General features: G+C 72.0%; 49 protein-coding genes (2 of these 49 running past the window's edge). 32 read left to right on the top strand and 17 right to left on the bottom strand.

Annotated elements, in window-relative coordinates:
• Positions 1–771: the 5' end (the start) of an FdhF/YdeP family oxidoreductase gene (locus RM779_RS20415; RefSeq protein ID WP_311619174.1), read on the bottom strand. 1,512 nt of this gene lie to the left of the window's left edge; 771 of the gene's 2,283 nt are visible here — the first part of the coding sequence; its start codon is at positions 769–771; its stop codon lies off the left edge, out of view.
• A 59-nt stretch (positions 772–830) separates the two neighbouring features.
• On the opposite strand from RM779_RS20415, the gene polA reads away from it, so the two are divergent.
• From polA to RM779_RS20385, 6 genes are all read left to right on the top strand, one after another.
• Positions 831–3,539, top strand: a complete 2,709-nt coding sequence (polA, locus tag RM779_RS20410; RefSeq protein ID WP_311619173.1) for a DNA polymerase I — start codon at positions 831–833, stop codon at positions 3,537–3,539.
• A 163-nt stretch (positions 3,540–3,702) separates the two neighbouring features.
• Positions 3,703–5,121, top strand: coding sequence for a lytic transglycosylase domain-containing protein (locus tag RM779_RS20405; protein ID WP_311619172.1), 1,419 nt, complete (start codon positions 3,703–3,705; stop codon positions 5,119–5,121).
• Between the two features lie 377 nt (positions 5,122–5,498).
• Positions 5,499–7,007, top strand: a complete 1,509-nt coding sequence (gene rpsA / locus RM779_RS20400) for a 30S ribosomal protein S1 (RefSeq protein ID WP_311619171.1) — start codon at positions 5,499–5,501, stop codon at positions 7,005–7,007.
• Positions 7,008–7,147: 140 nt separating this feature from the next.
• A complete protein-coding gene (locus RM779_RS20395) occupies positions 7,148–8,098 on the top strand; it encodes a proteasome assembly chaperone family protein (protein WP_311619170.1) in 951 nt (316 codons plus the stop codon).
• 9 nt (positions 8,099–8,107) lie between these two features.
• Positions 8,108–8,713, top strand: a complete 606-nt coding sequence (gene coaE / locus RM779_RS20390; RefSeq protein WP_311619169.1) for a dephospho-CoA kinase — start codon at positions 8,108–8,110, stop codon at positions 8,711–8,713.
• 126 nt (positions 8,714–8,839) lie between these two features.
• Positions 8,840–9,199, top strand: a complete 360-nt coding sequence (locus tag RM779_RS20385; RefSeq protein WP_311619168.1) for a hypothetical protein — start codon at positions 8,840–8,842, stop codon at positions 9,197–9,199.
• A gap of 42 nt (positions 9,200–9,241) precedes the next feature.
• On the opposite strand, the gene RM779_RS20380 is transcribed toward RM779_RS20385, so the two are convergent.
• Entirely contained in the window at positions 9,242–10,462 is a 1,221-nt protein-coding gene (locus RM779_RS20380) for an FUSC family protein (RefSeq protein ID WP_311619269.1), read from the bottom strand.
• 135 nt (positions 10,463–10,597) lie between these two features.
• On the opposite strand from RM779_RS20380, the gene RM779_RS20375 reads away from it, so the two are divergent.
• Together RM779_RS20375 and RM779_RS20370 are read left to right on the top strand one after the other, a co-directional pair.
• Positions 10,598–11,020 carry an ester cyclase gene (locus RM779_RS20375; protein ID WP_311619167.1) on the top strand — a complete coding sequence of 141 codons (423 nt, stop codon included), beginning with the start codon at positions 10,598–10,600 and terminating at the stop codon, positions 11,018–11,020.
• A gap of 55 nt (positions 11,021–11,075) precedes the next feature.
• The gene (locus tag RM779_RS20370; protein ID WP_311619166.1) at positions 11,076–12,191 is read left to right on the top strand and encodes a DUF5954 family protein; all 1,116 of its coding nucleotides are present in this window, start codon (positions 11,076–11,078) and stop codon (positions 12,189–12,191) included.
• 12 nt (positions 12,192–12,203) lie between these two features.
• Here the strand turns inward: RM779_RS20370 and RM779_RS20365 are convergent, their stop codons facing one another.
• Positions 12,204–12,512, bottom strand: a complete 309-nt coding sequence (locus RM779_RS20365) for a hypothetical protein (protein ID WP_311619165.1) — start codon at positions 12,510–12,512, stop codon at positions 12,204–12,206.
• Positions 12,513–12,610: 98 nt separating this feature from the next.
• On the opposite strand from RM779_RS20365, the gene RM779_RS20360 reads away from it, so the two are divergent.
• The 3 genes from RM779_RS20360 (at position 12,611) to RM779_RS20350 (ending at position 14,902) form a co-directional block, all read left to right on the top strand.
• Positions 12,611–13,345, top strand: a complete 735-nt coding sequence (locus RM779_RS20360) for a DUF7873 family protein (RefSeq protein WP_311619268.1) — start codon at positions 12,611–12,613, stop codon at positions 13,343–13,345.
• 353 nt (positions 13,346–13,698) lie between these two features.
• Complete coding sequence (locus tag RM779_RS20355; RefSeq protein WP_311619164.1) at positions 13,699–14,349, top strand: nucleoside/nucleotide kinase family protein; 651 nt, start codon at positions 13,699–13,701, stop codon at positions 14,347–14,349.
• A gap of 112 nt (positions 14,350–14,461) precedes the next feature.
• Positions 14,462–14,902 (top strand): DUF6224 family protein, encoded by a 441-nt coding sequence (locus tag RM779_RS20350; RefSeq protein WP_311619163.1) that lies wholly within the window; start codon positions 14,462–14,464, stop codon positions 14,900–14,902.
• A 31-nt stretch (positions 14,903–14,933) separates the two neighbouring features.
• Here the strand turns inward: RM779_RS20350 and RM779_RS20345 are convergent, their stop codons facing one another.
• Entirely contained in the window at positions 14,934–16,406 is a 1,473-nt protein-coding gene (locus RM779_RS20345; protein ID WP_394813346.1) for a WGR domain-containing protein, read from the bottom strand.
• Between the two features lie 100 nt (positions 16,407–16,506).
• On the opposite strand from RM779_RS20345, the gene RM779_RS20340 reads away from it, so the two are divergent.
• From RM779_RS20340 to RM779_RS20325, 4 genes are all read left to right on the top strand, one after another.
• Complete coding sequence (locus tag RM779_RS20340) at positions 16,507–16,956, top strand: type II toxin-antitoxin system PemK/MazF family toxin (protein WP_077063690.1); 450 nt, start codon at positions 16,507–16,509, stop codon at positions 16,954–16,956.
• 5 nt (positions 16,957–16,961) lie between these two features.
• Positions 16,962–18,398, top strand: a complete 1,437-nt coding sequence (locus RM779_RS20335; RefSeq protein WP_311619161.1) for an exonuclease domain-containing protein — start codon at positions 16,962–16,964, stop codon at positions 18,396–18,398.
• Between the two features lie 93 nt (positions 18,399–18,491).
• Entirely contained in the window at positions 18,492–19,214 is a 723-nt protein-coding gene (locus RM779_RS20330; protein ID WP_311619267.1) for a PIG-L deacetylase family protein, read from the top strand.
• A gap of 381 nt (positions 19,215–19,595) precedes the next feature.
• A complete protein-coding gene (locus RM779_RS20325; protein ID WP_311619160.1) occupies positions 19,596–20,228 on the top strand; it encodes a M23 family metallopeptidase in 633 nt (210 codons plus the stop codon).
• Positions 20,229–20,246: 18 nt separating this feature from the next.
• On the opposite strand, the gene RM779_RS20320 is transcribed toward RM779_RS20325, so the two are convergent.
• The 3 genes from RM779_RS20320 to RM779_RS20310 all read right to left on the bottom strand — a co-directional run bounded on the left by RM779_RS20320 (position 20,247) and on the right by RM779_RS20310 (position 22,460).
• Positions 20,247–20,858, bottom strand: a complete 612-nt coding sequence (locus tag RM779_RS20320; RefSeq protein ID WP_311619159.1) for a hypothetical protein — start codon at positions 20,856–20,858, stop codon at positions 20,247–20,249.
• 97 nt (positions 20,859–20,955) lie between these two features.
• Positions 20,956–21,498 (bottom strand): methylated-DNA--[protein]-cysteine S-methyltransferase, encoded by a 543-nt coding sequence (locus RM779_RS20315; protein ID WP_311619158.1) that lies wholly within the window; start codon positions 21,496–21,498, stop codon positions 20,956–20,958.
• Positions 21,499–21,539: 41 nt separating this feature from the next.
• Positions 21,540–22,460, bottom strand: coding sequence for a glycerophosphodiester phosphodiesterase (locus RM779_RS20310; protein WP_311619157.1), 921 nt, complete (start codon positions 22,458–22,460; stop codon positions 21,540–21,542).
• Positions 22,461–22,613: 153 nt separating this feature from the next.
• Between RM779_RS20310 and uvrB the strand changes: the two genes are divergently transcribed.
• A complete protein-coding gene (uvrB, locus tag RM779_RS20305) occupies positions 22,614–24,716 on the top strand; it encodes an excinuclease ABC subunit UvrB (protein WP_311619156.1) in 2,103 nt (700 codons plus the stop codon).
• 88 nt (positions 24,717–24,804) lie between these two features.
• Here the strand turns inward: uvrB and RM779_RS20300 are convergent, their stop codons facing one another.
• Positions 24,805–28,248, bottom strand: a complete 3,444-nt coding sequence (locus RM779_RS20300) for a phosphodiester glycosidase family protein (RefSeq protein ID WP_311619155.1) — start codon at positions 28,246–28,248, stop codon at positions 24,805–24,807.
• A gap of 155 nt (positions 28,249–28,403) precedes the next feature.
• The gene (gene uvrA, locus RM779_RS20295; RefSeq protein ID WP_311619154.1) at positions 28,404–31,328 is read right to left on the bottom strand and encodes an excinuclease ABC subunit UvrA; all 2,925 of its coding nucleotides are present in this window, start codon (positions 31,326–31,328) and stop codon (positions 28,404–28,406) included.
• Between the two features lie 210 nt (positions 31,329–31,538).
• Between uvrA and RM779_RS20290 the strand changes: the two genes are divergently transcribed.
• The 12 genes from RM779_RS20290 (at position 31,539) to pgi (ending at position 43,761) form a co-directional block, all read left to right on the top strand.
• Complete coding sequence (locus tag RM779_RS20290) at positions 31,539–32,246, top strand: maleylpyruvate isomerase family mycothiol-dependent enzyme (protein WP_311619153.1); 708 nt, start codon at positions 31,539–31,541, stop codon at positions 32,244–32,246.
• 13 nt (positions 32,247–32,259) lie between these two features.
• Positions 32,260–32,916: an MBL fold metallo-hydrolase gene (locus tag RM779_RS20285; RefSeq protein ID WP_311619152.1), complete on the top strand. Its 657-nt coding sequence runs from the start codon at positions 32,260–32,262 to the stop codon at positions 32,914–32,916.
• 42 nt (positions 32,917–32,958) lie between these two features.
• On the top strand, positions 32,959–34,929 hold the full coding sequence (gene uvrC / locus RM779_RS20280) for an excinuclease ABC subunit UvrC (RefSeq protein ID WP_311619151.1): 1,971 nt from the start codon (positions 32,959–32,961) through the stop codon (positions 34,927–34,929).
• 58 nt (positions 34,930–34,987) lie between these two features.
• Positions 34,988–35,911: an RNase adapter RapZ gene (gene rapZ / locus RM779_RS20275; RefSeq protein ID WP_311619150.1), complete on the top strand. Its 924-nt coding sequence runs from the start codon at positions 34,988–34,990 to the stop codon at positions 35,909–35,911.
• Positions 35,912–36,985, top strand: a complete 1,074-nt coding sequence (locus tag RM779_RS20270) for a gluconeogenesis factor YvcK family protein (RefSeq protein ID WP_311619149.1) — start codon at positions 35,912–35,914, stop codon at positions 36,983–36,985. It abuts the gene before it with no gap.
• Positions 36,976–37,953: a DNA-binding protein WhiA gene (whiA, locus tag RM779_RS20265; protein WP_311619148.1), complete on the top strand. Its 978-nt coding sequence runs from the start codon at positions 36,976–36,978 to the stop codon at positions 37,951–37,953. Before RM779_RS20270 ends, whiA begins: the two co-directional genes overlap by 10 nt.
• A gap of 167 nt (positions 37,954–38,120) precedes the next feature.
• Complete coding sequence (gap, locus tag RM779_RS20260; RefSeq protein WP_311619147.1) at positions 38,121–39,125, top strand: type I glyceraldehyde-3-phosphate dehydrogenase; 1,005 nt, start codon at positions 38,121–38,123, stop codon at positions 39,123–39,125.
• 91 nt (positions 39,126–39,216) lie between these two features.
• Positions 39,217–40,419, top strand: a complete 1,203-nt coding sequence (locus RM779_RS20255) for a phosphoglycerate kinase (protein ID WP_311619146.1) — start codon at positions 39,217–39,219, stop codon at positions 40,417–40,419.
• 6 nt (positions 40,420–40,425) lie between these two features.
• Entirely contained in the window at positions 40,426–41,202 is a 777-nt protein-coding gene (gene tpiA, locus RM779_RS20250) for a triose-phosphate isomerase (protein ID WP_311619145.1), read from the top strand.
• A gap of 97 nt (positions 41,203–41,299) precedes the next feature.
• Positions 41,300–41,530: a preprotein translocase subunit SecG gene (gene secG, locus RM779_RS20245; RefSeq protein ID WP_107485137.1), complete on the top strand. Its 231-nt coding sequence runs from the start codon at positions 41,300–41,302 to the stop codon at positions 41,528–41,530.
• A gap of 94 nt (positions 41,531–41,624) precedes the next feature.
• A complete protein-coding gene (locus RM779_RS20240) occupies positions 41,625–41,960 on the top strand; it encodes an RNA polymerase-binding protein RbpA (protein WP_077062098.1) in 336 nt (111 codons plus the stop codon).
• A gap of 148 nt (positions 41,961–42,108) precedes the next feature.
• Positions 42,109–43,761, top strand: a complete 1,653-nt coding sequence (gene pgi, locus RM779_RS20235) for a glucose-6-phosphate isomerase (RefSeq protein ID WP_311619144.1) — start codon at positions 42,109–42,111, stop codon at positions 43,759–43,761.
• 36 nt (positions 43,762–43,797) lie between these two features.
• Here the strand turns inward: pgi and pgl are convergent, their stop codons facing one another.
• Genes pgl through tkt form a run of 5 tightly spaced genes read right to left on the bottom strand, consistent with a single transcriptional unit; the run spans position 43,798 to position 50,392 of the window.
• Positions 43,798–44,487, bottom strand: a complete 690-nt coding sequence (gene pgl, locus RM779_RS20230) for a 6-phosphogluconolactonase (protein WP_394813350.1) — start codon at positions 44,485–44,487, stop codon at positions 43,798–43,800.
• Between the two features lie 53 nt (positions 44,488–44,540).
• Positions 44,541–45,611, bottom strand: coding sequence for a glucose-6-phosphate dehydrogenase assembly protein OpcA (gene opcA / locus RM779_RS20225; protein ID WP_311619142.1), 1,071 nt, complete (start codon positions 45,609–45,611; stop codon positions 44,541–44,543).
• On the bottom strand, positions 45,608–47,152 hold the full coding sequence (gene zwf, locus RM779_RS20220) for a glucose-6-phosphate dehydrogenase (RefSeq protein ID WP_311619141.1): 1,545 nt from the start codon (positions 47,150–47,152) through the stop codon (positions 45,608–45,610). Before zwf ends, opcA begins: the two co-directional genes overlap by 4 nt.
• Positions 47,153–47,159: 7 nt before the next feature.
• On the bottom strand, positions 47,160–48,278 hold the full coding sequence (gene tal / locus RM779_RS20215) for a transaldolase (protein WP_311619140.1): 1,119 nt from the start codon (positions 48,276–48,278) through the stop codon (positions 47,160–47,162).
• 35 nt (positions 48,279–48,313) lie between these two features.
• Entirely contained in the window at positions 48,314–50,392 is a 2,079-nt protein-coding gene (gene tkt / locus RM779_RS20210; RefSeq protein ID WP_311619139.1) for a transketolase, read from the bottom strand.
• 353 nt (positions 50,393–50,745) lie between these two features.
• On the opposite strand from tkt, the gene RM779_RS20205 reads away from it, so the two are divergent.
• Entirely contained in the window at positions 50,746–51,687 is a 942-nt protein-coding gene (locus RM779_RS20205; RefSeq protein WP_311619138.1) for a heme o synthase, read from the top strand.
• Positions 51,688–51,731: 44 nt separating this feature from the next.
• The gene (locus RM779_RS20200) at positions 51,732–52,094 is read left to right on the top strand and encodes a hypothetical protein (protein WP_311619137.1); all 363 of its coding nucleotides are present in this window, start codon (positions 51,732–51,734) and stop codon (positions 52,092–52,094) included.
• 83 nt (positions 52,095–52,177) lie between these two features.
• Here RM779_RS20200 and RM779_RS20195 read toward each other — a convergent pair whose 3' ends face one another.
• The 3 genes from RM779_RS20195 to RM779_RS20185 all read right to left on the bottom strand — a co-directional run bounded on the left by RM779_RS20195 (position 52,178) and on the right by RM779_RS20185 (position 54,941).
• Complete coding sequence (locus tag RM779_RS20195) at positions 52,178–53,167, bottom strand: COX15/CtaA family protein (protein ID WP_311619136.1); 990 nt, start codon at positions 53,165–53,167, stop codon at positions 52,178–52,180.
• A gap of 56 nt (positions 53,168–53,223) precedes the next feature.
• The gene (locus RM779_RS20190) at positions 53,224–53,940 is read right to left on the bottom strand and encodes an ABC transporter permease (protein WP_311619266.1); all 717 of its coding nucleotides are present in this window, start codon (positions 53,938–53,940) and stop codon (positions 53,224–53,226) included.
• A gap of 65 nt (positions 53,941–54,005) precedes the next feature.
• Positions 54,006–54,941: an ABC transporter ATP-binding protein gene (locus RM779_RS20185; protein ID WP_311619135.1), complete on the bottom strand. Its 936-nt coding sequence runs from the start codon at positions 54,939–54,941 to the stop codon at positions 54,006–54,008.
• A gap of 159 nt (positions 54,942–55,100) precedes the next feature.
• Here RM779_RS20185 and RM779_RS20180 point away from each other — a divergent pair, with 159 nt between their 5' ends.
• Complete coding sequence (locus tag RM779_RS20180) at positions 55,101–55,898, top strand: helix-turn-helix transcriptional regulator (RefSeq protein WP_394813345.1); 798 nt, start codon at positions 55,101–55,103, stop codon at positions 55,896–55,898.
• A protein-coding gene (gene sufB / locus RM779_RS20175; RefSeq protein WP_077062108.1) for a Fe-S cluster assembly protein SufB crosses the window boundary here: on the top strand, positions 55,895–57,241 show its 5' portion. It continues 75 nt past the right edge of the window; 1,347 of the gene's 1,422 nt are visible here — the first part of the coding sequence; its start codon is at positions 55,895–55,897; the stop codon falls past the right edge of the window. The genes RM779_RS20180 and sufB overlap by 4 nt, the downstream gene beginning before the upstream one ends.

Here is a 57,241-nt window from a genome sequence, read left to right as displayed (position 1 = left end):
CGGGTTGACGGTGATGATCTTCGCGCCCGCGGATTTGGCCTTCTCCAGCGCGGTAAGCATGCGGGGGTGGTTCGTGCCGGGGTTCTGCCCGGCGACGATGATGAGGTCGGCCTGGTACAGGTCGTTGAGCAGGACGCTGCCCTTGCCGACGCCGAGGGTCTCGGTGAGCGCCGCGCCGGAGGACTCGTGGCACATGTTGGAGCAGTCCGGCAGGTTGTTGGTGCCGTAGGCGCGGGCGAACAGCTGGTAGAGGAACGCGGCCTCGTTGCTGGTGCGCCCCGAGGTGTAGAAGAGGGCCTGGTCGGGGTCGGGCAGGGCGTGCAGCTCCTCGGCGATGAGGTCGAACGCGCGGTCCCAGTCGATCGGCTCGTAGTGGTCGGCGCCCTCGGGCAGGTACATGGGGCGGGTGAGGCGGCCCTGCTGCCCGAGCCAGTACCCGGACCGGCCGGCGAGGTCGGTCACGGAGTGCTGGGCGAAGAACTCGGGGGTGACGCGGCGGAGGGTCGCCTCTTCCGCGACGGCCTTGGCACCGTTCTCGCAGAACTCCGCGGTGTGCGGCCGGTCCGGCTCGGGCCAGGCGCAGCCGGGGCAGTCGAACCCGCCCGGCTGGTTGACGCGGAGCAGTGTGAGCGCGGTACGGCGGACCCCCATCTGCCGCTGCGCGGTGCGCAGGGCGTGGCCGATGGCCGGGGCACCGGCGGCCGAGTGTTCCGGGCCGGTGACGTGGGGTGCGTCCTGGACTGGATCGGCTTCGGGCGGCTTGGCTGGCATGTCTGCGATCGTCGCACGGTCGGCGGGGAGTGTCAGTGGTCCGTGGCAGGATCGGGCATGTGGCTGAGAACGTATCGCAGACGACCACCGCTCCGCGCCTGCTCCTGCTGGACGGGCATTCCCTGGCGTACCGGGCTTTCTTCGCGTTGCCCGCGGAGAATTTCACGACCACGGTCGGCCAGCCGACGAACGCGATCTACGGGTTCACGTCGATGCTGGCCAACACGCTGCGCGACGAGGCGCCCACGCATCTCGCGGTGGCGTTCGACGTGTCGCGGGTGACGTGGCGCTCCGAGCGGTTCGCCGACTACAAGGCGACGCGGTCGGCGACGCCCGACGAGTTCAAGGGGCAGGTGGAGCTGATCGGCGAGCTGCTCGACGCGCTGCGGGTGCGGCGGTTCGCGGTGCCGGGCTTCGAGGCGGACGACGTGATCGCGACGCTGGCGACCCGGGCGGCCGACGAGGGTTTCCAGGTCTCGATCGTGACGGGCGACCGGGATGCGTTCCAGCTGGTCAGCGACACGATCACGGTGCTGTACCCGACGAAGGGCGTCTCGGAGCTGACGCGCTTCACGCCGGAGAAGGTGCTGGAGAAGTACGGGCTGCCGCCCGCGAAGTACGCGGACTTCGCGGCGCTGCGGGGCGACCCTTCCGACAATCTCCCGGGGATTCCCGGGGTGGGTGAGAAGACGGCCGCCAAGTGGCTCCATCAGTTCGGCTCGCTTGACGAGCTGGCGGAGCGGGCCGAGGAGGTCAAGGGGAAGGCCGGCGACAATCTGCGCACCCACCTGGAGTCCGTCCGGTTGAACCGGGAGTTGACGGAGCTGGCCAGGGACGTCGACCTGGGCTGCGGCCCGGCGGACCTGGAGCGGCAGCCGTACGACACGGACGCGGTGACCGTGCTCCTCGACGCCCTGGAGTTCCGCAATCCGAATCTGCGGGAGCGGCTGTTCGCGGTCGATCCCGCGGCGGAGGAGGCGCCGGCCGCGGCGGCCGAGGGGCCCCGGGTGGACGGGGTGGTGCTGGCCGCGGGCGCTCTCGCGCCGTGGCTGGCCGAGCACGGGGCGGCCGGCGTGCCGCTCGGCGTGGCCACGCTCGACGACTGGAAGCTGGGCGCGGGCAGCGTGCACGCGGTGGCGCTCGCCGCGGCGGGCGGCCCGGCCGCCTGGTTCGATCCCGCGACGCTGGACGAGGCGGACGAGCGGGCGTTCGCCGACTGGTCGGCGAGCGCCGACCGGCCCAAGATCCTGCACCACGCGAAGGGCGTGCAGCGGGTGTTCGCGGAGCACGGCTGGCAGGTGGCGGGCGTCACCATGGACACGGCGCTCGCCGCGTATCTGGTGCAGCCGGGCCGCCGGTCCTTCGCGCTGGACGCGCTGAGCGTGGAGTTTCTCGGCCGCGAGCTGGAGCGGCCGGCGGACGACAGCGGGCAGCTGGCGTTCGGCGCGGATGACGCGGCGCAGGCCGACTCGCTGATGCGGCAGGCCCGCACGGTGCTCGACCTGGGCGAGCTGTTCCGGGCGCGGCTCGCGGAGGTCGGCGCGGCGGAGCTGCTCGACGATCTGGAGCTGCCGACCTCCCGGCTGCTGTCCCGCATGGAGCGGGCGGGGATCGCCGCGGACCGCGCGTGGCTGGAGGGCCTGGAGCAGCAGTTCGCCGCGGCGGTGCAGCAGGCGGTGTCGGAGGCGCACGCCTCGGTGGGCCGCGAGTTCAACCTGGGCTCGCCCAAGCAGCTTCAGGAGGTGCTGTTCGGCGAGCTGGGGCTGCCGAAGACGAAGCGGACGAAGACCGGCTACACGACGGACGCGGACGCGCTGACGTGGCTGGCCGCACAGACCGAGCACGAGCTGCCGGTGATCATGCTGCGGCACCGGGAGCAGGCCAGGCTGCGGACCACGGTCGAGGGCCTGATCAAGAGCATCGCGTCGGACGGGCGGATTCACACGACCTTCCAGCAGACGGTCGCGGCGACCGGCCGCCTGTCGTCCACCGATCCCAACCTCCAGAATATTCCGGTGCGCACCGACGAGGGCCGCGCGATCCGCCGCGGATTCGTCGTGGGGGAGGGGTACGAGGCGCTGCTGACCGCGGACTACAGCCAGATCGAGCTGCGGGTGATGGCGCACCTGTCGCAGGATGAGGATCTGCTCGATGCGTTCACCTCGGGCGAGGATCTGCACACCACCGTCGCCTCGCAGGTGTTCGGCGTCGGCAAGTCCGGGGTCGACGCGGAGATGCGGCGCAAGATCAAGGCGATGAGCTACGGACTGGCCTACGGCCTGTCGGCGTTCGGCCTCGGCCAGCAGCTGTCGATCCCGCCCGACGAGGCGCAGAAGCTGATGGACACCTACTTCGAGCGGTTCGGCGGCGTGCGGGACTATCTCCAGCACGTGGTCGGGGAGGCCCGGGTCACGGGCCATACGCAGACGCTGCTCGGCCGCCGCCGCTACCTGCCGGACCTCAGCAGCTCCAACCGGCAACGCCGGGAGACGGCCGAGCGCATGGCGCTCAACGCGCCGATCCAGGGGACCGCCGCCGACATTGTGAAGATCGCGATGCTGCGGGTGAGCGACGCGCTGGACCGGGAGAAGCTGACGTCGCGGATGCTGCTTCAGGTGCACGACGAGATCGTGCTCGAAGTCGCGCCGGGCGAGCGCCGGTCGGTGGAGGAGCTGGTGCGGCGTGAGATGGCCGGCGCGGTGCAATTGCGCGCGCCCCTGGACGTGTCGGTCGGCTGGGGCGACACCTGGGAGTCCGCGGCGCACTGAGGCGCGAAGTGTCGCGGTTTCGCAACCGCCACTCCGGCGTCACCGGTACGTTCTGGTCCCGAACGGGCAGGTGTCGTACTGTCATTCCGGTCGGTGAGGTCACCCGGACCGCAAACGGAGGGGAAGGCGCGTGGGGTTGCGTATCGGCAGGGTCCGCAGAGGCATGTCGGGATCGGCGATTGCGGCCGCGGCGATGGCCGCGCTCACCGCGTCGCAGGCGCCAGAGGTCCTGGGGGGTGAGAGTCCGAGCGCGCCCGAGGCGCCGGACCGCCCCTCGGCCCAGGAGCAGGCGGACCCCGTGCTGCCCGATGAAAATCAGGAGCTGCCCTACCACACCGATCTGCCTCCGCTGGACACGCGCGGCCCTGGCCAGGGCGGCGGCGCCGAGGACACCGACCTGGGCCCCTCCGAGGCGGGCATCCCGGCGACAGTGCTGGACGCGTACCGGCGCGCGGAGTCGACGCTGGCCGGCACCACTCCGGACTGCAACCTGGAGTGGCAGGTGCTGGCGGCCATAGGAAAGGTCGAATCGGGTCACGCCCGCGGCGGCGCCGTGGACGCGGACGGCACCACGGCGGAGCCGATCCTCGGCCCCGTGCTGAACGGGGACGGGTTCGCGCAGATATTCGATACGGACGACGGCGCCTGGGACGGCGACACGGTGCACGACCGAGCCGTGGGGCCCATGCAGTTCATCCCGTCCACCTGGGCCAGCTGGGGCGCGGACGGCAATGGGGACGGCAGCTCCGACCCGAACAATGTGTATGACGCCGCGCTGGCCGCCGGCGACTACCTCTGCGCCTCGAACCGCGACCTGTCGGTGTCCTCGCAGCTTGACCGGGCCCTGCTGAGCTACAACCACTCGTGGGACTACGTGCGGACCGTGCGGTCCTGGCTGGACTACTACCGCGAGGGCGCGCACGAGGTGCCGGACGGCGAGGGCGGGCTGCCATCGAGCCCTGGCCCGGGCAACCCGGACGCGGACGAGCGGGCGGGCGGCGGCGGCCGGGGCGGCGGCAGCGGCTCCGGCGCCACCCCGGGGCCGGAGAGCCCCTCGCCGCTTCCGCCCGCCGAGTCGGACGGCGAGATCAGGCCGCACGACCCGGACGAGTCCGAGGAGCCCGAGGTGCCCGAGGAGCCGGGCGGCGAGGACCCGGAGGAGCCCGGGGAGCCGGGCGGCGAGGACCCGGAGGAGCCGGGCGAGCCGGGCGGCGAGGACCCGGAGGAGCCGGGCGAGCCGGGCGAGGAGGACCCCGAGTGCCCGACGGACCCGGAGGACCCGCAGGACCCGCAGGACCCGGAAAACCCCGAGGCCCCGCAGGACCCGGGTGAGGAGGAGTCCGAGGAGTCGGGCGAGCCCACGCCCACGCCCACCCCGGAGCCCACCGACCCGGAGAGCCCGGACCCGACGGACCCGGAGGACCCGGAGAATCCCGAGGACCCCGAGAACCCGGAAGACCCGGACGGCTGCGAGGACCCGGAGGAGCCGGGTGAGGAGGAGCCGGAGGAGCCGGGCGAGCCCACGCCCACGCCCACCCCGGAGCCCACCGAGTCGGCGACGGCCACCCGCCGCGCCGCCTGATCCGCCGAGAGGTACACCCCGGCCGTGGTGCCGTTCCGTGGTGCCGTTCCGTGGTGTTCACATGACCGTGCGCGCCGGCTTTTGGCCTCCGGAATGAGCCGGGAAGTGCCAGATTTGGCCCAATAGTGCGCCTCGTGGGGCGAACCGCGCATTGACCCTGCTGGGATGCCCCCGTATGCTATAAGACGCGCTGCGGGCCTGCGCGCCTCGGACGGAGCAGGTCGCGCTCGCATCTGTTGTATGTCCCCTCGGTTCTCGAGGCGCTTCCGGTTTCCGGACTTGGAAAGCGCTTCTCAGGCTGTCCGGCTTCGGCAGTGCGATACGGGCTCCGGCGTAGCAGTGCCTACGAACATGTCCGTACCGGAGCCCTTTACCACATGACGAGCAGCACCGAGACCACCGTGACCACCCCGCAGGTTGCGGTCAACGACATCGGTTCCGAGGAAGCCTTCCTCGCCGCGATCGACGAGACGATCAAGTACTTCAACGACGGCGACATCGTCGACGGCGTCATCGTGAAGGTCGACCGGGACGAGGTCCTGCTCGACATCGGTTACAAGACCGAGGGCGTCATTCCCTCGCGCGAGCTGTCGATCAAGCACGACGTCGACCCGAACGAGGTCGTCGCCGTCGGTGACGAGATCGAGGCCCTTGTTCTCCAGAAGGAGGACAAGGAGGGCCGGCTGATCCTCTCCAAGAAGCGTGCCCAGTACGAGCGCGCCTGGGGCACCATCGAGAAGATCAAGGACGAGGACGGCATCGTCACCGGCACCGTGATCGAGGTCGTCAAGGGCGGCCTGATCCTCGACATCGGCCTGCGCGGGTTCCTCCCCGCCTCGCTCGTCGAGATGCGCCGGGTCCGCGACCTTCAGCCGTACGTCGGCAAGGAGCTCGAAGCCAAGATCATCGAGCTCGACAAGAACCGCAACAATGTGGTTCTCTCCCGCCGCGCCTGGCTGGAGCAGACGCAGAGCGAGGTCCGCCAAACCTTCCTCACCACCCTCCAGAAGGGCCAGGTGCGCTCCGGCGTCGTCTCCTCCATCGTCAACTTCGGTGCCTTCGTGGACCTGGGCGGCGTGGACGGCCTGGTGCACGTCTCCGAGCTGTCCTGGAAGCACATCGACCACCCGTCCGAGGTCGTCGAGGTCGGCCAGGAGGTCACGGTCGAGGTTCTGGACGTCGACATGGACCGCGAGCGCGTCTCGCTGTCGCTGAAGGCGACCCAGGAAGACCCGTGGCAGCAGTTCGCCAGGACGCACCAGATCGGCCAGGTCGTCCCCGGCAAGGTCACCAAGCTGGTGCCGTTCGGTGCGTTCGTCCGGGTCGACGAGGGCATCGAGGGCCTGGTCCACATCTCCGAGCTGGCCGAGCGCCACGTGGAGATCCCGGAGCAGGTCGTGCAGGTCAACGACGAGATCTTCGTCAAGGTCATCGACATCGACCTGGAGCGTCGCCGGATCAGCCTGTCCCTCAAGCAGGCCAACGAGAACTTCGGCGCCGACCCGATGATCGTGGAGTTCGACCCGACGCTGTACGGCATGGCCGCGTCCTACGACGACCAGGGCAACTACATCTACCCCGAGGGCTTCGACCCCGAGGCCAACGACTGGCTGCCCGGGTACGACAAGCAGCGCGAGGAGTGGGAGCGCCAGTACGCCGACGCGCAGCAGCGCTTCGAGCAGCACCAGGCGCAGGTCATCAAGTCCCGCGAGGCGGACGCGCAGGCCGAGGCCGAGTCGTCCGGTTCGGGCGGCGGTCCCGCGCAGTCCGGCGGCTCGGGTGGTGGCGGCTCGTACTCGTCGCCGCAGTCCGAGGACTCGGGCGCGCTGGCCTCCGACGAGGCGCTTGCCGCGCTCCGGGAGAAGCTGGCGGGCGGCCAGAGCTGACCGTTCCCGCTGTCGCGGATTCAAGCCGGGCCCGCTCCCTTCACAGGGGGCGGGCCCCGGCCGTTTCCACGGGGGAATGCCCCCGGCGTACAGCGCGTTCTCCTCTGTACACGCGAGACAGCGGAAGGGGTGCGGTGACGGTGCGCGATCCGCAGGAGTTGTACGCATGGGACCCGGCCGGTCTGGCCAGGGCCGATGAGGCCGTCGGCGGTGCGCACAGCGCCGGTCTGGTGCTGATCTACCACTTCGAGGGCTTCATCGACGCCGGCGAGACCGGTGCGCAGCTCACCGAGCAGCTGCTGGAGGGCCGTTCGGCGACTACCGTGGCACGGTTCGACCACGACCGGCTCGTGGACTACCGGGCCAGGCGCCCCGCCATGACGTTCCGGCGCGACCGGTGGTCGGCCTACGACACGCCCGAGCTCGTGGTGCGGCTGGTGCACGACGCGACGCACCAGCCGTTCCTGCTCCTGTCGGGGCCGGAGCCGGACGTGGAGTGGGAGAGCTTCTCCGCGGCCGTGCGCCAGATCGTGGAGCGGCTGCGGGTGCGGCTCGCGGTGACGTTCCACGGCATCCCGATGGGCGTGCCGCACACCAGGCCGGTCGGCCTCACCCCCCACGGGAATCGGGCGGACCTGATCGCCGGTCACCGCGGGGTCTTCGACGAGGCGCAGGTGCCCGGCAGCGCCGCGGCGCTGGTGGAGCTGCGGCTCTCGGAGGCGGGCCGGGACGTCGTCGGGGTGGCCGCGCACGTGCCCCACTACATCGCCCGCTCCCGCTACCCGGACGCGGCGCTCGTCGTTCTCGAGGCGGTGACGGCCGCCACCGGTCTCGTGCTGCCCGAGGCGGCGCACGCGCTGCGGACCCGCGCCCTGAAGACACAGGACGAGATCGAGAGCGAGCTGGCCGAGGGGGACTCGGAGCTGGTCGCGGTGGTGCGCGGCCTGGAGCAGCAGTACGACGCGATCGCCGGCGCGACCACCCGGGGCAGCCTCGTCGCCGAGCCGGTGGACCTGCCGTCCGCGGACGAGCTGGGCGAGGTGTTCGAGCGGTTCCTGGCCGAGCACGAGGACGGCGACGGCGACCGGTAGCCTGCCCGCATGCTGAACGTGGGACTGACCGGCGGAATCGGTGCGGGCAAGAGCGAGGCCGTGCGGCTGCTGGCCGGGCACGGTGCGGTGATCGTCGACTCGGACCGCATCGCGCGCGAGGTGGTCGAGCCCGGCACGCCGGGACTCGCGGCCGTCGTCGCCGAGTTCGGCACGGAGGTGCTCGCCGCTGACGGCTCGCTCGACCGCGCGAGGCTGGGCGCGATCGTCTTCGGCGACGAGGAGCGCCGCCGGGCGCTGAACGCGATCGTGCATCCGCTGGTGGCCGAGCGTTCCGCCGCGCTGCGTGCTGCCGCTCCGGCCGGCGCCATCGTGGTGCACGACGTGCCGCTGCTCGTGGAGAACGGACTCCAGGGCCGCTACGACGCCGTGATCGTCGTGGACGCGTCCGACACGACCCGCCTGGACCGGCTGACGCGGCTGCGCGGCATGCCGGAGGCGGACGCCCGCGCCCGGATGGCGGCCCAGGCCGACCGTGAAACGCGGCTCGCCGCGGCGGACTTCGTCCTGGACAACGACGGCTCGCTGGAGGAGCTGACCGTCCACACGGCGCGCCTGTGGCAGCACCTGAGCGAACGGGCCGCCCGGCGCTCCTGAGCGGCCAGCGGCCAGCGGCCGCTGAGCGCCCCCCTGCACACTACGCGCGCTGCCGCCCTGGGGCGTGCGCCGGTGTGAGGGGCGCATGCCCTGCCGCATGTCCGCCCGCCGGGCTAATGTGGGGCCATGAACGTCGAAGCCGCCATCGCCCTTGTCTCCGCCGCGGCGGGCAGCGCCGCGACCGAGGCCGGACGTCACGCCTGGGAGTCCCTGATGTCCCTGACCCGCCGCCTGACCGGTCGCGCCTCGCCCGAGCCGGTCGACCCGGAGGACGAGGCGGCGGTCCGCGCGCTGAGCGGGCGGATCGCCGATCGGGCGGGCGCGGACGAGGAGTTCGCGCGCGAGCTGCGGGCCTGGGCGGAGCGGCACCGTGGGGTGATCGGCGTCGCCCAGACCCGCGTGGAGAACACCGTCTCGGGCGACGCCCAGGTGCAGAACCTGATTCAGACCGGCACCGTCCACGGCGATATCCGCTTCGGCGCCTGACGTCCGGCGCTCCCGCGCCGCGCGTGCGGCGGCGTTCCGGGGTCAGACCCTGCGGTGTCCGTACCGCCCGCGGGACGCCTTGCGCAGGGCCCGCCGACCGGTTTCGCTGATACGGCGCAGCCGCGGGTAGCGGGCTCGGCTCTGGCGGGAGACCCGGTCCAGCTCCTCAGCCAGTTGCTCGGCCCGCTTGTCGAGGTCGAGTTCGGTCAGCATGCGGTCGATCTCGGCGAGCAGCGAGCCGTGCAGCTGCCAGTGGCGCGGGTGTTCCTGCACGCGGGCGAGCAGCACCTGGGCGACGTGCTCGCGGCTGATGCGGGCGGCGTCGAGCTCGACGGCGAGGAACGCCTCCGCCTCGTCGGCAGCCGTGCTGACCTGACTGGTGATCAGGGTGGCGAAGCTGTCCACGGCGCCCGCCAGATTGCTCAGCAGTTCCTGGACGGCGGGGGCCACCTCCGGGGGGAACAGCGGCTCCTCCTCGCGGCGCGCCGCCAGGTCCGTCATGGTGCGGGTCATGGTGCGCAGGATGACCGCGCAGACCTCAAGGGTGTCCAGGCCGGTCCGCAGGACGACGCGGGTGAGCAGCGGCTCCTTCACCCGCGGGTTGAACCGCACGCTCTCCTCTGCCTGGATGATGGAGGCGTCCACCTGGGCGATGTCCTGGTCTAGACGCCTGGCCTCGGCCAGCTTGGCCGCGGCCCGGTGGACCGGGGTGCGGCCCTCCTCGGTCTCCTCGCTGAGGCGGCGCAGCAGTTCGCGCATCCTGGCCGCCTGTTCCTCGATGTCCTGGCTGGCCGAGCGGACCCATACCGGCGGCACGAACAGCGTGTTGAACAGCAGGCCGACGACCGCCCCGATCACCGTTTCCACCACGCGGTCCAGCGCGGCGCCGGTCACCTGGCTCACCCCGAGGACCAGCATCGCGCTGATTCCGACCTCGGGCACGAACTCGCTGACGCGTACCAGGTGGCCGACGGTGAGCGCGGTGAGGAGCAGCAGCCCCAGGCTCCACCAGCTCAGGCCGACGAGGGTGCTGAAGGCGGTGGCCACGAGCACGCCGGCGATGACGGAGTTCACCCGGCGGATGCCGGTGGTGAGCGTCGCGTAAAGGGTGACCTGCACAACGAGCAGCGCGGTCAGCGGCGCCAGAAGCGGCGCGGGAACGTCCGTCAGCCACAGCGCGACGATGTAGGACATGGTCGCCGCGGTCACGGAGCGGAGCGTCTGCACCGCGACGGGCTCAGTGCTGCGCTTGGCGATGTCCATGATCTGATCGTGAACGTCCGGCACTCTCGGCTCCTTTCGCACCGCATGCTCCGATGCAGGAAAAAGATGTCATTACCGGGGCGAATCGGAGTGAACCCGCGGATGCTCTGCGCGTCAGGCGCCTAGGGTGAGGCCATGTCTTCGATTTACGACCGCTGGCTGAACGAGTTGTGGAACGGCGACCTGGAAGCGCTGCCGGACATCGCGGCCGGCCTGGTGGCGGAAAACTTCACCGGGCACTGGCCGGGCAGGCCCGGGCTGGTGCGCGGGCCCGCCGCCCTGGCCGAGGTGATCCGGCAGGGGCGCTTGCCGTTCGAAGGGTTGAGGTTCGCCGTCGAGGTGGGCCCGCTGGCCGACGGCGACCTGATCGCGGCACGCTGGTCGGCGCGGGGGGCGTACGCGGGCGGGGTGCACGCCCTGCCCGGGGTCACCGCGCCCCCCGGCACGCCGGTGGAGTTCCACGGCCACGACATCCTGCGGATCGCGGACGGGCGGCCCGTGGAGTACTGGGTGATCTCCGAGGCCGAGCAGCTCATGGCCCAGCTCGCCGGCGGCTGACCCGCGGTTCCCCAAACGCCTGCGGAAGGCGCCCGGACGCCAGCACAATGTGTGTATGAGTGATGACGAAGAGGAGCTGCCCGAGCCACACCGCGTCATCCGGATGATGCGGCTGGACGACCCGGTGGCCGTCATTGCCGACTCCGAGGCGTGGCGCGCCAGGGACACCTACCCGGACATCCTGCCGCGCGGGCCGATGTTCGCCGTCACCGAGCAGGAGGCCGACGGGCGGTGGCGGGTGCTGACGGCCGACGAAAGCGGCCCGCAGGGCTCCCGCGACGAGCTGGGCCGGACGTGCCGGATGCGTGCCCGGGCCGCGGCGGACGCGGGCCGCGGCGCGGTGGAGCGGGCGTGGATGGCCGCGGCCCGGCGGATGGACCGGGAGAAGCTGGACGAACTGCACGTCGCCGACTGCCGGTTCCGCATCGCCAGGGGCGACATGTTCCTGCGTCTCGGCCCTGAGGGCCCGGAGCCGCCGCGGCCGAGCGACCCCGACCCGATGCCCGCCGGCCGCGGTCGGCAGGCCAGGTCCCGCACCGCGGGCTTCCTCATCGACCCGACCGCGGCGACCGGGATGTCGGAAGGGCTGCTCAAGCTCGACCTGCTGAAGTACGTCTACGCCTCCGCCGTCATCCCCGTCGACGTCCGCGCCGACTCCGTGCTCGCGCTGCACACCCACCCGGGCGGCGTGCTGCTGCCCCCCGTGTTCAGCGTCTTCGTGCGCGGAACGGGCGCCGGCTGGATCGCCAGGGCCACGGGAGCGGATACGCCGCAGGAGGCGCGGGACGGTCTGGCGCGGCGCTTCGAGACGCTGCTCCCCGCGTCACTGCGCAGGACGCGGAGCGGACCGCCCGGCCTGCCGGAGATGCCGCAGCAGCTCAAGAACGTCATGGCCGGCCAGCTCGGGCTGCTCGATCCCGGCGTGGAGCGGCTGACCGACGAGCAGCTCGCCGAGTGCGCACGCGCGGCCACCCGCCTTTCCGGCGAACGGCTGGACCGGATCGTGGTGCTGGGCAGGCACTTCCGCATCACCCGCCTGGAGCGGCTGGTCCGGCTGGGCCCGGACGGGCCCGAGCCGCCGCGCCCCTCCGACTGGGACCCCGAGCTGCCGGTGGAGGCCAATGCGCCACCGGAGGGGGCCGACGATGCCGCGCGGGCGGACGAGGGCTGACGCCCCGGCCGGCTAGGCGGCGCGCAGCGCTGCGGGCGCGGGCGTGGGCGGGGGCGCGGGCGTGGGCGCGGGCGTGGGTGCGGGCGTGGATGATGGCTGGGGCAGGGCGAGGCTCATCAGGGTGACTATCTCGCCCTGTACCTGAGGGGTGAACAACTCCTGCTCGCGCGGAGTGAGATGCAGCCGGGCCGCGCCGCCGTGGCCGCCGGTGAGGCAGGCATTGAAGACGCGCATCAGCAGGATGAACTGGCCTGCGGGCAGTCGGGCGCGCAGCGACTCGATGTGGTGGTCGAGGCGCGCCGGGCCGGTCTCTGTGTCCATGCGCTCTATCGTGCGGGCCGGGACGCGCCGAGGGAAGGACGCCTCAGGTGCGCGGAAACCACTCGCGGGCGGCCCCCGCGGGCCGTTACGGTGCCGTGGTGGCGAAGCTCAATCAGATCATCGCAGTGGAGAAGGGCGTCAAGTCCAGGACACAAGCGGACCTGACGGCCGTTCAGCACGGCCTGACCAAGCCGGCGCTGCTGGCCGGTCTGTCCCGCACCTATCAGCCGAAGGACGAGGAGGGCGAGCAGCTGCCGCCGGAGTCCACCCGGGTGCAGGTCAAGGCCGAGGAGGTGCTGCGCGACACGGCCAGGACGCTGACCCGGCTGTTCGACGTGACCGCCACCAAGGACTGGGCGAACTGCACGGCGCGGGCCGACGTCACCGTCGACGGCCGCACGCTGCTGCGCGACGTGCCGGTGTCCTACCTGCTGTTCCTGGAGAAGCAGCTGGCCGACCTCGCCGCGTTCCTGCGGAAGCTGCCCGTGCTCGACGGCGCCGAGTCCTGGTCCCTCGACCCCTCGACGGACTGGTGGCGCACGGAGCAGGTGCGGACCGTGCGCACCAGGAAGGTGCCGCGCAACCACGTGAAGGCGGAGGCCACCGAGAAGCACCCGGCGCAGGTCGAGGTGTACTACGAGGACATCCCCGTGGGCTACTGGACCACCGTCAAGTTTTCCGGGGCGCTGCCCGCGCGCCGGGTCAACGAGCTGCTGGAGCGCATGGACAAGGTGCAGCAGGCGGTGAAGTTCGCCCGGGAGGAGGCCAATGGCCTCGACGTCGAGGACCGGCGGGTGGGCGACGCGGTATTCGGCTACCTCTTCGGGCAGTGAGCGGGTAGCCTCGTCAACTCCCCGGTACCGCGTGGCTCGCGGCGCCGGGGTGCGCCGAAGGAGCGCAAGCTGACACTGAAGTTTGTCGTGAGTGATCAATCTCAGACTCTCGCTCCAGATTCAGCATCGCCGTTCATCGCCCGGCCGGCCGGGCGCGGGCAGAAGTGTTGAGAATGCCGGTTCGACTCCGGCCCGCCGCGCCACGTGCGGCGGTGGCTCAAAGGCAGAGCGCGACCTTTTACCTTGATCCGCGCCACTCGAACGCCGGGTGTGCCACGAGCGGCACCCATCCGGGCCCGGGGGCCGGCTATGCCCCCGGGCCCTTCCGCGTCCGGGCCCGGCAGGATGAAGCCATGCGACTGCACGCCATCACCTGGGAGCGGCTGGCCGCGGCGCTCGCCGACCGCGTGGCCGGGCTGCGGCCGGAAGGCGGCGCCGCCTGGCCGCGGGTGCTGCTCGACGGCGCTCCGCCCACCCGTGCGGGAGACCTGGCGCGGGACGTCGCCGAGGAACTCCGCCTCCGCGGGCGCCCGGCGCTCGTGGTAGGCGCGGGCGGCTTCCTGCGCGCCGCATCGCTGCGCCTGGAGTACGGCAGACAGGACCCCGACGCCTACTACGACCTGTGGCTCGACACCGGCGCCCTGTGGCGCGAAGTGTTCACCCCGACCGACGCGGGCGGGACCGGCCGGGTGCTGCCCGATCTGTGGGACGCGGAACGCGACCGGGCCACGCGCAGCCCTCACGTCTCCCTGCCGGCCGGCGGCGTGCTTCTGGTGCACGGCACCTTTCTGCTTGGGCGCTGGTTCCCCGCGGACCTGGCCGTGCACCTGAGCCTGTCGCCCGGCGCCCTCGCCCGCAGGACCGCGGAGGAGGACCGGTGGACGCTGCCGGCCTTCGCCCGCTACGAGGCGGAGGTGGCGCCCGCCGATGCGGCGGACATCGTGGTGCGGGCGGACGATCCGCGGCGCCCCGCCTGGAACGGTGCGTCCCGCCCGGCCGGATGACCGAAATCCCATGCGACGGGGGGCGTTGCGGGGCGAACGCCCCCGGCCGGGAGGCGAAGCTGCCACACTGGGTGTGCAGTCGATCGACGGACAGTTATCAGGGGTGGTGGCGATGGACGACGTCGGGAGGCCCTATGACACGGAGGAAGTGCTGCACGCGGTGGCGCTCATCCAGGCCCATCTCGCGGAGGACGAGGAGGCGGTCAAGGCCCTCCAGGACGAGACGGAGGAGAGCGCCCGGCAGTGCGCCCGGTCAATGTTCGCGCTCGCCCACGTCATCGTTTTCGGCCAGATCATTCCTGAAATGTGGGTGATCAAGCAGAATATGGACTTCGGCCACACCAGCCGCGTCCCCGAGCTGAATCTCGCCATCCACGTGCTGAAGCGCATGGAGGAGCGCATCGGCCTCGCCCATGTGCACCCCGTGGTGGGCGCCCTGTCCGCCGGCGACGTGATGGACCTGATCATCCAGTGCACCGGCACCAGGATGGAGGACGTGCCGGGCTTCCTCGACACGGTGCGCGAGCGGACCCTGCGCACGGCCCGCTTCTGAGGCCCGCGCCCTCCGCCGCCCGCCGGGCCCGTCAGGCCAGCCGCCGTATCTCCCCGCGCACCCGGTAGAAGCCGCTGCTCGACGCGTGCACCGAGTCCACCACGTACCTGGCACCCGCCTGCCGTATGTGCCGGGGGAACTGCACGTTCCACCGCGGGTCGTATCCGTCCGTCACCACGTGCACCCGCAGCCGCGGCCCGTCCTGCACGCACTCCACCAGCACCCCGCCGCTTGGCACCGCGGCGACCGTCTCCGGCGCCGCCGCCGGGGTGTACGTGGGCAGCGCCGCCGCCGACTTGACGTCCACCGCGGCGGGCACCCGGCCGTCCTTGGCCTCCGCGATGGCCGCCTCGCTCGCGTCGATGCAGGCGAGCGAACCGTCCGTGGTCACGATGAACAACTGCTCGTTCAGATACTGCATCGACAGCGCCGAGCCGCCGCCCGTGCCCAGCTTCCACAGCCGCGTGCCGTCCTGCGCGAAGCAGTACACGGACGAGGCGCTGTCCCCGGCGAACACATACCTGCCGTCTGGCGCCGCGGCACACGAGTACACCACCGTGTCGCAGGCGTACGTCGCCTCCACCCGCCCGCTGCGCTTCGCCAGCCGCTGGACCACCCGCCGGTCCGTGCCCGCGTAGACCGCGCCGTGCTCCTGCCAGCCGAACAGCACCGCGCCCCTGGTCTGCGTGTGCCACAACTCCCCGCTGCCGTCCGGCGCATACGCCGTCACGCCCTTGCCGTGACCGTGGTACACCGCCCGCGCGTCGCGCCGCACCATCCACGCGTGGTCCCCCGTGCTGCGCCGCGACCACTGGAACTCGTCCTCATGGTCGATGACCGTCAGCCCGCCCTGCCGGTCCGACACATTGAGCACGCCCTCGTGGATGTCCAGCCAGAAGATGTCGACATCGGCCGCGATCTCGTAGGCGGCGAACGGCAGCTTGGAGGACAGGTCGTACACCGTCCCGTCGTCGCAGCCGGCGTAGATCCAGAAGTCGTCCGCCACCAGGCACTTGACGCCGTCCGGCAGCCGGTAGTGGGCCAGCACCTCCCCGTCGTGCGCCAGCGTGTGCACGTCGCCGCTCTGATTGCCCACCCAGCAGCGGTCCTCGTCGATGTGAATGCCGAACGCCGAGGCCCCCGTGCGGAAACGCCACAGCACCGGCGCCACCGCCCTGGCCGTCGAAGGTGCCGACGTCACCTGACGGCGGGTCACCGCCCGCGCGGCGCGCCGCCCCTGCACCGCGGGCTCGTAGCCCTTGCGGACCTTCTCTCCTATCTTCCTGGCCGCCGCGTCCCGCGCCTTCTGAGGTGTGGCGAACGCCGTCGTCTTCAGCTGCCCCGAGGTCCCGATGCGCCCGTAACGCACGGACACCACCGTGCCGTTCACCGACACCTCGTAGAACTTGTGCGCACCGCCGCCATCCTCGGACAGCTCCAGGTACGTCTTGGTCTCGGGCACGGCAAGCTCCTTCCCCCTCGGCCACCGTGGCCGGGATCGCATGTACAGAACGTTAAGGGCCGCCACTGACAACGCGACGGGTGGCGCCGCCGGAGGCGACGCACCGCCGGTGCTGTCCGAGCCCGGCGATAGCGTGGGGGCCATGGACCGCATAGACACGGACGAGATCCCCGGGCGCGGCGGCCCGGCGGCCACCGTCGAGATCCGGCCCGGTGCCGTCGGCCCGGTGCGCACGCAGTACGCCCCCGAGCCGGACGGCGATCCCGACCCGGGCGAGATCGTCTGGACCTGGGTCCCCTACGAGGAGAACGACGGACGCGGCAAGGACCGCCCCGTTCTCGTCGTCGCCCGTGAGACGGGACGCGAGACCCTGCTCGCCGTTCAGCTCACCAGCAGGGACCGCGACCACGACGACGAGTGGCTGCCCCTGGGCTCCGGGCCGTGGGACACCAGCGGGCGCGACTCCTGGGTGCACCTGGACCGCGTGCTGCGCGTCCATCCCGAGGGGATGCGCCGCGAGGCGTGCGCCCTGGACCGCGCGCGCTTCAACCGCGTGGTGCACAGCCTCCAGTTGCGGCACGGCTGGCGCTGAGGCCCATGACGGGTGACATACCCCCCGGCCTGCTCCGGGAGCGCTTCGTGGTGCTCGACTGCGAGACCACCGGATTCAGCCCGGAACGGGGCGACCGCATGGTCTCCCTCGCTCTGGTGACCGTCGAACAGGGCCGGGTCACGGACCGCTGGAGCAGCCTCGCCGCCCCCGGCCGGGACACCGGGCCCGTGCACGTCCACGGCATCACCAACGCCGAGGCCGCGGCGGCCCCGCGCTTCGCCGAGCTGGTCCCGCACATACTCCCGCGGCTGGAGAACGCGGTGCTGGTGGCTCACAACGTCGGCTTCGACCTGCGGTTCCTCGCCACGGAGCTGGAGCGGGCCGGCAGCGAACGGTTGCCCGCGACGGCGCTCGACACCCTCCGCCTGGCCCGGCGGTTCCTCCCCGAGCTGGACAACCACCGGCTGACCACGTGCGTCGCCGCGCTGGGCGTTCCGCACCGAGCGCACCGCGCGGACTCCGACGCCGAGGTCACCGCCGCGCTGCTGATCGAGCTGCTGCGGCGGGCGGCGGCCGACGGGCATACGGACCTGTCGCGGCTCTCCGCACCGGCCGCCGAGGTACTGCGCGCCGAGCGGCGCAAACGCGTGCGGTGCGATGCCGCCACCGCCGGTATCGGCGCGGCGCACCGCGCCGCGCACCTCCTCGTCGACGCCTGGGAGGGCGGCGCCGCCGGCTGGCACCGCGCCCTGACCTGCCTGGGCACCGAAGGGTGCCCCGAGGTGGGGCGGCTGTGGGGGTGGTTCGGCGGCATGCTGTGTGAAGAGACCTCGGTCTTCGGCCCGCCCCGCCCCGGGCTCGCCCGTTCCGCGCTGCTGGCGGGGTTGCGGCTCCAGCTCGCCGACGAGGGCGCGAACCGCGAGGACGTCACCCACATCGTGACCCACCTGGCGGCCCTGGACCGCGGCACGGCAACGCCCGTGCACCTGCTGGGGCTCTTCCCCGAGCAGGCCGCCGCCATCGCCGCCCTTCCCGACTGCCGCGGCTGCTGGTCCTGCGACGCCGTCGGGCTGTGCGACACCGGCAGTCCCGGCCGGGCGCTGGTCTCCCACTACGGCCCGGGCACCGCGCACGCCGATGACCTGGCCGCGCGGCTGCCGCTGCTCGCCGACGCAGGCGACCTGGCGGCGCTCGGCAGGGGCGCGCGGTACGCGGGCCAGGCGTGGGAGAGGGCGGAGCGCGCCGACGAGGCCGTCCGGCTGTGGCAGTGGGCCGTGGACGGCGGGGCACGCGACGCCGTCGTCTTCAACCGGCTGTCCATGCACCACGAACGGCACCGCGGTGACCACGCCACCGCGCTCGCGCTGTGCGAGCAGGCCCTCGCGGTCCGTTCCGGCCCAGGGGCGCGGACGGCCTGGGAGGCCATCGCCCGCCGCGCCGAACGGTGCAGGCGCCGCCTGGCCGAAGCCATGGCCACCTGATCCGGGGACCGGGCCAGGGGGCGGCCTAGGGTGGCAGCCACCGGACGGAAGACGAACAAGGAGACAGCAGCGGTGACGGACTCACTGGCCCCCATGCCCACCGACTGGCAGCGCGCGCTCGCCGTCGTCGCCCACCCGGACGACCTGGAGTACGGCGCCGCCGCCGCGGTCGCCGAGTGGACCGGCGCCGGCCGCGAGGTGGCCTACCTGCTCGTCACCCGCGGCGAGGCGGGGATCGACACGCTCCCGCCGGAGGAGAGCGCACGGGTCAGGGAGGCGGAGCAGCGCGCGAGCGCGGCGCTCGTGGGGGTGGAGCAGGTCACGTTCCTCGGCCACCGGGACGGGGTGATCGAGGAGGGAGTCGCTCTGCGGCGCGACCTGGCCGCGGCGATCCGTGCCCACCGGCCCGAGCTGCTGATCACGCTCAACCACCGCGACACCTGGGACTTCGGCGAGCGGGCCTGGAACACGCCCGACCACCGCGTCGTCGGCCGCGCCGTGCTGGACGCCGCGGGGGACGCGGGCAACCGGTGGATCTTCCCCGAGCAGCTGGGCGACACCGGCCCCGGGCCGTGGGGCGGGGTGCGCTGGGTCGCGGTGGCCGGGTCCCCCGAGGCGACGCACGCCCAGGCGGTCGGCGACGCCTCGCTGGAACGGGCCATCGCCTCGCTCGCGGAACATCGCGCGTACATCTCCGCCCTCGGGGACCAGGAGCCGCCGGCCTATGCGCGGGAGCTGCACACCACGATGGCGGACGCGGCGGCGGCCAGGTTCGGCGGGCGGCGCTGCGTTCCCTTCGAGCTGTTCTCGCGCTGATCGTTCCGGGCCGGGAGCGCCCGCGCCGCCGCGTTCCCCGTGACGCTCCTCACGCCCCGGACGCGGACTACGGCCGCGCCTAGGAGAACCGGGTGACTCGTGGCCGGGACCTTCGGCCCGCGCGGCCGGGTCCTCCGGCCGTGCGGGGCCCGGGCCCCAGGTCACGGCGCGGACATGCCCAGGTCGGGCGCCGCGGGAGCTGGCGGACGGGACCGTCCCCGGGCGCGGCGGGCCGGCGGCGCCCGCCGCTTGTTCCGCCGGCTCCGGCTACGGCCCGGCTTCGTAATAACGGTGCTTGTCGCCCGTGGGAGCCGCCGACTACCCAGGAGATTCGCCCGGCCCGCTCCGGCCGGAATCCCCGACTCCCCGAGGTGGTCCCCCATGCCGAAGCACATCGCGCTCCGTTCCCGCGCCGCCGCCGTCATCACCGCCGGCCTGTGCGGCTCCGTGGTCCTCACCGGCGCCGCCGCCGCGGACGGCGGCCAGAGCGGCATCCTCGCCACGCACAGCGCCGCCGAATCCGTCACCGGCCGGGCCGCCGCCGAGAAGACCGGGCAGACCGAGAAGACCGAGAAGGCCGAAAAGGATGACGCGTCCTGGGTCTCGCCGATATCGGACGACTACGAGCTGACGGCGACCTACGGCAACAGCGGCGACCGCTGGGCCGCCAAGCACAGCGGCCAGGACTTCGCCGTACCGGTCGGCACCCCCGTGCAGGCCGTGCACGACGGCACCGTCGTGAAGGCCGGCGGCAACGGCGCGGGCGACGGCCCCGCCTACGGCAACGCCGTCGTGATCAAGCACGACGACGACACCTTCACCCAGTACGCGCACCTCGCCGAGGCCGACGTGAAGGCGGGCGAGAAGGTCGAGGCCGGCGACGAGATCGCCACGTCAGGAAACACCGGAAACAGCAGTGGCCCGCACCTGCACTTCGAGGTCAGGACGACCGCGGACTACGGCTCGGCCATCGACCCGATGAAGTTTCTCCGTGAGCAGGACGCCGACGTGTGACCCATGCGGCCCGCACCGTCAGCCCGCCGGCGCGGCGGCCCGCTGCCTGCGGCACTCCACCGCGAGCGCCGGATAGGCCGCCGCTATCGCGTGGAAGACCCGCTCGGTGAGCAGCCGCCGGCCCTCCGCCCGGCAGTCGCCGGGCGGCAGCGCGTCCAGCAGCGAACCGTGCGGGGCCAGCGCGTCCCGCAGGTACTCCACCCGCCAGCGCGCCAGCTCCCTCGGCTGCGCCGAATCCGCCGTGGCGGGCTTGGGCCGGTGCCCGAAGGACACCACGGCGCGCTGGGCGTCCCGCAGGTTCCGGTGGCGGATCGCGCGGTCCGTCAGCTCGGGCGGGGACAGCAGGGGCAGGTCGAGCCGGACCTCGCGGATCGCCGCGAGCGCCAGGTCCCGCCGCCTGGCCCGCGCCTGCCGCAGCGCCTCCGCCCGCCGCCGCAGCAGATCCCGTGCGGCGGCGAACTCGGGGCTCCGCTCCGCCTCCCGCACCCGCGAGACCAGGAACAGCTCGGTGGGCGAGGCCAGATCGGGCCCGCCGAGGAAAGCCCGCACCAGGGACGGCGTCCAGCCGCGGGCCCGCAGCGTGGCCGTGGAACAGTAGGTCGTGGGGGGCCGTGGACGGGACAGAACCATCGTCGCCTCCTCCGCTCGGAGACGGGAGCGAGCACCGTCGCAGAGGTGATGCCCGCGGGACCGGCCCGCTATACGTCCGAGTGGGAAAGCGGGCAGGTCAGAAAAGGGGCGCGGGCAGCACCCCCTCATGGGCGAGCAGCACCCGCTTCGTCTCAAGACCGCCGCTGAAGCCGCCCATGCTCCCGCCCGCCGCCACCACCCGGTGGCAGGGGACGACGACCGGCAGTGGATTGGCGCCCATGGCCGCGCCCACGGCGCGGGCCGCCCCCGGATCGCCGACCCGCCGGGCCAGCTCCCCGTACTCCAGGACACTGCCGAACGGCACCGACGCCGCCAGCTCCCGCAGCACCTGCCGGGTGAAGCCGGACACGAGCGACCAGTCCAGCGGCAGCCCGAACGCGCGCAGCCGCCCCTCGAAGTAGGCATCCAGCTCGGCCGCCGCCCGGCTCAGCACCGGATGCCGCTCGTCGTGTACCGGATCGGCGCCCAGCTCCCCGGCGAGGCGGCCGAGCGCCCGCCGTATCCGCCCCTCGTCCGCCCGGAAGCCGACGGTGACCAGGCCCGCACCGGTCGCCGCGAGCAGCAGCGGGCCGACCGGCGAATGCCGGACGGCCCATGCGCACTGAGTCTCACCAGTCATGACGGGCAGCCTAGGCGGGGCCACTGACAGCGGCGTTCCGCTCAGCCGTCGAGGGCGGACCGCACCACATCCGGGAAGTTGGTGATGATCCCGTCCACGCCGAGATCCGCGACGGCCCTGGCGGTGGTCCCGTCGTTGACCGTCCAGGTGTGAACCTCGACCGGCTCGCCGTGCGGCCCCTCCACCGCCTGGATCTCCGCCACGTAGGCGGCGGTCAGATCGCCGTACCTGGGGTTGATCTGGTCGGCGTAGGCCGCGTACTCGGGAAGGTCCGCCACCTCGGGCGTGCCGAGGAACCCGGTCTCGACGCCGGGTGCCAGCTCGTGCACGGTCCGTACCGACTCCGCGCCGAAGCTCTGTATGACCAGCCGCGTCCCGGGCGGCTCCGGGACCAGCCAGCCCGACGCCTCCAGCTCGGCGAGGATGTCCGCCTCGATGCCCCGGTACAGCTCGGGGGCCTTGATCTCCAGCAGCAGCCGCTGGTCGTTCCGGGTCAGCCGGTCGAGGAACTGTGCCAGCGTCGGCACCGGTTCACCGGCGAACTCCTCGCCGAACCAACTGCCCGCGTCCAGCCGGGCGATCTCCGCGGCGGTGAAGTCGGCGACGTTCCACGGGGCCCGCCCGGGGAAGACCTCCTCCACGTCGGTCGTGCGCGCCAGCGTGGTGTCGTGGACGAGGACCAGCTCGCCGTCCGCGGTCCGCTGGACGTCCGTCTCGACCCAGGTCGTGTCCAGCGCGGCCGCCGCGTCCGCCGCGGCCAGGGTGTTCTCCGGGGCGTGGCCGGACGCGCCGCGGTGGGCGACGACCAGCGGGCCGTCGGCCGGCGCCGCGTGCTCGGCCCGCTCGGCCGCCGGCACGGCCGCCTGGTCCTGCGCGGCCGAGGCGACGGGCGCAAGGCCGAGGGCGGCCAGCGTGAGGCCGGCCAGCCAGCCGACCCAGTCGGATGAGGCGTTGAACGGCATGGGGGGACTCCTTGCTTCCCGGTGTCCGGACGCGTGCAGGCTGCCCGGCCGGCGGAAACAGGCGGGGAGGAGAACAGTGACCGTCAGTTGAACAGCGGACGGCGGACGGTAGGCGTGCCACGGTTGTCAGTGGCGGGTCGTACGGTGGGGGTCATGCGGCCCGTTTCAGAGATCGAACGCACGGTGGCGCCCTTCGAGGTCGTCAGTCCCTATCAGCCCAGCGGCGACCAGCCCGCGGCCATCGCCGAGCTGGAGAAGCGCGTCACCGGGGGCGAGAAGGACGTGGTGCTGCTCGGCGCGACAGGCACGGGCAAGTCGGCGACCACCGCGTGGATGATCGAACGGTTGCAGCGCCCGACGCTGGTCATCGCTCCGAACAAGACGCTGGCCGCCCAGCTGGCCAACGAGTTCCGCGAGCTGCTGCCGAACAACGCCGTGGAGTACTTCGTCTCCTACTACGACTACTACCAGCCCGAGGCGTACGTTCCGCAGACGGACACGTACATCGAGAAGGACTCCTCGATCAACGAGGAGGTGGAGCGGCTGCGGCACAGCGCGACGAATTCACTGCTCACACGGCGGGACGTGGTCGTGGTGGCGTCCGTCTCCTGCATCTACGGCCTGGGCACGCCGCAGGAGTACGTCGACCGGATGGTTCCGCTCAAGGTGGGGGAGGAGTTCGACCGCGACGCCCTGCTGCGCCGCTTCGTCGACATCCAGTACACGCGGAATGATCTGGCCTTCACCCGGGGCACCTTCCGGGTGCGGGGCGACACCATCGAGATCTTCCCCGTCTACGAGGAGCTGGCCGTCCGGATCGAGATGTTCGGCGACGAGATCGAGGCCCTCTCGACGCTGCACCCCCTGACCGGCGAGGTCATCTCCGACGACGAGCAGCTGTACGTGTTCCCGGCCTCCCACTACGTCGCCGGCCCCGAGCGCATGGAGCGGGCGGTCTCCGCGATCGAGTCCGAGCTGGCGGGGCAGCTGGCGGCGCTTGAGCAGCAGGGCAAGCTGCTGGAGGCGCAGCGGCTGCGGATGCGTACCACGTACGACATCGAGATGCTGCGCCAGATCGGCACCTGTTCCGGCATCGAGAATTATTCGCTGCACGTCGACGGCCGTGAGACGGGTTCGCCCCCGTACACCCTGCTCGACTACTTCCCCGAGGACTTCCTCCTGGTCGTGGACGAGTCGCACAACACGGTGCCCCAGATCGGCGCGATGTACGAGGGGGACGCCTCCCGCAAGCGGACGCTCGTCGAGCACGGTTTCCGGCTGCCCTCCGCCATGGACAACCGGCCGCTGAAGTGGGAGGAGTTCCAGGAGCGCATCGGCCAGACCGTCTACCTGTCGGCGACGCCCGGGGCGTACGAGCTGTCCCGCGGCGACGGTGTGGTGGAGCAGATCATCCGCCCGACCGGCCTGATCGACCCGGAGGTGGTGGTCAAGCCCACCGAGGGGCAGATCGACGACCTCGTGCACGAGATCCGGGGGCGGGCGGAGAAGGATGAGCGCGTCCTGGTGACGACGCTGACCAAGAAGATGGCCGAGGACCTCACGGACTACTTCGTGGAGCTGGGCATCCGCGTGCGCTACCTGCACAGCGACGTGGACACGCTGCGGCGGGTCGGGCTGCTGCGGGAGCTGCGCTCCGGCGAGTTCGATGTCCTCGTCGGGATCAACCTGCTGCGGGAGGGGCTCGACCTGCCGGAGGTGTCGCTCGTCGCCATCCTCGACGCCGACAAGGAGGGCTTCCTCCGCTCGGGCACGTCGCTGATCCAGACGATCGGCCGCGCCGCGAGGAATGTGTCGGGGCAGGTCCACATGTACGCGGACCGCGTCACTCCGGCGATGGAGAAGGCGATCGACGAGACGAACCGGCGGCGTGCCAAGCAGATCGCGTACAACGAGGCGCATGGGATCGATCCCCAGCCGCTGCGCAAGAAGATCAACGACATCGTCGCGACCATCGCGCGCGAGGAGGTCGACACCAAGGAGCTGCTCGGCACCGGCTACCGGCAGGGCGGCGAGTCCAAGGGCAGAGCGCCGGTGCCCTCGGTGCCGGCGGGCGGCGGCAAGAAGGAGCTGACCGACCGGCCCGCGGCCGAGCTGGCGGAGACGATCGAGCAGTTGACGGAGCGGATGCGGGCCGCGGCGGCGGAGCTCCAGTTCGAGATCGCGGCCCGGCTGCGCGACGAGGTGTCCGATATGAAGAAGGAGCTGCGGCAGATGCGGGAGGTCGGGCTCAAGTAACCCCGCACGGACTTCCGGGGTGCCGGCGGTGGCGCGCGCCGCCGCCGGCACCCCGATGGCCGGGGCCCGGGGCCCGGGGGCCGGGCGGTCAGCGGGTGACGCGCACCCGGGCCGACCGTTCCTCGCCGCTGACCTCGACGCCGAGGGTGACCGTTCCGGGGCGCAGCCCGGTGAGCTCCCCGGTCGCCGGGTCGTACGCGGCGATGTCGCGGCGGCCCGCGTCGTCGGGGTCGCCGATGTGCAGCCGTCGGGAGCCCGTCCAGTCGGCGCTCACCGGGGAGGCGACGGGCACCTCGCGGGCGGTGCCCCGCGTGTTCTGCGTGAGGACGGCCTCCGCGGCGGCCGTCTCGCCCGCGCCCAGGGCGTCCGGGGCGGTCAGCTCCAGCCCGTCCACGTGCGGCCTGGTCTGCACCGACAGCCAGTCGGGCAGCACCTCGTGGGGCCGCTGCCTGGCCCTGGCCTGCTCGCCGCGGGACACCTCGTCGACGCCGACCAGTGCCCAGCCGGAGAAGCCGCCCTCGGCGGCGGGCGCGGACGGTGCCTTCCCGGCGTTCCCACCGATGAACCAGGGCACGCCGGACAGGTGGTAGGAGTCGAAGATCCCGACGTGCGCGCCGAAGTAGGCGGTGCCCTTGCCGGTCTCCCGGCGGAAGTCGGTGAGCCAGTCCTCCAGCAGCGCCGCTTCGAGCCGGTCGGTCAGCTGGCTCGCGGGCTGGGCCGTGGTGTCGCGCGGCGGCACGTGGCCCATCACCACGACCGACCCGACGGAACGGTCGCCCGCCGCGTCGTCGAGCTGCCCGCGCAGCTCCTGCATCTGGTCCCAGCCGCCGCCGCGCAGGGTCAGCGACGAGGTGTCCAGCGTGATGAACCTGGTGCCCTCGTGGTCGAACGTCATCGGGCTCTCGCCGAACTCGGCCTCGAATGCGTCGATGGAGCCGCCCATCACCTCGTGGTTGCCGGGCAGGTAGTACCAGGGCAGGTCGTCGCCGAGCTCGTCCTCTATCACCTCGCGGGCGAAGTCCAGGTCGGCGGGCGTGCCTTCGTCCACCCAGTCGCCGTTGATCACGACGAAGTCGGGGTCGGCGGCCCTGGCCTCGCGCAGCGTGCGGCGGGCCGCGGCGACGATGTCGCTGTCCGGGTCCCTCGCCACGAACTGGGCGTCGGACACCACGGCGAACTGCCAGTCCCGCCCGGCCGCCTCGGCGGCGGAGCCGATCAGCGGATCGTCGTGCCGCCCGGCCGGGGGCAGCTCGGCAGCGGGCGGCGTCCGGGCCCGCAGGTCGTCGATGACGATGCTGTCGGCGTACGCCTGGTCCGGCCGCGTCTCGGCGACGTAGAAGCGGTGCACCGACAGCGGGTAGGCCACGCCCTCCGGCACGTCGAACGTGACCTGCCGCCAGCCCTCCCAGGTGATGTGCTCGCCGCGCAGCACCTGCGCGGTGCCGTGGGCGTCCTTCAGGTGCAGGGACGGCCAGGAGCCGCGGCCGTCGCCCTCGATCCACAGGGTGAAGCTCTGGGGCTGCCCGGCGACCGGGATGTCGGCGGGCGGCGTGGCGTAGGCGGCCCTGGTGGCGGTGCTGAGGCCGAAGTCGTACGTCATGCGCAGCGCGCCGCCGTCGTGGCCGGCGGGTTCGGGGGCGAGGGAGCCTTCGGCGCGGGCGTGGCTGAACGTCCAGTCCCCGGCGTTCTCGAAGTCGGCCACGGCGGTGTCGTCCAGGCCGACGGTGACGGCCAGCACGGTGCTGGTCCCGGCCACCGTGACCTCGACCAGGCCGGACGCGGAGGGCGCGCCCGAGGCCGCGGTGACGCGGAAGCCGCCGCTCGCCGGGTCGGGCTCGATGGTGAACAGCGAGGTGTCGTAGGTGAGCGCCACGTCGGCGGGCTCGATGGGGGCGGAGGTGCCTGCGGCGTCATGGCCCAGGATGCCGAACGTGCCGGTGGCGTCCGGGTCGGCGAGCCCGACGCGCCTGGCGGTGGGCTCGATGCGGTCAAGTTCCCCGACGACGGTCAGTTCCGTGGCGCCGTCGGCGCGGTGGCGGGAGGCGGTGACCTCGGTGGTGCCGGAGCGGCCCGCGTGGAAGACGCCGTCCCGGTCGACCGTGCCGACACGGGGGCGCGCCGAGTGCCAGCGGGGCGCGGGGGAGTCGGCGGGGCCGTACGTCTCGTCGTGTGCGATGGCGGTCAGCTGCCGCGTGAGTCCGGGGAAGACCCGGTCCGGGTGCCCGCCGGGCACGGTGTCGCCGGTCGGCGCGACGGCGGGGTCGGCGGCGGTGCCGACGCGGAAGCCCGTTGCCGTCCCGCTGCCCTCGGGCGCGGTGATGGCGAGGCCGTTGGGCACGGGACGTTCCTCGCCGTCGGAGGGGCTGTTGACCAGGTCGGGTTCCGAGGCTCCCGGGTCCCGGGCGAGCAGGGTGCTGGAGCCGCCGCCGTCGAGGTTGAGCGCGTTGTGCGCGCCGAGGTCGGCCATCATCACGGCCAGCTCCGTGAGGGTGACCCCGCCGGAGTGCGACTGCCGGCCGTCCACCGTCAGGATGTGCATGTCCTGCCCGTCCCGGGAGAAGCCGACGGCCGTGCGCGGCGCGGTCGCGTTGTTCGGCCTGCCCTCCCAGTTCTGCGGCTCGCCGTCGACGACGAGCAGCCCGCGTCCGCCGACCGCGGTCGTGGGCAGCGGCCCGCCGTCGCCGGTGCGCGGGGCGTATTCGGTGGCGACGGCGTCGCCCGCGGCCAGGGCGCCCAGCGTCTCCGCGCCCGCTTCGCGGCCGAGGAGCACGAAGGCGTCGTCGGGTATCGGCCCGCCGCCCGCCTTGTCGGACACGGAGGCCACCAGCCCGTCCTCGACGAGGACTTCGGTCACGTCGGCGGCGTCGGCCACGGCCTGGGCGCGGTCGGCCTCGCCCCACTGCGGGGTGTAGAGGCCGATGCCGTCGGTGGGGACGTCCGCGGCGTTGTAGGTGGCCAGCGGGGTGCGGCCGCCAGGCAGAACGGCCGTTCCGTCGAAGTACAGCTCCAGGATGCGGCCGGCGCTCTCCGGGCCGATGCCGACGGCCTCGGTGACGCCCGTTCCGGTGCCGGGACTCGCGGAGTGCGTGAGCCGGCCTGCTGAGATGCCGGTGCCCAGCGGGGCCTGGGTGGCGTTGATGTCGAAGAAGTCGCCGTTGATGGCGGCGACGGTGGTGCGGCCCTCGCCGGGGTCGTGCGCCGCGGCCAGCTCGCTGACGGGTGCGGCGTCCGCGACGTTCTCCGGTGCGAGGTAGTCGACGCGCAGGTCGCTGGTGAGGTCGATGCTGAGCGCCTGGGCGCTCAGCCACTTGTCCGATTCGAGGCGGTGAAACGTGCTCAGCTCGGCGCCCGGGGCGACCGGTTGCTCGGTGCGCGACAGCTCGATGCCGTCGCCGTCGACCACTCCCGCCGGGCCCGCCGACACGGCCGCCGCCGGTGCGGTGGCCGGTGCGGCGGCGGCCGGGGCCGCTCCCGGCGGCGCGAGACCGATGGTCAGAGCCGACGCGGCCCCCACCGCGATCAGCGAACGCACGCAAAGTCTTCTGCGCGCAGCGATTCCTGACACAGGAACTCCCTAGAAACGCTTGCCCTGACTGCGCGTTGCGCGCAGCCGGCGGTCAGCGTTCCAAGGGAGCCCCCTTCCCACCAGGGGGTCGTCGGGAACTTCCGGGAAACAACTGTCCCGGCTCAGCTCCCGCGTGATGTCTGCGAACGCCGCGCGGTCCGCGGTTTCCGCGTGCGCTCGGGGCGCAGATCAGGGGCGTCGCTGATGGAATCGCCCAGCAGATCCCGCAGGAACTTCCCGGTGTGGCTGGCCGGAACGGAGGCCACCTGCTCCGGGGTGCCCTCGGCGATGACGAGGCCACCGCCGCTGCCGCCCTCGGGACCCATGTCGACCACCCAGTCGGCTGTCTTGATCACGTCGAGGTTGTGCTCAATCACGATCACCGTGTTGCCCTTGTCGACCAGATTGGAGAGGACCGCGATCAGCTTGCGGATGTCCTCGAAGTGCAGCCCGGTGGTGGGCTCGTCCAGCACGTACACCGTGCTGCCGGTGGAGCGCCGCTGGAGCTCGGCGGCCAGCTTGACGCGCTGCGCCTCGCCGCCGGAGAGCGTCGGCGCCGGCTGCCCGAGACGTACGTAGCCCAGACCCACGTCGTTGAGCGTGCGCAGGTGGCGCGCGATGGCGGGCACGGCCTCGAAGAAGTCCAGCGCCTCCTCGATGGGCATGTCCAGCACTTCGGCGATCGACTTGCCCTTGAAGTGCACGTCCAGCGTCTCCCGGTTGTACCGGGCGCCGTGGCAGACCTCGCAGGGTACGTACACGTCGGGCAGAAAGTTCATCTCGATCTTGATGGTGCCGTCGCCCGAGCAGTTTTCGCAGCGGCCGCCCTTGACGTTGAACGAGAAGCGGCCCGGCAGGTAGCCGCGGACCTTGGCCTCCACCGTCTCGGCGAACAGCTTGCGGACGTGGTCGAAGACCCCGGTGTACGTGGCCGGGTTGGACCGCGGGGTGCGGCCGATCGGCGACTGGTCGACGTGCACCACCTTGTCCACCAGATCGTCGCCTGTGACGCGGGTGTGCCGTCCCGGCACGGCCTTCGCGCCGTTCAGCTCGCGGGCCAGATGCGTGTAGAGGATGTCGTTGACCAGCGTCGACTTGCCGGAGCCTGACACACCGGTGACGGCCGTCAGCACGCCGATGGGGAAGGCGACGTCCACGCCGCGCAGATTGTGCTCGCGCGCGCCGTGCACCGTCAGCCGCCGCTCCGGGTCGACCGGCCGCCGCTCCACGGGCGTCGGGATCGACCGTGCGCCGGACAGGTACTGCCCGGTCACCGAGTCCTCGTTGGCCAGCATCTCGGCCAGCGGCCCGCTGTGCACGACCTTGCCGCCGTGCTCGCCCGCGCCGGGGCCGATGTCGACCACCCAGTCGGAGGTGCGGATGGTGTCCTCGTCGTGCTCGACGACGATCAGCGTGTTCCCCAGGTCGCGGAGCCGGACCAGGGTCTCGATCAACCGGTGGTTGTCCCGCTGGTGCAGGCCGATCGACGGCTCGTCGAGCACGTACAGCACGCCGACCAGACCGGAGCCGATCTGCGTGGCGAGCCGGATGCGCTGCGCCTCGCCGCCGGAGAGGGTGCCGGCCGCCCGGTCGAGCGAGAGGTAGTCCAGGCCGACGTCGACGAGGAACCGCAGCCGCTCGTTGACCTCCTTGAGCACGCGCTCGGCGATGGTCTTCTCGCGGGCGCTCAGCTTCATCTCGCGCAGGAAGTCGGCGCACTCGCTGATCGACATGCCCGCGACATCGGCGATCGACCGGTCCTGCACGGTGACGGCCAGGATCAGCGGCTTGAGGCGGGTGCCGTGGCAGGCCGGGCAGGGTGCCTCGCGCATGTAGCCCTCGAAGCGCTCGCGGCTCGAGTCGCTCTCGGCCTCGGCGTGCCGGCGCCTGATGAACGGCAGGACGCCCTCGAACGCCGTGGTGTAGGCGCGCTCCTGCCCGTGCCGGTTTTCGTAGCGGACCTCGATCTTGGTCTTGTGCCCGTGCAGCAGCGCCTTCTTCGCCCGCTGCGGCAGGCCCTGCCAGGGGACGTCGGTCCTGAAGCTCAGCGCGTCGCCGAGCGCGCCCATCAGCAGATTGAAGTAGCCCCTGGTGTGGCCGTGGGACCACGGGTGGATCGCGCCCTCCTCCAGGGTCTTCTCCGGGTCGGGGATGATCAGCTCCGGGTCGACCTCCATACGGGTGCCGATGCCGGTGCACTCCGGGCAGGCGCCGAAGGGCGAGTTGAACGAGAAGGACCGCGGCTCCAGCTCCTCGAACGACAGGTCGTCGTAGGGGCAGTACAGGTGCTCGGAGAACATCCGCTCGCGCTGCGGATCGTCCTCGGGCAGGTCGACGAAGTCGAGCACCACCATGCCGCCCGAGAGCCCGAGAGCCGTCTCCACCGAGTCCGTCAGGCGGCGCTTGGCGCTGCTCTTGACGGTCAGGCGGTCCACCACCACCTCGATGGTGTGCTTCTCCTGCTTCTTCAGCTTGGGCGGGTCGGTCAGCTGCACCGTCGCGCCGTCCACGCGGGCACGGCTGTAGCCCTTGGTCTGGAGGTCGGAGAAGAGGTCGACGAACTCGCCCTTGCGCTCGCGCACCAGCGGCGACAGCACCTGGAAGCGGCTGCCCTCCTCAAGGCCGAGCACCTTGTCCACGATCGCCTGCGGCGACTGCCGCGCGATGGGGCGGCGGCACTCGGGACAGTGCGGCTTGCCGATGCGGGCGAACAGCAGCCGCAGGTAGTCGTAGACCTCCGTGATCGTGCCGACCGTCGAGCGCGGATTGCGCGAGGTCGACTTCTGATCGATCGAGACCGCGGGTGACAGCCCTTCGATGAAGTCCACATCGGGCTTGTCCATCTGCCCGAGGAACTGCCGAGCGTACGCGGACAGCGACTCCACGTAACGGCGCTGGCCCTCGGCGAAGATCGTGTCGAAGGCGAGCGAGGACTTCCCCGATCCCGACAGCCCGGTGAAGACGATGAGCGAGTCGCGCGGGAGGTCGAGCGAGACATTCCGCAGATTGTGCTCGCGAGCGCCACGAACGATGAGTCGGTCGGCCACGCCGGATGGCACCTTTCTTGTGTGATCAAGGGGACCGCCGGATGTGGGGAACCCCCGTCCAAGAGTATGGGCGGCATCGGACAAATGTCCCCCGGATGCCGGGGCCCCTACCGCTCCGCACCCTATAGCACGAGCGTTCGATTCTCGGCATTCTCGTGCCGCACCCCCTCTACTTTCCCTCGACCGAGTGATCCGGCTAGCGTGGCGATCATGACCGGACCCGCAGCGGATCTCGCCACCCTCCAGGACGCCACGGACCACTTCCTCGCCGCTATCGAAGCCCTGGGCGACGGCGACGTCGCGGCGCCCTCGCACCTGCCCGGCTGGACGCGCGGCCACGTCCTGGCCCACCTCGCCCGCAACGCCGACGCCCTGGACAACGTGCTGCACAGGCGCCCGATGTACGCGAGCGAAGCGGCCAGGAACGGGGACATCGAGCGCGACGCCAACCGGCCGGCCGCCGTCCACCGCGCGGACGTGCGCGACAGCGCCGCCCGCCTGGCCCGGACGGCCGCACAGTTGACCGGCACAGACTGGCAGGTCACGGTGACCCTGCGCAACGGCGTCACCGACTCGCTCGACAACATCCCTTTCCGCCGCCTGACCGAGATCGAGCTGCACCACATCGACCTGGGGATCGGCCGCACCGTCGCCGACCTGCCAGGCGCCTTCCTCGACCGCTCCCTGGAGAGCCTCGCCCGGCGCTTCGCCGGCCACCCGGCACTGCCGCCGCTGGAACTGCGCGCCGAGGACGGCCGCCACTGGCGCACCGGCGGGGAGAGCGGCGAGAACGACGGGAACGGTGAGCGGCAGGTCGTCGTCGGCACCCCCGCCTCCCTGGTCGGCTGGCTGACCGGGCGCACGTCCGGCAGCGGCCTCACCACCGCCGGTTCCCTGCCCGCGCCGCCGCCGCTCTGACACACTGGCGGCCATGTCCTACACCGGCAACGTCACGGTCGGCGGCCCGGCCGACGCGCATGAGCTGGCCAAGCTGATCATCTCCAAGGTCGCGGTCGGCCCCATGGAGAACAATGCCTATCTGCTGCGCTGCCGCGACACCGGCGAGCAGCTGCTCATCGACGCGGCGGACGAGCCGGGCACCCTCCTGCGCCTGATCGGTGGTGACGGCATCGCCTCCGTCGTCACCACCCACCGGCACGCCGACCACTGGCAGGCGCTCGACGAGATCGTGCGCGCCACCGGTGCGCGCACCTACGCCGGGCGGCACGACGCCCCGGGCATTCCCGTGCCCACCGACCACCCGGTCGAGGACGGCGGCGAGATCGCCGTGGGCACCTGCCGCCTCACCGCGCGGCACCTCGTCGGCCACACCCCGGGTTCCGTCGCACTGATCTACGACGATCCCGAGGGCCACCCCCACGTCTTCACCGGGGACTGCCTGTTCCCCGGCGGCGTCGGGAACACCCGCGGTGACGCACGCGCGTTCAACCGGCTGCTGCACGACGTGGAGACCAAGCTCTTCGCCCGGCTCCCGGACGAGACCTGGGTCTACCCCGGCCACGGCGCCGACACCACCCTGGGCGCCGAGCGCCCGCACCTCGGGGAGTGGCGCCAACGCGGCTGGTGACACCGTCACTCGCCGTCAGTGGGCGGCAGTAGGGTTGCGTTCATGGCCGACCCCTCCACCTACCGCCCCAGGCCGGGCGAGATTCCCGACTCGCCCGGGGTCTACCGCTTCCGCGACGATCACCGCCGGGTGATCTACGTCGGGAAGGCGAAAAGCCTGCGGCAGCGCCTGTCCTCCTACTTCCAGGACCTGACGGGGCTGCACCCGAGGACGGCGAGCATGGTCACCACCGCCGCCTCCGTGGAATGGACCGTGGTCTCCACGGAGGTGGAGGCCCTCCAGCTGGAGTACTCCTGGATCAAGGAGTACGACCCCCGATTCAACGTCAAATACCGCGACGACAAGAGCTATCCGTCGCTCGCCGTGACGATGAACGAGGAGTTCCCCAGGGCGCAGGTCATGCGCGGCCCCAAGCGCAAGGGCGTGCGCTACTTCGGCCCCTACGCCCACGCCTGGGCCATCCGCGAGACCGTCGACCTGCTGCTGCGCGTCTTTCCCGTCCGCACCTGCTCCGCCGGGGTGTTCAAGCGGGCGCGGGACGTCGGCAGGCCCTGCCTGCTCGGTTACATCGACAAGTGCTCGGCCCCCTGCACCGGCCGCGTCACCGCCGAGGAGCACCGCGCGCTGGCCGAGGAGTTCTGCGACTTCATGGCCGGCCGCACCGGCGCGTACCTGCGGCGCCTGGAGCAGCAGATGCGCGAGGCGTCCGAGGCCATGGAGTACGAGCGGGCCGGGCGGCTGCGCGACGACATCGAGGCCCTGCGGCGCGCCCTGGAGAAGAACGCGGTGGTGCTCGCCGACGCCACCGACGCCGATCTGATCGCCCTGGCCGAGGACGAGCTGGAGGCGGCCGTGCAGATCTTCCACGTCCGCGGCGGCCGGGTCCGCGGCCAGCGCGGCTGGGTCACCGACCGCGTGGAGCACGTCACCACCGCGGACCTCGTGGAGAGCGCGCTCCAGCAGCTCTACGGCGAGGAGCGCGGCGAGAGCGTGCCCAGGGAGGTGCTGGTCCCCGCCCTGCCGGAGCCGCCCGAGCCCCTGGCCGAGTGGCTCGGCGAGCGCCGCGGCGCCCGGGTCAGCCTGCGCGTTCCGCAGCGCGGCGACAAGCGGGACCTGATGGTCACCGTCCAGCGCAACGCCCAGCAGGCGCTGGCCCTGCACAAGACGAAGCGCGCCTCCGACCTGACCACCAGGTCCAGGGCCCTGGAGGAGATCACCGAGGCCCTGGCCCTCGACTCCGCCCCGCTGCGCATCGAGTGCTTCGACGTCTCCCACCTCCAGGGCGAGGACGTGGTGGCGTCCATGGTCGTCTTCGAGGACGGGCTCGCCAGGAAGAGTGAGTACCGGCGCTTCCAGATCAAGGGCTTCAGCGGCCAGGACGACATCCGCGCCATGCACGAGGTCGTCTCCCGCCGTTTCCGCCGTTACCTCAGGGAGCGGGAGAAGACGGGGGAGTGGGCCGTGGAGGAACCGGAGGAGGACACTCCGACGTCTCCGAGGACGGAGGACGGCCGTCCCCGGCGCTTCGCCTATCCGCCGCAGCTGGTGGTGGTGGACGGCGGGCAGCCCCAGGTGGCCGCCGCCCGCAGGGCGATGGACGAGCTGGGCATCGACGACGTCGCCGTGTGCGGACTGGCCAAGCGCCTGGAGGAGGTCTGGCTGCCGGGTGAGGACGATCCGGTGATCCTGCCCCGGTCAAGCGAGGGCCTCTACCTGCTGCAACGGGTCCGCGACGAGGCGCACCGCTTCGCGATCCGCTATCAGCGGGGCAAGCGGTCACAATCGATAAGAAGGGGTCCCCTCGACGCCGTCCCCGGCCTCGGGGAGACCCGCAAGAAGGCCCTGCTCAAGCACTTCGGCTCGGTCAAGCGGCTCCGCACCGCCACGGTCGAGGAGATCTGCGAGGTTCCGGGAGTGGGCCGCAGGACCGCGGAGACGGTCGTCGCGGCCCTCGCGGGAGCCCGGTCCGCACCCGCGGTCAACACCGCGACCGGCGAGATCCTGGAGGACTGAGCGGGGAGCGAGCCCACCCACTTCACGCACGAGAGAGAACACGCGGGGGACCTGCATGATGAGCGAACAGACCAGAGGCGAAGACCAGCCGGCCGCGCCGGCCGGCGGTGACGAGGCCCTGACCACCCCGGAGCTGGTGATCATCTCGGGCATGTCCGGCGCGGGGCGCAGCACCGCGGCCAAGTGCCTGGAGGATCTGGGCTGGTTCGTCGTGGACAATCTGCCGCCCGCCCTGATCCCGACCATGGTCGACCTCGGCGCCCGCTCCCAGGGCAACGTGGCCCGTATCGCCGTCGTCGTCGACGTCCGCGGCCGGAGCTTCTTCGACAGTCTGCGCGAGTCGCTGACCGACCTGGACGCCAAGGGCGTCACCCGGCGCATCGTCTTCCTTGAGGCGTCGGACAATGCGCTCGTCCAGCGCTTCGAGTCCGTGCGCAGGCCGCACCCCCTCCAGGGCGACGGCCGTATCGTCGACGGCATCGCCGCGGAACGTGACCTGCTGCGCGAGCTGCGCGGCGACGCCGACCTGGTGATCGACACCTCCAATCTCAACGTGCACGAGCTGCGCGCCAAGATGGACGCCCAGTTCGCGGGCGGGGACGAGCCCGAGCTGCGCGCCACGGTGATGTCGTTCGGCTACAAGTACGGCCTGCCGGTCGACGCCGACCACGTCGTCGACTGCCGGTTCCTGCCCAATCCGCACTGGGTGCCCGAGCTGCGCCCCTACACCGGCACCAGCGAGGAGGTCGCGGGCTACGTGTTCAACCAGCCGGGCGCCAAGGAGTTCCTCGACCGCTACGCCGAGCTCCTCCAGCTGATCGCGGGCGGGTACCGGCGCGAGGGCAAGCGCTACGTGACGATCGCGGTGGGCTGTACCGGCGGCAAGCACCGCAGTGTCGCCATGTCCGAGCGGCTGGCCCGCCGGCTGGCCGCGGAGGGAGTCGAAACGGTCGTCGTCCACCGGGACATGGGGCGCGAGTAGATGCCGCGCAAGGGTCTCCGGCACCGCCGGGCAGCCGAGGGCCAGCCGCGGAGCCGCGGCACCGTCCGGCCGCTGCGCGGCGGGCGCCGCGGCGCCCAGCCGAAGGTCGTCGCCCTGGGCGGCGGCATGGGCCTGTCCGCCTCGCTGACCGCGCTGCGCCGCATCACCGGCGACCTCACGGCCGTGGTCACCGTCGCCGACGACGGCGGGTCGAGCGGCCGGCTCCGCGACGAGCTGGGCGTGCTGCCCCCCGGGGACCTGCGCAAGGCACTGGCCGCCCTGTGCGGCGACGACGAGTGGGGCCGCACCTGGTCGGAGGTCGTGCAGCACCGCTTCACCAGCGAGGGCGCCCTGCACGACCACGCCGTGGGGAATCTGCTGATCGTCGCCCTGTGGGAGCAGCTGGGCGACCACGTGCGCGCCCTCGACCTCGTCGGCAAACTGCTGGGCGCGCACGGCCGGGTCCTGCCCATGTCGGCGGTGCCGCTGGAGCTTGAGGCCCTGGTCCGCGGCCACCGGCCGGACCGCCCGGACGAGCTGAGCCGCGTCCGCGGGCAGGCCGCCGTCGCCCTGACCCCGGGGGAGGTGCGGCAGGTCGTGCTCGTTCCGCACGACCCGCCCGCCGTCCCCGAGGCCGTGGAGGCGGTGCTCGACGCGGACTGGGTGGTGCTCGGCCCCGGCTCCTGGTTTTCCTCCGTCATCCCCCACCTGCTCGTTCCCGAGCTGCTCGACGCCCTCGTCGCGACCAGGGCCCGCCGCGTCCTCTCGCTCAACCTGGCGCCCCAGCCCGGGGAAACTGATGGCTTCTCCCCGCAGCGTCATGTGGAGGTTTTGGTACAACACGCCCCTAAACTCGCCTTTGACGTGGTGCTGGCCGACCGGGCCGCCGTGCCGGACCAGGAGAGTCTGTGCCGGGCCGCCGAGCGGCTGGGGGCCGAAGTGGAGCTGGCGCCGGTGGCCGCCCGAGGGGACACCTCCCCGCAGGGCGGCTCTTCCCGGCACGACCCGGAGCTGCTTGCCGCCGCGTACGACCGTATTTTTCGGATGCATGGAAGGATCGGCCCATGGCGATGACGGCTGCGGTGAAGGACGAGATCTCCCGGCTTCCCGTCACCCGCACCTGCTGCCGCAAGTCGGAGGTGTCGTCGATCCTGCGTTTCGCGGGCGGCCTGCACCTGGTGAGCGGGCGCATCGTGATCGAGGCGGAGCTGGACACGGGGATCGCCGCGCGGCGGCTGCGCCGGGACATTCTGGAGATCTTCGGCCACTCCTCCGACCTGGTAGTGATGGCCCCGGGCGGGCTGCGCCGCGGCAGCCGCTACGTCGTGCGCGTGGTCGCGGGCGGTGATCAGCTGGCCCGGCAGACAGGTCTCGTCGACGGCAGGGGCCGCCCGATCCGCGGCCTGCCGCCGCAGGTCGTCTCCGGCGCCACCTGCGACGCGGAGGCCGCCTGGCGCGGCGCGTTCCTCGCCCACGGCTCGCTGACGGAGCCGGGCCGTTCCTCCTCGCTCGAAGTCACCTGCCCCGGGCCCGAGGCCGCTCTCGCGCTCGTCGGCGCGGCCCGCCGCCTCCAGATCGGGGCCAAGGCCCGCGAGGTGCGCAGCGTGGACCGCGTCGTCGTGCGCGACGGCGACGCCATCGGCGCGCTGCTCACCCGGCTGGGGGCGCACGAGTCCGTGCTCGCCTGGGAGGAGCGGCGGATGCGGCGCGAGGTGCGCGCCACGGCCAACCGCCTGGCCAATTTCGACGACGCCAACCTCAGGCGTTCCGCGCGCGCCGCCGTGGCCGCGGGCGCGCGCGTCCAGCGCGCGCTGGAGATTCTGGCCGACGAAGTGCCGGAGCACCTCGCCGCGGCGGGCCGGCTGCGGATGGAGCACAAGCAGGCCTCGCTCGAGGAGCTGGGCGCGCTGGCCGATCCGCCGCTGACCAAGGACGCGGTGGCGGGCCGCATCAGGAGACTGCTGGCCATGGCCGACAAGCGTGCGCAGGATCTGGGCATTCCGGGTACCGAGTCGAGCCTCACCGAGGAGATGGTCGGCTGACGCGGCCGCCCGTGCGGGCCCCGCGGGCCCGTGTTTCCGGGCCCGAACACGCCTGGCCGATGTCACCGGCCGGACCCGGGCGCGGTAGGGTCGGAAGTGGTCGGGGACATCCCAATACAGCATCGCCGGTGTTCGTTTCACCGGCGTACCAACGAGGAGATCGGTTCGTGACGATCCGCGTAGGAATCAACGGCTTTGGCCGTATCGGTCGCAACTACTTCCGCGCACTCCTTGAACAGGGGGCGGACGTCCAGATCGTCGGTGTCAACGACCTGACCGACAATGCCACCCTGGTGCACCTGCTCAAGTACGACAGCATCCTCGGCCGCCTCAAGGAAGAGGTCACCCACACCGAGGACACCATCTCGGTCGGCAACCAGACCTTCAAGACGCTCGCCGAGCGCGACCCGGCGGCGCTGCCGTGGGGCGAGCTGGGCGCCGACATCGTCATCGAGTCCACCGGCATCTTCACGAAGCGCGACGACGCCGCCAAGCACCTGGCCGCCGGGGCCAAGAAGGTCCTGATCTCCGCGCCCGCGAAGAACGAGGACCTGACGGTCGTCATGGGCGTGAACCAGGACCAGTACGACGCGAGCGCGCACCACGTCATCTCGAACGCCTCGTGCACCACCAACTGTGTGGCGCCCATGGCCAAGGTGCTCGACGAGAGCTTCGGCATCGTCAAGGGCCTGATGACGACGGTCCACGCGTACACGAACGACCAGCGCATCCTGGACTTCCCGCACAAGGACCTGCGCCGCGCCCGCGCCGCCGCGCTCAACATCATCCCGACCACGACCGGTGCCGCCAAGGCCACCGCCCTGGTCCTCCCGCAGCTCAAGGGCAAGCTGGACGGCATCGCGATGCGCGTGCCCGTCCCGACCGGCTCGGTCACCGACCTGGTCGTCGAGCTGAGCCGCGAGACCACCAGGGACGAGGTCAACGCCGCCTTCCGCAGCGCCGCGGACAGCGACCTGAAGGGCATCCTGGAGTACACCGAGGACCAGATCGTCTCCTCGGACATCGTCAACTGGCCGGCCTCCTGCACCTTCGACTCCTCGCTCACCATGGCGCAGGGCAACCAGGTCAAGATCGTCGGCTGGTACGACAACGAGTGGGGCTACTCCAACCGCCTCGTCGACCTGACCTCTTACGTCGGCGAGCGGCTCTGACCCGTCGCGTCCGCAGGGCTCGCAGCGCGCCTCACCGCCCGCTGCGGGCCCTCGTGCCATGGCAGAGCAGCCTCTAGGAGCCCAGACAAGCATGAAGACGATCGATGATCTCCAGGTCGCCGGGCGGCGCGTCTTCGTCCGTGCGGACCTGAACGTTCCGCTCGCCGACGGGACCATCACCGACGACGGCCGCATCCGGGCCGCCGTGCCCACCATCGAAAAGCTCGCGGCGGCCGGCGCCCGCGTCGTCGTCGCCTCGCACCTGGGGCGGCCCAAGGGCGCCCCCGACCCGCAGTACTCGCTCGCGCCCGTCGCCGAGCGCCTGGGTGAACTCCTCGGCCGCCCGGTCGCGTTCGCGGCCGACACCGTGGGCGAGAGCGCCCGGGCCACCGTCGAGGGCCTCGCCGACGGCGAGGTCGCGCTGCTGGAGAACCTGCGCTTCAACGCGGGCGAGACCAGCAAGGACGACGCCGAGCGCGGCGCCTTCGCCGACCGCCTCGCGGGCCTCGCCGAGGTCTACGTCGGCGACGGCTTCGGCGCCGTGCACCGCAAGCACGCCTCCGTCTACGACCTCCCGGCCCGGCTCCCGCGCGCCGCGGGCGGCCTGATCGCCACCGAGGTCGGCGTGCTGGAGCAGCTCACCGAGAATGTCAGCCGCCCCTATGCCGTCGTCCTCGGCGGCGCGAAGGTCTCCGACAAGCTCGGCGTCATCGACCATCTCCTCGCCAGGGCCGACCGCATCCTCATCGGCGGCGGCATGGCCTACACGTTCCTCAAGGCGCAGGGGCACGAGGTCGGCGACTCCCTGCTCCAGGAGGACCAGGTGCCGGCCGTGCGGGAGTACCTGCGCCGGGCCGCCGAGCTGGGCGTGGAGTTCGTGCTCCCCGTCGACGTGGTGGCGGCCGAGGAGTTCCCCGACCTGAAAACCAAGGCGCCGGCCGATCCGGCCGTGCTGTCCGCCGACGCCATTCCGGCCGGCCGGCAGGGCCTGGACATCGGCCCGGAGACGGGCGCGCTGTACGCGGCCAAGCTGGCGGACGCGGCGACCGTCTTCTGGAACGGCCCGATGGGCGTCTTCGAGCACCCCGACTTCGCGAGCGGGACCAGGGCCGTGGCCCGGGCGCTCGCGGACAGCCCGGCCTTCACCGTCGTCGGCGGCGGTGACTCGGCGGCGGCCGTCCGCACCCTCGGCTTCGAGGAGTCGGCATTCGGCCATATCTCGACCGGCGGCGGAGCCAGCCTCGAATACCTTGAGGGCAAGACGCTCCCCGGCCTTGCGGCACTGGAGGACTGAAGGACGATGGCTTCGCGCACTCCGCTGATGGCGGGCAACTGGAAGATGAACCTCAACCACCTTGAGGCCATCGCGCACGTCCAGAAGCTCGCCTTCGGCCTTTCGGACAAGGACTTCGACGAGGTCGAGGTCGCCGTGCTGCCGCCGTTCACCGATCTGCGTTCGGTGCAGACACTGGTGGACGGGGACAAGCTGAAGATCAAGTACGGTGCCCAGGACATCTCCGCGCAGGACTCGGGCGCGTACACCGGCGAGATCTCGGGACCGATGCTCGCCAAGCTCAACTGCACCTACGCGGTGGTCGGGCACTCCGAGCGCCGTCAGTACCACGGCGAGAACGAAGACATCTGCAACGCCAAGGTCAAGGCCGCCTACCGGCACGGGCTCACCCCGATCCTGTGCATCGGTGAGCCGCTGGAGGTGCGCAAGGCCGGCTCCCACGTCGCGCACACCCTGGCCCAGCTCGACGGCGGGCTGAAGGACGTGCCCGCCGACCAGGCCGCCACCGTGGTCATCGCCTACGAGCCGGTGTGGGCCATCGGCACCGGAGAGGTCGCCACCCCGGACGACGCGCAGGAGGTCTGCGCGGCCATCAGGGCCCGCCTGGCCGAGCTGTACGACGGCGTGCTGGCCGAGGGCGTCCGCATCCAGTACGGCGGCTCGGTGAAGTCGGGGAACGTCGCGGCGATCATGGCCCAGCCGGACGTGGACGGCGCCCTGGTGGGCGGTGCCTCACTGGACGCGGACGAGTTCGTCAAGATCGTCCGCTTCCGCGATCAGTAGAGACCATCTCCCGCGCTAGCGGTACCCTGTCCGGGGGTCGGCCCCGCGTCGGCCCCCGGTAATACGTCCATCCGTCCCTGAGAGAGTTGGTCCAGTCGTGGAAACGGCGTTCCAGATCGCCCTGATCGTGTTCAGCGCCCTGCTGGGGCTGCTCGTGCTGATGCACAAGGGCAAGGGCGGCGGCCTCTCCGACATGTTCGGCGGCGGCATGCAGTCCTCCGTCGGCGGCTCGTCGGTCGCCGAGCGCAACCTGGACCGGATCACCGTGGTCGTGGCCCTGATGTGGTTTGCGATCGTCGTGGTGCTCGGTCTGCTGATGAAGTCCTAGCGAAGTCCTGTCTCAAGTAACTCCTAGCACTGGACGTGCGTTGAGCCTTGCATAGACTGAGGACTTCGCAGGATGTCAGGCAGGAGTAACGACCGTGGCAGGTGGCAACGCGATCCGGGGCAGCCGGGTCGGGGCGGGGCCCATGGGTGAAGCCGAACGCGGCGAGTCCGCCCCTCGGCTGAGGGTCTCCTTCTGGTGCGCGAACGGGCACGAGACACAGCCCAGCTTCGCCAGCGACGCACAGATCCCGGAAACCTGGGACTGCCCGCGTTGTGGTTTCCCGGCAGGCACACAGCGCGACGCCCCGCCGGACCCCCCGCGTACCGAGCCCTATAAGACGCATCTCGCGTACGTCCGCGAGCGCCGCAGCGACGCCGACGGCGAGGCGATCCTCGCCGAGGCACTGGCCAAGCTGCGCGGCGAGATCTGACGGGGCGGCTCGACCGCCGTACCGGCCCGGGGCACCGAAAGGCGCCCCGGGCCGCTCTCGTGCGCCGGCGTCTCCACCGGTGCCCGCGCCGATCGACTAGCGTGGGGGCGACCTGGGAACGTCGTTGCGATGGATGGCTGAGGGCGAGATGAACGTAGCCGGCCGAGTCAGGCTCGATCGGATGGCCGAGTGGAGCGCGCTGGGCAAGCACCGCGAGGAGCTGGGGGAGGTGCACCTGCGGGAGCTGTTCGAGCGGGACCCCGGGCGGGCCGGACGGTACGTCCTGCGCGTCGGGGACCTCCACCTCGACTACTCCAAGCAGTTGGTGACGGACGAGACCCTGCGGCTGCTGCGGGAGCTGGCCGCCGCCACGGGCGTGGCGGAGCTGCGGGACGCGATGTTCCGCGGCGAGAAGATCAACGTCACCGAGGGGCGGGCCGTCCTGCACACCGCGCTGCGGGCGCCGTCGGACGCGGTGGTCGAGGTGGACGGCGAGAACGTGGTGCCCGCCGTGCACGAGGTGCTCGGGAAGATGGCCGACTTCGCGCGGCGGGTGCGGTCCGGGGAGTGGACCGGCCACACGGGCAGGCGCATCAGGACGGTCGTCAACATCGGGATCGGCGGCTCCGATCTGGGCCCCGCGATGGCCTACGAGGTGCTGCGGCCGTACACGGACCGCGGGCTGGGCTTCCGTTTCGTCTCCAACGTGGACGGCGCCGACCTGCACGAGGCGCTGCGCGACCTCGATCCGGCGGAGACGCTGTTCATCGTCGCCTCCAAGACGTTCACCACCATCGAGACGATCACCAATGCCACGTCGGCCCGCCGCTGGCTGCTCGACGGGCTCGGCGGCGACAGCGCGGCCGTCGCCCGGCACTTTGTCGCCGTGTCGACGAACGCGGAGAAGGTGGCGGCGTTCGGTATCGACACCGCCAACATGTTCGAGTTCTGGGACTGGGTCGGCGGCCGTTACTCCTACGACTCGGCGATCGGCCTGTCGCTGATGGTGGCGATCGGCCCCGAGCGGTTCCGCGAGATGCTGGACGGGTTCCGGCTGGTGGACGACCACTTCAGGACCGCCCCTGCCGAGGAGAACGTGCCGCTGCTGCTCGGGCTGCTCGGCGTCTGGTACGGGGCCTTCTTCGACGCGCAGTCGCACGCCGTGCTGCCCTACAGCCACTACCTCTCCCGCTTCACCGCCTACCTCCAGCAGCTGGACATGGAGTCCAACGGCAAGTACGTCGACCGGGCGGGGCGGCCGGTCGGCTGGCAGACCGGGCCCGTGGTGTGGGGCACCCCGGGCACCAACGGGCAGCACGCCTACTACCAGCTGCTGCATCAGGGCACCAAGGTCATCCCGGCGGATCTGATCGGATTCGCCAGGCCCGTCGCCGAGTTGAGCGAGGACCTGAAGGCGCAGCACGATCTGCTGATGGCCAACCTGTTCGCGCAGGGCCAGGCGCTCGCCTTCGGCAAGACCGCGGAGGAGGTGCGGGCCGAGGGCGTCGCGGAGGACCTGGTGCCGCACCGCACGTTCCCGGGGAACCGGCCCACCACCACCGTGCTCGCGGGCGAGCTGACGCCCTCCGTCCTCGGCCAGCTGGTCGCCCTGTACGAGCACAAGGTGTTCGTACAGGGCGCGGTGTGGGACATCGACTCCTTCGACCAGTGGGGCGTCGAGCTCGGTAAGGTCCTCGCCAAGCGCGTGGAGCCCGCCCTCGTGCAGGGCGCCGAGGTGCCAGGACTCGACGCCTCCACGGCGGCCCTGGTGGCCACATACCGCGAGCTGCGCGGGCGGTGAGCCCGGCCCGCCGGGGCCCCGCGGGGCCCCGGCGGCTCAGGCCGCCGCGGGCAGGTCGGCCGCGGCGGCCTCGTCGAGCAGCCACAGGGTGCGGGCGCCGGCGGCGCGCGCGGCCGGGGCGGCATCGTCCCCTCCGAGCGCCGTCGCCACGGCCCGCGCCTTGTCCTCGCCCGCGGCGAGCAGCCACACCTCACCGGCCGAATTGATCACCGGCAGGGTGAGCGAGATGCGGGTCGGCGGCGGCTTCGGCGCCTCGCGCACCGCGACCACCGTACGGTCGGTGACCTCGGCGGCCGGGTGGCCGGGGAACAGCGACGCGATATGCGTATCGGGGCCCACACCCAGCAGCAGAACGTCGAACGGGCCTGCCGCGGCGGCCAGTTCGGCTGCGTAGCTCTCCGCCGCCGCATCCGGGTCGTCCCCGTGGGGGCCGTCGGACGCGGGCATCGGGTGCACGCGGGCCGGGTCGAGCGGCACCGCGTCGAGCAGCGCCGCCCTGGCCTGGGTGTCGTTGCGGTCGGGGTGGCCATGCGGCAGGAAGCGTTCGTCGCCCCACCACACGTCGAGCCGCCCCCAGTCCACCGCGTCCCGCGCCGGGGAGCCGGCGAGCGCGGCCAGCAGGCCGTTCCCGTTCCGGCCCCCGGTCAGCACCACCGAGGCGGCGCCGCCCGCCGCCTGCGCGTCCACGACGGCCGTGATCAGCCGGGCCGCCGTGGCCTGCGCCATCAGCTCCTTGTCGCGGTGGATGACGACGAAGGGGCCGGCGGGCGGCACCGCCGTCACGACGGCTGCTCCGCCTGCTTGCCGGCCTTCTTCTCCGGCTTGCCCTGCTCCCCGCCATCGGCCCTGGCCGCCGCGGCCTTCCGCGTCGGCTTCTCCGCCCCGGGCGCGGCCTGCGCCGCGGGCACCGCCTGCGCCTGGCCCGGCCGCTTGTGCAGCTGCCCGACCCCGTGCCGCACCGCCTGTGCGTACGCATCGTCCGGGTCGAGCCGCCGCAGCTCCTCGGCGATCAGCTCGGCCGTGCTGCGGCGGTGGAGCGCCACGTGCCGGTCGGGCTGGCCCGGCACCGCCAGGGTCGCCAGCGAACCGTCCGGGCGGTCCAGGCAGATCACGCCGTCCGCCACGTTCAGCCGAACGGCCGTGATACCCGGGCCGGGGGAGACGACCCGCTCGACCGGCACGCCGAGGCGGTCGGCCAGCCACAGCGCGAGCAGCTCCGTGCTCGGGTTGTACTCCTCGCCCTCCACTTCGGCGGACGAGATCGCCGCGTGCTTCTGGTCGAGCGCCGCCGCGAGCACACTGCGCCACGGCGTGATCCTCGTCCAGGCGAGGTCGGTGTCGCCCGGCGCGTACACCCGGGCCCGCAGGCCGAGCGCCGCGACCGGGTCCTCGGTGGACGCCGCGTCGGTGATGCGCCGCTGGGCCAGGGTGCCCAGCAGGTCGTCGGCCGGGTGACCGGGGGCCTCCTCGGGCCACCACACCACGACCGGCGCGTCCGGCAGCAGCAGCGGCATCACGACGCTGTAGGCGTGCGCCGACAGCTCGCCGTGCAGCCGCAGCAGCACCGTTTCCCCGTTGCCGACGTCCCCGCCGACCCGGACCTCCGCGTCCAGCCGGGCGTTCGCCCGCTCCCGCGGCGAGCGCCCGGGGCGCTTGATGACGACCAGAATCCGCGAGGGGTGCTCCTGGGACGCTTCGCTCGCGGCCTTCAGAGCGTCGTAGTGGTTGCCCTCGTCCGTGACGATGACGAGGGTCAGCACCATCCCCACGGCCGAGCCGACCGCCCGCCGCGCCTGGACCAGAGCCGCGTTGATCTGGCTGGACGTGGTGTCCGTCAGGTCGATATTCATGGTCGCCGCCAGCTCCGTCCGTCGCGCGCGAGCATCTCATCCGCCGCCTTGGGCCCCCAGGTGCCCGCCGTGTACGGCTCGGGCCTGCCGTGCCCTGCCCAGAAATCCTCGACGGGGTCGAGGATTTCCCAGGAGCGCTCGACCTCCTGATGCCGGGGGAAGAGGTTGGCGTCGCCCAGCAGCACGTCGAGCAGCAGCCGTTCGTACGCCTCAGGGCTGGACTCCGTGAACGACTCGCCGTAGGCGAAGTCCATCGTCACGTCCCGGATCTCCATTTGCGTGCCCGGCACCTTGGAGCCGAAGCGCACGGTGATGCCCTCGTCCGGCTGCACCCGGATCACCAGGGCGTTGTGCCCCAGCTCCTGGGTGTCGGTGGTGTCGAACGGGGAGTAGGGCGCCGTCTGGAAGACGACCGCGATCTCCGTGACGCGGCGGCCGAGCCGCTTGCCGGTCCGCAGGTAGAACGGGACGCCCGCCCAGCGGCGGTTGTCGATCTCCAGGCGCATCGCCGCGTAGGTATCGGTGACGGAGGCCCGGTCGATACCGTCCTCGTCCAGGTAACCCGCCACCTTCTGGCCGCCCTGCCAGCCGCCGGTGTACTGCCCGCGCACGGTGTGCCGGCCCAGGTCCTCCGGCAGTTGCACCGCGTGCAGCACCTTCAGCTTCTCGGTGACCAGCGCGTCCGCGTCGAAGGACGCCGGCTCCTCCATCGCCGTGAGGGCGAGCAGCTGGAGGAGGTGGTTCTGGATGACGTCGCGTGCGGAGCCGATGCCGTCGTAGTACCCGGCCCGGCCGCCGATGCCGATGTCCTCGGCCATCGTGATCTGCACGTGGTCGACGTAGGAGCGGTTCCAGATGGGCTCGAACATCGTGTTGGCGAAGCGCAGCGCCAGAATGTTCTGCACCGTCTCCTTGCCCAGGTAGTGGTCGATGCGGAAGACCTCGTGGGGCGGGAAGACCTCGTGCACCACCTGGTTCAGCTCCTGGGCGGAGGCCAGGTCGTGGCCGAACGGCTTCTCGATGACCGCGCGCCGCCAGGAGTCCGTGGGCGGCTCGGACAGGCCGTGCTGCTTCAGCTGGCGCACGACCGTGGGGAAGTACTTGGGCGGAACGGACAGGTAGAAGGCGAAGTTTCCGCCCGTACCGCGCTCCTTGTCCAGCCGGTCGATGGTGCTCCGCAGATTGACGAACGCCTCGTCGTCGTCGAAGGTCCCGGAGACGAACCGCATCCCCTCGGCCAGCTGGCGCCACACCTCCTCACGGAAGGGCGTGCGCGCGTACTGCTTGACGGAGTTGTGCACGACGTCGCAGAAATCCTCGTCCGCCCAGTCCCTGCGGGCGAATCCCACCAGCGAGAAGCCCGGGGGCAGCAGCCCCCGGTTCGCGAGGTCGTACACGGCGGGCATGAGCTTCTTGCGGGAGAGGTCACCGGTGACGCCGAAGATGACCAGACCCGACGGCCCCGCGATGCGCGGGAGCCGCCGGTCCTGCGACGTGCGCAGGGGGTTGAGATGTTTCGGTTGGTTCGCGCTGACGCTCACCGGTGTCTCAGTCCTCCCCGCCCGCCAGGCGCTCCAGCTCGGCCTTCGTGGAGTCGAGCAGGCCCGTCCAGGCCGTCTCGAACTTGTCCACGCCCTCGTCCTCCAGCAGCTGCACCACCTCGTCGTACGAGACGCCGACCTTCTCCAGCGCGTCCAGGTCGGCGCGCGCCCGCTCGTAGGTGCCGCGGATGGTGTCGCCCGCGATCTCGCCGTGGTCCTCGGTGGCCCGCAGCGTCGCGCCCGGCATGGTGTTGACGGTGCCGGGCGCGACCAGCTCGGTCACGTACAGCGTGTCCGGGTAGGCCGGGTCCTTCACGCCCGTGGACGCCCACAGCGGGCGCTGCGGGTTGGCCCCGGAACGGGACAGGGCCTGCCAGCGGTCCGCGCCGATGGCCTCCTCGTACGCCTGGTAGGCCAGCCTGGCGTTGGCGACGGCGGCCTTGCCGCGCAGCGCGGTCGCCTCCTCGGTGCCGATGGCCGCGAGACGCTTGTCGATCTCGGTGTCCACCCGGGAGACGAAGAACGACGCGACCGAGTAGATCGTCGACAGATCGAGGCCCTTGGCGGCGGCCTGTTCGAGACCGGCCTGGTAGGCGTCCATCACCTCGCGGTACCGCTCCAGCGAGAAGATCAGAGTCACGTTGACGCTGATGCCCCGCCCGATGGTCTCCGTGATCGCCGGCAGCCCGGCCCTGGTGGCCGGGATCTTGATGAACGTGTTCGGCCGGTCGACCAGCCATGCGAGCTGCTTGGCCTCGGCGACGGTGGCCCGCGTGTTGTGCGCCAGGCGCGGGTCGACCTCGATGGAGACCCGGCCGTCGAGCCCGCCGGTCGCCTCGTACACCGGGCGCAGCACGTCGGCCGCGTCCCGGACGTCGGAGGTGGTGATCATGCGCACCGCCTCCTCGACCGTGACCCGGCGGGCGGCCAGGTCGGCCACCTGCTCCTCGTACCCCTCACCGGCGGAGATCGCCTTCTGGAAGATCGACGGGTTGGTGGTGACGCCCACGACGTGCTGCTGATCGAGCAGTTCGCCGAGGCTTCCCGAGGTGATCATCGAGCGGGACAGATCGTCCAGCCAGATCGCGACACCCTCCTGGGAGAGCCGCTTGAGTGCGTCGGTCATGGAAATCGCATCTCCTGCTGTCTCGTGTATCGGTGTCAGCGCCCGGCGGCCGTCAGGGATTCCCGCGCGGCCTGCGCCACAGCTTCCGGGGTGATCCCGAACTCGCGGTAAAGCGTCTTGTAATCGGCGGAGGCACCGAAGTGTTCGAGCGACACGATCCGGCCCGCAGATCCGACGTAGGCGTGCCACGTCAGGCCCACGCCGGCCTCGACCGCGACCCGCGCCTTGACCTCGGGCAGCAGCACGCGGTCCCGGTACGCCTGGTCCTGCTCCTCGAACCACTCCACGCACGGCATCGACACCACGCGGGTGGGCACGCCCTCGGCCTGGAGCTGCTCGCGGGCGGCGAGCGCGAGGTGCACCTCGGAGCCGGTGGCGATGAGCAGGGCGCGCGGCGCGCCGCCCTCCGCCTCGGTGTGCACGTAACCGCCCCTGGCGGCATCCTCGTTGGCCGCGTAGGTCGGCACGTTCTGCCGGGTCAGGGCGAGCGCGTGCGGGGCCGGGTGGGTGCCGTGCCGCCGCAGGATCTCGCGCCAGGCGAGGGAGGTCTCGTTGGCGTCGGCCGGCCGCACCACATTGAGTCCTGGGATCGCGCGCAGCGCGGCCAGGTGCTCGACGGGCTGGTGCGTGGGGCCGTCCTCGCCCAGCCCGATGGAGTCGTGCGTCCACACGTAGGTGACCGGCAGCTTCATCAGCGCGGCGAGGCGCACGGCTGGGCGCATGTAGTCCGAGAAGACCAGGAACGTGCCGCCGTAGACGCGGGTGTTGCCGTGCAGGGCGATGCCGTTCATGGCGGAGCCCATGGCATGTTCCCTGATGCCGAAGTGCACGGTGCGGCCGTACGGGTCGGCCTCGGCCAGCGGGTTGCCCGCAGGCAGGAACGAGGACGACGCGTCGATCGTGGTGTTGTTGGAGCCGGCGAGGTCGGCCGAGCCGCCCCACAGCTCGGGGACGACCGCGCCGAGAGCCGCCAGGGTCTTGCCGGACGCCTTGCGGGTGGCGACGTCGGTGCCCGGGTCGAAGGACGGCAGCTCCCGCTCCCAGCCCTCGGGCAGCTGCCCGGCGCGAATCCGGTCGAACTGCGCGGCCCGCTCCGGGTTGGCCTGCCGCCAGGTGGCGAGCTGCTTCTCCCAGGTGGCGCGGGCGGTCTGGCCCCGTTCGACGGCGGACCTGGCGTGCGCGAGTACCGCCTCCTCGACCTGGAAGTGCTGCTCCGGGTCGAAGCCGAGGACCCGCTTCGTCGCGGCCACCTCGTCGTCGCCGAGCGCCGAGCCGTGCGCGGCCTCGGTGTTCTGCGCGTGGGGCGCGGGCCAGGCGATGATGGAACGCGCTGAGATGATCGAGGGCCGCCCGGTCTCGGCCCGCGCCGCCGTGAACGCGGTGTGCAGGGCCGCGGGGTCGAGGTCGCCGTTCTCCTTGGGGGCGACGCGCTGGACGTGCCAGCCGTACGCCTCGAAGCGGGCGAGCACGTCCTCGGAGAACGCGGTCTCGGTGTCGCCCTCGATGGAGATGTGGTTGTCGTCGTACAGGAGCACCAGGTTGCCCAGCTTCTGGTGCCCGGCCAGGGAGGCGGCCTCGGCGGACACGCCCTCCTGGAGGCAGCCGTCGCCGGCGAACACCCAGATCGTGTGGTCGAACGGCGAGGTGCCGGGCTCCGCGTCCGGGTCGAAGAGGCCGCGCTCGTAACGGGCGGCCATCGCCATGCCCACCGCGTTGCCGATGCCCTGTCCCAGCGGCCCCGTCGTCGTCTCGACGCCGACCGTGTGGCCGTACTCCGGGTGGCCTGGGGTCCTGGAGCCCCACGTGCGGAAGGACTTCAGGTCGTCAAGCTCCAGGCCGTACCCGGCCAGGTAGAGCTGGACGTAGAGCGTCAGGCTGGTGTGGCCCACGGACAGTACGAAACGGTCACGGCCCGCCCAGTCGGGGTCGGACGGGTCGTGGCGCATCAGCTTCTGGAACACCAGATAGGCGGCGGGCGCCAGGCTCATGGCCGTGCCGGGGTGGCCGTTCCCGACCTTCTGCACGGCGTCGGCGGCCAGGACCCGGGCGGTGTCCACGGCCCGTTCGTCCAGATCCGTCCATTCGAGGTCTGAGGTGGTCGGCTTGCTGCTCACCCTGCGTCAGGGCTCCTCTCCGCGTATGTTCAGGCCGGTGAAGGGCCTCACCGCCAGGCGGCGGATACGGCTCACCGGGCGCTGTCGAGCCTACCTCCGGCGGTCGGGGCGACCCCGGGACACGTGCAACCTTGTCAGGTCGCAAGGACGGCCCGCCGGCCAACGTTTACTACAGTGCCCCAGGCTGGACGTTCCGGCACGTTCGCCGAGACGGGGCCCCGCCGACAAGGCGCGCAAGCCGGGCGTCTAGAGTGACGGCGTAACGTGCGAGCTGCGACCACGGCCGATCGCCGGACGGAGCCCGCCATTCGCCCGCAGCGCCAATCGCTGATGTCGCACAATCAGGGGTGTCCGTGACGGCCGTCGATTCCCGTCCCGTGGCAGAGCTTGCCCAGGGCTCGGTCCGCAGGACTCCGGGAGACCGGGTCAAGGCGTTCATCGCACTCACCAAGCCCCGCATCATCGAACTGCTCCTGATCACCACGGTCCCCGTGATGTTCCTGGCGGAGCAGGGTGTGCCCGACCTGTGGCTGGTGTTCGCCACCTGCCTGGGCGGTTACCTCTCGGCGGGCGGCGCCAACGCGCTGAACATGTATCTCGACCGCGACATCGACGCGCTGATGCACCGCACCCGCAACCGGCCGCTGGTGACCGGCGTCGTCCGGCCGGTGGAGTGCCTCGCGTTCGGCATCGCGCTCGCCGTGATCTCCACGCTGTGGTTCGGGCTGACGGTCAACTGGCTGTCCGCCTGGCTGGCGCTCGGGGCGCTGGCGTTCTACGTGCTCGTGTACACGATGCTCCTCAAGCGCCGCACCTCGCAGAACATCGTGTGGGGCGGCATCGCCGGATGCATGCCGGTCCTCATCGGCTGGTCCTCGGTGACGAACTCCGTCTCCTGGGCGGCCGTCATCCTCTTCCTCGTCATGTTCTTCTGGACGCCGCCGCACTACTGGCCGCTGTCGATGAAGGTGAAGGACGACTACGCCCGGGTCGGCGTGCCCATGTTGCCGGTGGTCGCGGCCAATACGGTGGTCGCGCGGCAGATCGTGATCTACAGCTGGGTGATGGTGCTCGTCTCGCTGGCGCTGTGGCCGCTCGGCTACACCGGCTGGTTCTACCCGGTGGTCGCCGGGGCGGCCGGCGCGTGGTGGCTGTGGGAAGCGCACACGCTGCTGGGCCGCGCGCGGGCGGGACACCAGGGCGTGAAGCTCAAGGAGATGCGCCTCTTCCACTGGTCGATCACCTACGTGTCGGTGGTCTTCCTCGCCGTGGCCATCGACCCGTTCCTGCGCTGAGGCGCGGCGGCCCGCACTCCATTACCGGCCGGTAGGATGCGGCCATGGCTGACTCCGCGGAATCATCGGACCCCGGTACCCGCCCCGACGGCATCCGCCCCGACGAACGGGCCGTGGCGCGCCTGACGCGCCGTATCCGCGCCTTCGCCGCCGCGCACGGCGGCGACGCGGAGGGGCAGATCTCCTACCTCGGCATCCGCGGCCACCGGCTCGTGCTGGTCGGCGCGGACGGCGGCTGGGGCGACGTGGTCGCGGCCGACCGCGCGGTACTCGCCGCGGCGGCCGACCAGGCGGGCGTGGCCGTGCGGGAGACACTCGACGGGGAGCTGGCCGCACGCCTGCGCACGGGCCCCGACGAGTGGAGCCGGATGGCGGGCCTCCAGATCGGCTCCCCCGGGGACACCTGAGCACAAGGCCGCGGGGCCCCTGAGCACAAGGCCGCGGGGCCGGGGGCCGCGCCGCCGGGGGAGGAAGGGCCGGGGGAGAGAGCCTACGCCGTGGTCGCGGGCACCGGTTCGGGGGCGTGCGCGGGGGGCGCGCCGTGCTCTGAGCCGGGTGCCGTGCCACGGTCGCGGGTGGCGAGCAGCAGGCGGAGGGTGGCGATCCACACCAGTGTCGAACCCAGCAGGTGGAAGCCGACCAGCAGCTCGGGCTCGTCGAGGAAGTACTGGGCGTAGCCGATGGCGCCCTGCGCCATCAGCACGGCGAACAGGTCGCGGGCGCGGGCCCGCACTCCGCCGGGGGCGTCCACCAGGCGCAGCACGATCCAGATGGCGGCCGTCGCCAGGACGACCGCCCAGGCCAGCGCGGAGTGCACGCGGGTGATGGTCTCCCAGTCGAACGGCATGCGCTCGATGTCGCTGCTGTCGCCGGCGTGCTCGCCGCTGCCGGTGACCGCGGTCCCGACGATGATCAGTGCCCCGGTCAGCGCGGTCAGCCCGAAGACGGCGCGCCGCACGGGCGGGCCGACCAGCGGCCGCGGCTCCGCGTCGCCCTCGCGGGTGCGCTGCCAGGTCACGGTGGCCGCCGTGATCAGCGCGGTGGCGGCCAGGAAGTGCGCGGCGACGATGTACGGGTTCAGCTCGGTGAGCACCGTGACGCCACCGATGACGCCGTTGCCGGCCACGACCCAGAACTGCGCCCAGCCCAGCCGGGTCAGCCCGCGGCGGCGCGGCTTGGCCGACCTGGCGGCGATGATGGCCCAGCCGACGGCGGCGCTCACCACGTAGGTGAGCATCCGGTTGCCGAACTCGATCAGCCCGTGCAGCCCCATCTCCGAGGTGGCCACGAGGCTGTCGTCGCTGCACTTGGGCCAGGTGTCGCAGCCGAGACCCGAGCCGGTGAGCCGGACCGCGCCGCCGGTGACGACGATGCACACGCTCATGACGAGGGCCGTGAGCGCCGCCCGGCGCACGGTGCGCGGGTGCGGGGTCCACCGGTCGGCGATGAAGGCGAGGGGGTTTCGCACTGCTTTCAGCACGCACTCATGCTAGGCCCCCGCTTGTGCGCGCTTTCACGAGGGGCGGGTTCCGGTTCTCACTCCCAGCGGAAGAAGCGGGCCGCGGCGCCCAGGCCCGCCACCGCCCAGCCGGCGAGCACGGCCGCGTCGCCCCAGGGCATGCCCGCGCCGTCGTCCAGCACCGCGCGCAGACCGTCGGAGAGCGCGCCGAGCGGCAGCGCCTCGAACACGCCGCGCAGCCCCGCGGGGAAGTCGTCCAGCGGAACGATCACGCCGCCGGAGAACAGCAGCAGCACGAAGACGAGGTTGGCGGCCGCCAGCGTCACCTCGGCGCGCAGGGTCCCCGCCATCAGCAGGCCGAGTCCGGAGAACGCCGCGGTGCCGAGCAGCATCAGCAGCGCGACAGCCGCCGGGTTCCCGTGCGGCGACCAGCCGAGTGCCAGCGCCACGGCCGTGAGCAGCACCGTCTGGAGCACCAGGGTCACGAGAACGGCGCAGGTCTTGCCGCACATCAGCGCCCAGCGGGGCAGCGGCGAGGCGCCCAGGCGCTTGAGGACGCCGTAGCGCCGTTCGAAGCCGGTGGCGATGGCCTGTCCGGTGAACGCCGTGGACAGCACCGCGAGCGCCAGGATGCCGGGGGCGAGGAAGTCGACCCGTTCCCCCTCGCCGACGTCCACCACGTCGACGCTGCTGAACAGGACCAGCAGCAGTGTCGGGATGACCACGGTCAGCAGCAGCTGTTCGCCGTGCCGCAGCAGCATCCTGGTCTCCAGGGCGGCCTGTGCGGCGATCATGCGCGGCAGCGGTGCCGCTCCGGGGCGCGGCGCGTGGCGGCCGGGGCCCGCTCCGGTTTCGGTGCTCACGGGCGCAGCTCCTTGCCGGTCAGTTCCAGAAAGACGTCTTCGAGGGTGTGCCGCTGGGTGGTGATCCGGTCGGCGAGCACCCCGTGCTGGGCGCACCAGGCGGTGACGGTGGCCAGCAGCCGCGGGCCGACGTCGCCGGTGATCCGGTAGCTGCCCGGGCTCGGCTCGGTGGCCTCGCTCCCCGCGGGCAGCGCCTGGCGCAGCGAGACCAGGTCGAGCCCCGGCCTGCCGGTGAAGCGCAGGACGTCCGCCGTGCCGCCGCGGCTCAGGTCCGCCGGGCTGCCGTGCGCGATGACGCGTCCGGCGTCCACGATGGCCACGTCGTCGGCCAGCTCCTCGGCCTCGTCCATGTGGTGCGTGGTGAGCACCACGGTGACGCCGTCCGCCCGCAGTTCCCTGATCAGGTCCCAGGTGGCGTGTCTGGCCTGCGGGTCGAGGCCGGCCGTCGGCTCGTCGAGAAAGACCAGCTCGGGCCGGCCGACGACGGCCAGGGCCAGGGACAGCCGCTGCTGCTGGCCGCCGGACAGGCGCCGGTAGGTGGTGCGTCCGAAACCGCCGATCCCGAGCCGGTCGGCGAGCGCGTCGACATCGAGGGGGTGCGCGTGCAGCCGGGCGACGTGGCGCAGCATCTCCTTGGCGCGCACGCCCGGGTAGACGCCGCCGTTCTGGAGCATCACGCCGATGCGGGGGCGCAGCGCCGCCGCATCGGCGACCGGGTCGAGGCCGAGTACCCGCAGGTGTCCCGCGTCGGGGGTGCGGAACCCCTCGCAGGATTCGACGGTGGTCGTCTTGCCCGCTCCGTTCGGCCCGAGCACGGCGGTCACGGTGCCCCGTGCGACGGTGAGGTCGAGGCCGTCCACCGCGGTCGTGCGGCCGTACCGTTTGACCAGGCCGACTGCTTCGACGGCCGGTGCGGCCCCTGGGGTGTGCATGCAGTGGAGTGTAGAAAGCCCGCGGTGCGGCCCTTGACCGCGGGCCCCCGGAGCCGTTCCCGGGACGCGGAGGTAAGGCTTGCCTTACGTGATGTACTGCATCCGGCCAGGTCAGAACCTGGCTTGCTCGTGTCGCGCGAATTACGCAACAATGGCGTTGTGAAAAAGCGGAGCGAGCGGCGTGAGGCGCCGGCGGCCACGGGTGCCGCCGGGGAGCCCGTGCTGCCCGCGGCGTCCGAGGAGCAGTCCGGCACGCGGCGGCGCGTCGTGCGGTCGATCCTCGGGCACGGCCCTTCGACCGCGGCCGAGCTGGCCGGCCGGCTGGGGCTCACCCAGGCGGCGGTGCGCAGGCATCTGGACGCGCTGGTCGCCGACGGGCTGGTCGAGCCCCGCGAGAAGCGGGTCTACGGCTCGCGCGGCCGGGGCCGTCCGGCCAAGGTCTTCGCGATCACGGACTCCGGCCGGGACGCCTTCGACCACGCCTACGACGAGCTCGCCGTGGAGGCGCTGCGCTGGATCGAGCGCGCTGCCGGCGGCAGCGAGCGGGGCGCGGCCGCCGTCATGGACTTCGCGCGCGCCAAGGCCGCCGCGCAGGCCGAGCAGTACCGCCCGTTCCTGGAGCGGGCCGCCCCGGAGGACCGGGCCAGGGCGCTGGCCGAGGCCCTGTCCCAGCACGGCTACGCCGCCGTGGCCCGCGGGGTCCCCGCGCCCGCGGGGGAGCAGCTGTGTCAGCATCACTGCCCGGTGGCGCACGCCGCCGCGCGCTATCCGCAGCTGTGCGAGGCGGAGACCGAGGTCTTCTCCAGTCTGCTGGGCACCCACGTGCAGCGCCTGGCCACCATCGCCCATGGTGACGGCGTGTGCACGACCTTCGTCCCGCGGCCCGAGCAGGCGGCGGCCACGGAGGACAACGAGACCACCGCATCACCACGCATCGCCGGGAGGAACCCCGCATGACGCTCCCCACGGAGACGGCCCACCCCGAGCTCGAGGGGCTGGGCAACTACGAGTACGGCTGGGCGGACTCCGACACGGCCGGTGCTGTCGCCAGGCGCGGCCTGTCCGAGGATGTCGTCCGCGACATCTCGGGCAAGAAGTCCGAGCCGGACTGGATGCTCAGGCTGCGGCTGAAGGGGCTGAAGCTCTTCGGCAAGAAGCCCATGCCCACCTGGGGCTCCGACCTCAGCGGCATCGACTTCGACAACATCAAGTACTTCGTGCGGTCCACGGAGAAGCAGGCCCAGAGCTGGGAGGACCTGCCCGAGGACATCAAGAACACCTACGACAGGCTGGGCATCCCCGAGGCGGAGAAGCAGCGGCTGGTCGCGGGTGTGGCCGCGCAGTACGAGTCGGAGGTCGTCTACCACCAGATCCGCGAGGACCTGGAGCGGCAGGGCGTCATCTTCCTGGACACCGACACGGCGCTGCGGGAGCACCCGGAGCTGTTCCAGGAGCACTTCGGCACCGTGATCCCCGCCGGCGACAACAAGTTCGCCGCGCTGAACACGGCGGTCTGGTCCGGCGGATCGTTCATCTACGTGCCGCCGGGCGTGCACGTCGACATCCCGCTCCAGGCGTACTTCCGGATCAACACGGAGAACATGGGGCAGTTCGAGCGGACGCTGATCATCGTCGACGAGAACGCCTACGTGCACTACGTCGAGGGCTGCACCGCCCCCATCTACAACTCGGACTCGCTGCACTCCGCGGTCGTCGAGATCATCGTGAAGAAGGGCGGCCGCTGCCGCTACACGACCATTCAGAACTGGTCGAACAATGTGTACAACCTGGTGACCAAGCGGGCCGTGGCCTACGAGGGCGCCACCATGGAGTGGGTCGACGGCAATATCGGCTCCAAGGTCACCATGAAGTACCCGGCCGTGTACCTGATGGGCGAGCACGCCAAGGGCGAGACGCTGTCCGTGGCCTTCGCGGGCGAGGGGCAGCACCAGGACGCGGGCGCCAAGATGGTGCACATGGCGCCGAACACCTCGTCCAACATCGTCTCCAAGTCGGTGGCCAGGGGCGGCGGGCGCACCTCCTACCGCGGTCTCATCGAGATCGGCGAGGGCGCGGCGGGCTCCAAGTCCAATGTGCTGTGCGACGCGCTGCTGGTGGACACCATCTCCCGCTCCGACACCTACCCGTACGTGGACGTCCGCGAGGACGACGTGACGATGGGGCACGAGGCGACGGTCTCCAAGGTCAGCGACGACCAGCTGTTCTACCTGATGAGCCGCGGTCTCTCCGAGGACGAGGCCATGGCGATGATCGTGCGCGGCTTCGTCGAGCCGATCGCC

The organism is Streptomyces johnsoniae (assembly GCF_031845565.1).
Lineage (GTDB): Bacteria > Actinomycetota > Actinomycetes > Streptomycetales > Streptomycetaceae > Streptomyces > Streptomyces johnsoniae.
This window is presented reverse-complemented; position numbering and strand designations above follow the sequence as displayed.

What these genes read in the sequence shown, in the direction of transcription:
- RM779_RS20405 (WP_311619172.1), top strand. Translation starts at nt 3,703, where the DNA reads ATGTCGGGATCGGCGATTGCGGCCGCGGCGATGGCCGCGCTCACCGCG.
- rpsA (WP_311619171.1), top strand. Translation starts at nt 5,499, where the DNA reads ATGACGAGCAGCACCGAGACCACCGTGACCACCCCGCAGGTTGCGGTC.
- coaE (WP_311619169.1), top strand. Translation starts at nt 8,108, where the DNA reads ATGCTGAACGTGGGACTGACCGGCGGAATCGGTGCGGGCAAGAGCGAG.
- RM779_RS20385 (WP_311619168.1), top strand. Translation starts at nt 8,840, where the DNA reads ATGAACGTCGAAGCCGCCATCGCCCTTGTCTCCGCCGCGGCGGGCAGC.
- RM779_RS20380 (WP_311619269.1), bottom strand. Translation starts at nt 10,462, where the DNA reads ATGGACATCGCCAAGCGCAGCACTGAGCCCGTCGCGGTGCAGACGCTC.
- RM779_RS20375 (WP_311619167.1), top strand. Translation starts at nt 10,598, where the DNA reads ATGTCTTCGATTTACGACCGCTGGCTGAACGAGTTGTGGAACGGCGAC.
- RM779_RS20370 (WP_311619166.1), top strand. Translation starts at nt 11,076, where the DNA reads ATGAGTGATGACGAAGAGGAGCTGCCCGAGCCACACCGCGTCATCCGG.
- RM779_RS20365 (WP_311619165.1), bottom strand. Translation starts at nt 12,512, where the DNA reads ATGGACACAGAGACCGGCCCGGCGCGCCTCGACCACCACATCGAGTCG.
- RM779_RS20355 (WP_311619164.1), top strand. Translation starts at nt 13,699, where the DNA reads ATGCGACTGCACGCCATCACCTGGGAGCGGCTGGCCGCGGCGCTCGCC.
- RM779_RS20350 (WP_311619163.1), top strand. Translation starts at nt 14,462, where the DNA reads ATGGACGACGTCGGGAGGCCCTATGACACGGAGGAAGTGCTGCACGCG.
- RM779_RS20345 (WP_394813346.1), bottom strand. Translation starts at nt 16,406, where the DNA reads ATGCGATCCCGGCCACGGTGGCCGAGGGGGAAGGAGCTTGCCGTGCCC.
- RM779_RS20340 (WP_077063690.1), top strand. Translation starts at nt 16,507, where the DNA reads ATGGACCGCATAGACACGGACGAGATCCCCGGGCGCGGCGGCCCGGCG.
- RM779_RS20335 (WP_311619161.1), top strand. Translation starts at nt 16,962, where the DNA reads ATGACGGGTGACATACCCCCCGGCCTGCTCCGGGAGCGCTTCGTGGTG.
- RM779_RS20330 (WP_311619267.1), top strand. Translation starts at nt 18,492, where the DNA reads ATGCCCACCGACTGGCAGCGCGCGCTCGCCGTCGTCGCCCACCCGGAC.
- RM779_RS20325 (WP_311619160.1), top strand. Translation starts at nt 19,596, where the DNA reads ATGCCGAAGCACATCGCGCTCCGTTCCCGCGCCGCCGCCGTCATCACC.
- RM779_RS20320 (WP_311619159.1), bottom strand. Translation starts at nt 20,858, where the DNA reads ATGGTTCTGTCCCGTCCACGGCCCCCCACGACCTACTGTTCCACGGCC.
- RM779_RS20315 (WP_311619158.1), bottom strand. Translation starts at nt 21,498, where the DNA reads ATGACTGGTGAGACTCAGTGCGCATGGGCCGTCCGGCATTCGCCGGTC.
- RM779_RS20310 (WP_311619157.1), bottom strand. Translation starts at nt 22,460, where the DNA reads ATGCCGTTCAACGCCTCATCCGACTGGGTCGGCTGGCTGGCCGGCCTC.
- uvrB (WP_311619156.1), top strand. Translation starts at nt 22,614, where the DNA reads ATGCGGCCCGTTTCAGAGATCGAACGCACGGTGGCGCCCTTCGAGGTC.
- RM779_RS20290 (WP_311619153.1), top strand. Translation starts at nt 31,539, where the DNA reads ATGACCGGACCCGCAGCGGATCTCGCCACCCTCCAGGACGCCACGGAC.
- RM779_RS20285 (WP_311619152.1), top strand. Translation starts at nt 32,260, where the DNA reads ATGTCCTACACCGGCAACGTCACGGTCGGCGGCCCGGCCGACGCGCAT.
- uvrC (WP_311619151.1), top strand. Translation starts at nt 32,959, where the DNA reads ATGGCCGACCCCTCCACCTACCGCCCCAGGCCGGGCGAGATTCCCGAC.
- rapZ (WP_311619150.1), top strand. Translation starts at nt 34,988, where the DNA reads ATGAGCGAACAGACCAGAGGCGAAGACCAGCCGGCCGCGCCGGCCGGC.
- RM779_RS20270 (WP_311619149.1), top strand. Translation starts at nt 35,912, where the DNA reads ATGCCGCGCAAGGGTCTCCGGCACCGCCGGGCAGCCGAGGGCCAGCCG.
- whiA (WP_311619148.1), top strand. Translation starts at nt 36,976, where the DNA reads ATGGCGATGACGGCTGCGGTGAAGGACGAGATCTCCCGGCTTCCCGTC.
- RM779_RS20255 (WP_311619146.1), top strand. Translation starts at nt 39,217, where the DNA reads ATGAAGACGATCGATGATCTCCAGGTCGCCGGGCGGCGCGTCTTCGTC.
- tpiA (WP_311619145.1), top strand. Translation starts at nt 40,426, where the DNA reads ATGGCTTCGCGCACTCCGCTGATGGCGGGCAACTGGAAGATGAACCTC.
- pgi (WP_311619144.1), top strand. Translation starts at nt 42,109, where the DNA reads ATGAACGTAGCCGGCCGAGTCAGGCTCGATCGGATGGCCGAGTGGAGC.
- pgl (WP_394813350.1), bottom strand. Translation starts at nt 44,487, where the DNA reads ATGGCGCAGGCCACGGCGGCCCGGCTGATCACGGCCGTCGTGGACGCG.
- opcA (WP_311619142.1), bottom strand. Translation starts at nt 45,611, where the DNA reads ATGAATATCGACCTGACGGACACCACGTCCAGCCAGATCAACGCGGCT.
- tal (WP_311619140.1), bottom strand. Translation starts at nt 48,278, where the DNA reads ATGACCGACGCACTCAAGCGGCTCTCCCAGGAGGGTGTCGCGATCTGG.
- RM779_RS20200 (WP_311619137.1), top strand. Translation starts at nt 51,732, where the DNA reads ATGGCTGACTCCGCGGAATCATCGGACCCCGGTACCCGCCCCGACGGC.
- RM779_RS20190 (WP_311619266.1), bottom strand. Translation starts at nt 53,940, where the DNA reads ATGATCGCCGCACAGGCCGCCCTGGAGACCAGGATGCTGCTGCGGCAC.
- RM779_RS20185 (WP_311619135.1), bottom strand. Translation starts at nt 54,941, where the DNA reads ATGCACACCCCAGGGGCCGCACCGGCCGTCGAAGCAGTCGGCCTGGTC.